Source organism: Burkholderia sp. Ac-20353, from assembly GCF_017104785.1.
GTDB lineage: Bacteria > Pseudomonadota > Gammaproteobacteria > Burkholderiales > Burkholderiaceae > Burkholderia.
In genome coordinates, this window is record NZ_JAAGPL010000045.1 from 1 (window position 1) to 52,470 (window position 52,470).

43 protein-coding genes are annotated in these 52,470 nt (G+C 66.3%); 23 read left to right on the forward strand and 20 right to left on the reverse strand.

Features of this window, described 5'->3' with window-relative positions; genetic code table 11:
• The 3 genes from G3N94_RS15720 to G3N94_RS15730 form a co-directional block, all read right to left on the reverse strand.
• On the reverse strand, window positions 1-962 hold a 962-nt coding region (locus G3N94_RS15720; protein ID WP_205793437.1), incomplete at its 3' end, for a protein-glutamate O-methyltransferase CheR.
• An 8-nt stretch (window positions 963-970) separates the two neighbouring features.
• Complete coding sequence (locus G3N94_RS15725; RefSeq protein WP_205793438.1) at window positions 971-1,459, reverse strand: chemotaxis protein CheW; 489 nt, start codon at window positions 1,457-1,459, stop codon at window positions 971-973.
• Between the two features lie 28 nt (window positions 1,460-1,487).
• Complete coding sequence (locus tag G3N94_RS15730; RefSeq protein WP_205793439.1) at window positions 1,488-3,164, reverse strand: methyl-accepting chemotaxis protein; 1,677 nt, start codon at window positions 3,162-3,164, stop codon at window positions 1,488-1,490.
• A gap of 481 nt (window positions 3,165-3,645) precedes the next feature.
• On the opposite strand from G3N94_RS15730, the gene G3N94_RS15735 reads away from it, so the two are divergent.
• A complete protein-coding gene (locus G3N94_RS15735) occupies window positions 3,646-3,972 on the forward strand; it encodes a hypothetical protein (RefSeq protein WP_205793440.1) in 327 nt (108 codons plus the stop codon).
• Between the two features lie 81 nt (window positions 3,973-4,053).
• Here the strand turns inward: G3N94_RS15735 and G3N94_RS15740 are convergent, their stop codons facing one another.
• Entirely contained in the window at window positions 4,054-4,278 is a 225-nt protein-coding gene (locus tag G3N94_RS15740; RefSeq protein WP_124598397.1) for a hypothetical protein, read from the reverse strand.
• A gap of 259 nt (window positions 4,279-4,537) precedes the next feature.
• On the opposite strand from G3N94_RS15740, the gene G3N94_RS15745 reads away from it, so the two are divergent.
• On the forward strand, window positions 4,538-4,861 hold the full coding sequence (locus tag G3N94_RS15745) for a hypothetical protein (RefSeq protein ID WP_205793441.1): 324 nt from the start codon (window positions 4,538-4,540) through the stop codon (window positions 4,859-4,861).
• A 25-nt stretch (window positions 4,862-4,886) separates the two neighbouring features.
• Here the strand turns inward: G3N94_RS15745 and G3N94_RS15750 are convergent, their stop codons facing one another.
• Entirely contained in the window at window positions 4,887-7,154 is a 2,268-nt protein-coding gene (locus G3N94_RS15750) for a TonB-dependent receptor (protein ID WP_205793442.1), read from the reverse strand.
• Window positions 7,155-7,447: 293 nt separating this feature from the next.
• On the opposite strand from G3N94_RS15750, the gene G3N94_RS15755 reads away from it, so the two are divergent.
• A complete protein-coding gene (locus G3N94_RS15755) occupies window positions 7,448-8,512 on the forward strand; it encodes an asparaginase (protein WP_205793443.1) in 1,065 nt (354 codons plus the stop codon).
• Window positions 8,513-8,522: 10 nt separating this feature from the next.
• Here the strand turns inward: G3N94_RS15755 and G3N94_RS15760 are convergent, their stop codons facing one another.
• Window positions 8,523-9,503, reverse strand: coding sequence for a LysR family transcriptional regulator (locus tag G3N94_RS15760; protein ID WP_205793444.1), 981 nt, complete (start codon window positions 9,501-9,503; stop codon window positions 8,523-8,525).
• Between the two features lie 241 nt (window positions 9,504-9,744).
• Here G3N94_RS15760 and aspA point away from each other — a divergent pair, with 241 nt between their 5' ends.
• On the forward strand, window positions 9,745-11,151 hold the full coding sequence (aspA, locus tag G3N94_RS15765; protein WP_205793445.1) for an aspartate ammonia-lyase: 1,407 nt from the start codon (window positions 9,745-9,747) through the stop codon (window positions 11,149-11,151).
• A 112-nt stretch (window positions 11,152-11,263) separates the two neighbouring features.
• Window positions 11,264-12,757 carry an amino acid permease gene (locus G3N94_RS15770; protein ID WP_205793446.1) on the forward strand — a complete coding sequence of 498 codons (1,494 nt, stop codon included), beginning with the start codon at window positions 11,264-11,266 and terminating at the stop codon, window positions 12,755-12,757.
• A gap of 49 nt (window positions 12,758-12,806) precedes the next feature.
• Here the strand turns inward: G3N94_RS15770 and G3N94_RS15775 are convergent, their stop codons facing one another.
• Entirely contained in the window at window positions 12,807-13,496 is a 690-nt protein-coding gene (locus tag G3N94_RS15775; protein ID WP_205793447.1) for a phospholipase, read from the reverse strand.
• A 626-nt stretch (window positions 13,497-14,122) separates the two neighbouring features.
• On the opposite strand from G3N94_RS15775, the gene G3N94_RS15780 reads away from it, so the two are divergent.
• The 6 genes from G3N94_RS15780 to G3N94_RS15805 all read left to right on the forward strand — a co-directional run bounded on the left by G3N94_RS15780 (window position 14,123) and on the right by G3N94_RS15805 (window position 20,154).
• Window positions 14,123-16,513, forward strand: a complete 2,391-nt coding sequence (locus tag G3N94_RS15780; RefSeq protein WP_205793448.1) for an MCP four helix bundle domain-containing protein — start codon at window positions 14,123-14,125, stop codon at window positions 16,511-16,513.
• Window positions 16,510-17,256, forward strand: coding sequence for a methyl-accepting chemotaxis protein (locus G3N94_RS42970; RefSeq protein ID WP_346778700.1), 747 nt, complete (start codon window positions 16,510-16,512; stop codon window positions 17,254-17,256). Before G3N94_RS15780 ends, G3N94_RS42970 begins: the two co-directional genes overlap by 4 nt.
• Window positions 17,253-17,807, forward strand: a complete 555-nt coding sequence (locus G3N94_RS15790; protein WP_205793449.1) for a hypothetical protein — start codon at window positions 17,253-17,255, stop codon at window positions 17,805-17,807. The genes G3N94_RS42970 and G3N94_RS15790 overlap by 4 nt, the downstream gene beginning before the upstream one ends.
• 65 nt (window positions 17,808-17,872) lie before the next feature.
• Complete coding sequence (locus G3N94_RS15795; RefSeq protein ID WP_205793451.1) at window positions 17,873-18,832, forward strand: chemotaxis protein CheX; 960 nt, start codon at window positions 17,873-17,875, stop codon at window positions 18,830-18,832.
• 30 nt (window positions 18,833-18,862) lie between these two features.
• Window positions 18,863-19,228: a response regulator gene (locus G3N94_RS15800; RefSeq protein ID WP_124598409.1), complete on the forward strand. Its 366-nt coding sequence runs from the start codon at window positions 18,863-18,865 to the stop codon at window positions 19,226-19,228.
• Window positions 19,229-19,359: 131 nt separating this feature from the next.
• Window positions 19,360-20,154 (forward strand): enoyl-CoA hydratase, encoded by a 795-nt coding sequence (locus G3N94_RS15805; protein ID WP_205793453.1) that lies wholly within the window; start codon window positions 19,360-19,362, stop codon window positions 20,152-20,154.
• A 29-nt stretch (window positions 20,155-20,183) separates the two neighbouring features.
• Here G3N94_RS15805 and alr read toward each other — a convergent pair whose 3' ends face one another.
• A complete protein-coding gene (gene alr, locus G3N94_RS15810; RefSeq protein ID WP_205793454.1) occupies window positions 20,184-21,305 on the reverse strand; it encodes an alanine racemase in 1,122 nt (373 codons plus the stop codon).
• 308 nt (window positions 21,306-21,613) lie between these two features.
• Between alr and G3N94_RS15815 the strand changes: the two genes are divergently transcribed.
• The 7 genes from G3N94_RS15815 to G3N94_RS15845 all read left to right on the forward strand — a co-directional run bounded on the left by G3N94_RS15815 (window position 21,614) and on the right by G3N94_RS15845 (window position 27,604).
• Window positions 21,614-21,985 (forward strand): MAPEG family protein, encoded by a 372-nt coding sequence (locus G3N94_RS15815; RefSeq protein ID WP_205793455.1) that lies wholly within the window; start codon window positions 21,614-21,616, stop codon window positions 21,983-21,985.
• 381 nt (window positions 21,986-22,366) lie between these two features.
• Window positions 22,367-23,119: a glutamine ABC transporter substrate-binding protein GlnH gene (glnH, locus tag G3N94_RS15820; protein WP_205793456.1), complete on the forward strand. Its 753-nt coding sequence runs from the start codon at window positions 22,367-22,369 to the stop codon at window positions 23,117-23,119.
• Between the two features lie 18 nt (window positions 23,120-23,137).
• Window positions 23,138-23,845, forward strand: coding sequence for a glutamine ABC transporter permease GlnP (gene glnP, locus G3N94_RS15825; RefSeq protein ID WP_346778701.1), 708 nt, complete (start codon window positions 23,138-23,140; stop codon window positions 23,843-23,845).
• On the forward strand, window positions 23,842-24,570 hold the full coding sequence (glnQ, locus tag G3N94_RS15830; RefSeq protein WP_205793458.1) for a glutamine ABC transporter ATP-binding protein GlnQ: 729 nt from the start codon (window positions 23,842-23,844) through the stop codon (window positions 24,568-24,570). Before glnP ends, glnQ begins: the two co-directional genes overlap by 4 nt.
• A gap of 20 nt (window positions 24,571-24,590) precedes the next feature.
• A complete protein-coding gene (locus tag G3N94_RS15835; protein WP_205793459.1) occupies window positions 24,591-25,640 on the forward strand; it encodes a C45 family peptidase in 1,050 nt (349 codons plus the stop codon).
• Between the two features lie 51 nt (window positions 25,641-25,691).
• Window positions 25,692-27,026: an aspartate aminotransferase family protein gene (locus tag G3N94_RS15840; protein WP_205793460.1), complete on the forward strand. Its 1,335-nt coding sequence runs from the start codon at window positions 25,692-25,694 to the stop codon at window positions 27,024-27,026.
• Between the two features lie 23 nt (window positions 27,027-27,049).
• Window positions 27,050-27,604 carry a carboxymuconolactone decarboxylase family protein gene (locus tag G3N94_RS15845; RefSeq protein WP_205793462.1) on the forward strand — a complete coding sequence of 185 codons (555 nt, stop codon included), beginning with the start codon at window positions 27,050-27,052 and terminating at the stop codon, window positions 27,602-27,604.
• Window positions 27,605-27,705: 101 nt separating this feature from the next.
• On the opposite strand, the gene G3N94_RS15850 is transcribed toward G3N94_RS15845, so the two are convergent.
• A complete protein-coding gene (locus G3N94_RS15850) occupies window positions 27,706-28,704 on the reverse strand; it encodes a zinc-binding dehydrogenase (RefSeq protein ID WP_205793464.1) in 999 nt (332 codons plus the stop codon).
• 101 nt (window positions 28,705-28,805) lie between these two features.
• On the opposite strand from G3N94_RS15850, the gene G3N94_RS15855 reads away from it, so the two are divergent.
• Window positions 28,806-29,681, forward strand: a complete 876-nt coding sequence (locus G3N94_RS15855) for a LysR family transcriptional regulator (protein ID WP_205793465.1) — start codon at window positions 28,806-28,808, stop codon at window positions 29,679-29,681.
• A gap of 103 nt (window positions 29,682-29,784) precedes the next feature.
• On the opposite strand, the gene ahpF is transcribed toward G3N94_RS15855, so the two are convergent.
• The 11 genes from ahpF to G3N94_RS15910 all read right to left on the reverse strand — a co-directional run bounded on the left by ahpF (window position 29,785) and on the right by G3N94_RS15910 (window position 44,507).
• Window positions 29,785-31,377, reverse strand: a complete 1,593-nt coding sequence (gene ahpF / locus G3N94_RS15860) for an alkyl hydroperoxide reductase subunit F (RefSeq protein ID WP_205793466.1) — start codon at window positions 31,375-31,377, stop codon at window positions 29,785-29,787.
• Window positions 31,378-31,497: 120 nt separating this feature from the next.
• Window positions 31,498-32,061, reverse strand: coding sequence for an alkyl hydroperoxide reductase subunit C (gene ahpC / locus G3N94_RS15865; protein ID WP_059610848.1), 564 nt, complete (start codon window positions 32,059-32,061; stop codon window positions 31,498-31,500).
• Between the two features lie 80 nt (window positions 32,062-32,141).
• Window positions 32,142-33,488, reverse strand: coding sequence for a hypothetical protein (locus G3N94_RS15870; RefSeq protein ID WP_241021872.1), 1,347 nt, complete (start codon window positions 33,486-33,488; stop codon window positions 32,142-32,144).
• A complete protein-coding gene (gene glmS / locus G3N94_RS15875) occupies window positions 33,485-35,308 on the reverse strand; it encodes a glutamine--fructose-6-phosphate transaminase (isomerizing) (RefSeq protein ID WP_205793467.1) in 1,824 nt (607 codons plus the stop codon). The genes G3N94_RS15870 and glmS overlap by 4 nt, the downstream gene beginning before the upstream one ends.
• A gap of 127 nt (window positions 35,309-35,435) precedes the next feature.
• The gene (locus G3N94_RS15880) at window positions 35,436-35,924 is read right to left on the reverse strand and encodes a Biofilm PGA synthesis auxiliary protein PgaD (protein WP_205793468.1); all 489 of its coding nucleotides are present in this window, start codon (window positions 35,922-35,924) and stop codon (window positions 35,436-35,438) included.
• A complete protein-coding gene (gene pgaC / locus G3N94_RS15885; protein WP_205793469.1) occupies window positions 35,902-37,173 on the reverse strand; it encodes a poly-beta-1,6-N-acetyl-D-glucosamine synthase in 1,272 nt (423 codons plus the stop codon). The genes G3N94_RS15880 and pgaC overlap by 23 nt, the downstream gene beginning before the upstream one ends.
• Window positions 37,170-39,260 (reverse strand): poly-beta-1,6-N-acetyl-D-glucosamine N-deacetylase PgaB, encoded by a 2,091-nt coding sequence (gene pgaB / locus G3N94_RS15890; RefSeq protein WP_205793470.1) that lies wholly within the window; start codon window positions 39,258-39,260, stop codon window positions 37,170-37,172. The genes pgaC and pgaB overlap by 4 nt, the downstream gene beginning before the upstream one ends.
• 17 nt (window positions 39,261-39,277) lie before the next feature.
• Window positions 39,278-41,275, reverse strand: coding sequence for a poly-beta-1,6 N-acetyl-D-glucosamine export porin PgaA (gene pgaA, locus G3N94_RS15895; protein WP_205793471.1), 1,998 nt, complete (start codon window positions 41,273-41,275; stop codon window positions 39,278-39,280).
• A 183-nt stretch (window positions 41,276-41,458) separates the two neighbouring features.
• A complete protein-coding gene (locus G3N94_RS15900; protein ID WP_205793473.1) occupies window positions 41,459-42,202 on the reverse strand; it encodes a hypothetical protein in 744 nt (247 codons plus the stop codon).
• 74 nt (window positions 42,203-42,276) lie between these two features.
• Window positions 42,277-42,690, reverse strand: a complete 414-nt coding sequence (locus G3N94_RS15905) for a hypothetical protein (RefSeq protein WP_205793475.1) — start codon at window positions 42,688-42,690, stop codon at window positions 42,277-42,279.
• Between the two features lie 830 nt (window positions 42,691-43,520).
• Window positions 43,521-44,507, reverse strand: a complete 987-nt coding sequence (locus G3N94_RS15910) for a LysR substrate-binding domain-containing protein (RefSeq protein WP_205793476.1) — start codon at window positions 44,505-44,507, stop codon at window positions 43,521-43,523.
• 789 nt (window positions 44,508-45,296) lie between these two features.
• Here G3N94_RS15910 and G3N94_RS15915 point away from each other — a divergent pair.
• The 4 genes from G3N94_RS15915 to G3N94_RS15930 all read left to right on the forward strand — a co-directional run bounded on the left by G3N94_RS15915 (window position 45,297) and on the right by G3N94_RS15930 (window position 52,211).
• Complete coding sequence (locus G3N94_RS15915; protein ID WP_205793478.1) at window positions 45,297-46,712, forward strand: circularly permuted type 2 ATP-grasp protein; 1,416 nt, start codon at window positions 45,297-45,299, stop codon at window positions 46,710-46,712.
• Window positions 46,713-46,779: 67 nt separating this feature from the next.
• Window positions 46,780-47,721 (forward strand): alpha-E domain-containing protein, encoded by a 942-nt coding sequence (locus G3N94_RS15920; RefSeq protein WP_205793479.1) that lies wholly within the window; start codon window positions 46,780-46,782, stop codon window positions 47,719-47,721.
• 8 nt (window positions 47,722-47,729) lie between these two features.
• The gene (locus G3N94_RS15925; protein ID WP_205793481.1) at window positions 47,730-48,704 is read left to right on the forward strand and encodes a transglutaminase family protein; all 975 of its coding nucleotides are present in this window, start codon (window positions 47,730-47,732) and stop codon (window positions 48,702-48,704) included.
• A gap of 81 nt (window positions 48,705-48,785) precedes the next feature.
• Window positions 48,786-52,211, forward strand: coding sequence for a transglutaminase family protein (locus G3N94_RS15930; RefSeq protein WP_205793482.1), 3,426 nt, complete (start codon window positions 48,786-48,788; stop codon window positions 52,209-52,211).
• The last annotated feature ends 259 nt before the right edge of the window (window positions 52,212-52,470 follow it).

Consider the following 52,470-nt stretch of genomic DNA (forward strand, 5'->3'; position numbering starts at 1 on the left):
TCGCGTAGCGCCGGCTGCTGCGGCACTGCGGGCCGCAGCAGGGGCGGCGAGGCCGGTGAGGCCCAGTCAGGCTGCGCGCGGACGGGCACGCCTGCGGCCGGCGCAGTGACGGGCGGCGCACGATGGAACGCGAACGCGAGCGGAATGCGCGCGGGCGCCAGCGCATGCCGCATCATCAGCCCCGTCTCGGCCGGGCCGACGAAGATCGTGCCGCCGTCCGCCAGTTGCCGGTCGAGCAGCCGGATCGACTGGTCCTGCGTGTCGCGGTTGAAATAGATCAGCACGTTGCGGCAGAAGATGAAGTCGTAGCGCGTGTCCGCGTCGAGCGGCAGCTCGAACAGGTTCGCCTGCACGAAGCGCACCGGTTCGCGCACCCGCGCGTGAAGCTGCCAGCCGCCGTCCGTTTCGCAGAAATGGCGTTCGCGGAAGTCGAGCGGGTGGCCGCGAAACGCGTTGCGTCCGTACACGCCGTCCCGTGCGCGGTCGATCGCGCGCGCGCTGATGTCGACCGCGTCGATGGCGAAGCGTGACGCGCCGATGCCGGCATCGAGCAGCGCCATCGAGATCGAATACGGCTCCTCGCCGGTCGAGCACGGCGCGCTCAGCACGCGCAGCGTGCGCGCGGGCTCACGCACGAGCCGCGCGTCGGCGAGCCGCGCAAGCGCGACGTACGCTTCGCGATCGCGGAAGAACCACGTTTCCGGCACGACGAGCGTTTCGATCAGCGCCTGCCGTTCGTCCGGCGACGCGATCAGCCGCTGCCAGTACGCGTCGATCGCGCCGTCGCCGAGGTCGTCGGCCGGCATCCCGCCGGCGGGCAGCGTCAGGTCCGGCGCGCCGGCCTGCATGATGCGCGCGCGTTCGAGCACCGCGCGCGCGAGCGCACGATGGCCGAGCGTCGTGGCATCCATGCCCGTTTCACGCGTGAGCCACGCTTCGAAGCGCGGATCATCAGCGTTCATCGCGTTCATCATTCGGCAACCACCTGCTGCAGCGGCGGCGCGGGCGGGAACAGCAACGCGCGCGCATCGTCGTCGAGCATCTGCCGCACATCGATCTGCTGCACGAATCCCGACGCGTCGGCGGCGACCGGCCCGAGCCAGCGCGCGTGTGGCGTTGCGATGCCGCTATCCGCGAATTGCGCGGGTGCGAAATCGCGCACCTGCGTCGCGTGCTCGACGATCAGCCCGAGCCACCGATCCGCGCCGTCCGCTGCGTTTGGCTGCGCGTAGCGCACGACGACGAGCCGCGTCGAGCGCAGCGCGCGCGCCGCGCGCCCGAGTGCGAGCTGCGGGACGTCGAGCACCGGCACCAGCGTGCCGCGGTGATCGATCACGCCGGCGAGCCACGGCGGCGTGCCCGGCATCGACTTCACGGGCGCGAGCGCCAGCACCTCGACGATCTGCGTCGCATCGAGCGCATAGCGTTCGCCGTCCAGTTCGAAAAGAAGGAAGAGCATCGTATCGATAGCCCGGAGGCCGTCTGCGTCAGCTGTCGATCTTGAAGCGCGACACGCCGGTACGCAACTGGTTCGCGACGAGCGTCAGGTCGTCGATCGCCTGCGACGACTGGCGCAGCGATTCGGCCGTCTGCTGCGCGGCTTCCGACAGCTGCGACAGCGCCTGCGTGATCTGCTCGGCGCCGCTCGCCTGCGTCTGCATCCCTTCGTTGACCATCTGGAAACGCGGTGCGAGCGTCTGCACCTCGTGGATGATCTGCGACAGCTGGCCGCCGACCTGCTGGACCTCGCGCATCCCGCGCCGTACTTCCTCGGAGAACTTGTCCATCCCCATCACGCCGGCCGACACCGCCGACTGGATCTCCTTCACCGTCTGCTCGATGTCGTAGGTCGCGACGGCCGTCTGGTCGGCAAGGCGACGGATCTCGGTGGCGACGACCGCGAAGCCGCGGCCGTACTCGCCAGCTTTCTCGGCTTCGATCGCCGCGTTCAGCGACAGCAGGTTGGTCTGATCCGCGACCTTGGTGATCGTCGCGACAACCTGGTTGATGTTGACCGCCTTCTCGTTCAGGATCGCGAGCTTCGCGTTCACCGAGCCCGCGGCCTCCATCACGCTGCGCATCATTTCTTCCATGTGCGCGAGGCCGCTCTGGCTCGCGCCCGCGAGCGACGCCGACTGCTCGGCGACCGACGACACCTCGTTCATCGTGTGCAGCAGGTCGCGCGACGTCGCGAGGATCTCGCGGGACGTCGCGCCGATCTCGGTCGTCGTTGCCGCCGTTTCGCTCGCGGTCGCCTGCTGCTCCTTCGACGTCGCGGCGATCTCGGCCACCGACGTCGTGACCTGCAGCGACGACTGCTGCGCCTGCGACACGAGGCTCGCGAGCTCTTCGGCCATCCGGTTGAAGCCGTCCTGCAGCGTGCCGAATTCGTCGCCGCGACGCAGGTCGAGCCGCTGCGCGAGGTTGCCGGTGCGCATTGCGTCGTGCACTTCGACGAGCCGCGTCATCGGCCCCGTGATCGCGCGGAACAGCGCGTAGCCGGTCGCGAGCGCGACCAGCAGCACGACGCTCAGCGCGGTTGCGAGCGTCGCTTCCGCGGTGTTGACCGACGTGCGGATCTGCGCGGCCGAATCGTCGGCCTGCGCGCGGTTTTCTTCGACCATCACATCCGCGGTGCGGACCACGTTCCGCCACGCCGACGTCACGCGCACGAAGCTGGCTCGCGCGGCCGTGCGATCGCTCGTCGCGGCGCGCGCGGCGTCGTTCAGCAGCGGCAGGTATTCGTCGTACGCGGCCCGGAATGCGGTGAAGCGCGCCTTGTCGTCGTCGCGGAACAGCGTGGCCTCGTATTGGGTCGATGCGAGGTCGAGGCTGCGCAGTGCGTCGGGCATCCGGTCGAGGTCGTGCTTCGTGGCGTCCGCGTCGCTGTCGACGAACAGCGCCCGTTCGAGCACCGTGTAGCTTTGGTTCGCCGCGGCGCGCAGCGACGTCGACAGGAACAGGCCCGGCACCGAATCCCGCCGCAGGCTGTCGGCCGACGCGTCGATCGCGGTCAAACGCGTGTATGAAATCGCGGCCATCACCAGCATCAGCACGAAGATCGCGCCGAAGCTGAGCACGATGCGCGTGCCGAGCGTGAAGCGTGGGCCGCGCCGCAAGGCGGGCAGGGGCGGCGTGCCGGCGCGGGGCGTCGCAGTGGCCATGTCAGTCTCCCGGAGAGCTTGGATCGGATGGGTCCGGCGGCGCGAACTGCGGATGAAACGATTCGGTCGCGGGTCGGCACGGTCGATCGGATCGTTCCGGATCGTTGCTCGATTGCCGACGCCCCGCATGCTGTCATGTGGCGCGTTTGATCGCAACCGAATTTTCTGCGAATTGCGTCGGGCTTTACCGTCATATTAGAGTCAGGCCATTGTTCTGACGATAGCTGTAATTCGAATGAAATATTCGAGGGTTTATCTGCGAACATGGCGTTCATCGATGCATGTCGTTCTGGCCGTTTTTGCGGAGGGGTTACAGGCTTCGGTGCGGCCCCGATCGGGTGCCGGATGCCGTTCGCGGACCCGCCGCAGGGCGGTCGGTGCGCGGATGGCAGGCTTGCTGGATTCGGCCGGGAGTACGGGGAAAGACCGGCGCCGACGTGTCGCGACTTCGGCGCGGATGCAATGATGGAGTGACGGTGCGATGACGTACGGAAAGAAGACCGACGAAGCGATGGATACGTTTTTCCGCAGCTATCTGGCCACGCTCGGTCTCGCGTTTTCCGTGCTGGGCTTCTTCGGGTTGTCGCAGTACGACGCGATGAACGGCGACTGGGTCCCGTTCGCAGTCACGATCCTGGTCGCAGCCGCGCTTGGCGGGCTCGTGATGATCCTGGTCGGGCTGTTCGGTTCCGTTCGCACGGTGCAGCGCTGGGCGGACGTCGCGTCATTCGATGACGCGACGCTGATCGTCATGGTGATTGCGTTTCCGCTCTATCTGGTCCTGCGTCCGTTCTACAAGCGGCGCTAGCGTACCCGCGAGCCGGCAGGCAGCCGCGCGCTCCCCGGCCGGGCGGCGCGGGCGCGCGTGCAACGGCGCGCATGCCGACTGTCAGTGGCTGCGCGCATACCCCTGGATCAGTGCGCGCATCATCCCTTCGACCGTCGCGTCGCGCAGGTCGTCTTCCTGCGCGACGTCCTCGACGAGCGCGGCATACGCGGTGGCGAGCGTCACGCGATCGACTTCATGGCGCTGCTCCATCAGCGTCACCATGCCGTCCTTCGCCAGATGAGCGGAGAACGCGCGGCTGCCGATGGTTTCGAATACGTCAATCATGGCGGCTCTCCCGAATGTTGCGGATGCTTTTTAGTGTAGTTGCTGCGAAGAGGCTCCGCCATCAGGCGCGGCCGGCCAATTCCCTCCCGCCGGCAGGGTCGTGGCGCCGGCGCTATACTCGCCGTTCTTCGCCGCTCCTCGTCGCTCGAACCGATTCGGCGTGCAAGCGCCGGCGCCGGGCACCGCGGCACCAGACCGCACCAGACCGCACCAGACCGCACCAGACCGGGCGCCGATTCCGCCATTTCACCGTATGCCGATGGACAAGCTCATCTCCTACGTCGCCGCGATTCACGGGTTGTCAGGCCCCGTGTCCGTCGTCGCGCACACGATCTCCCGCGACCGCTGGATGGACCAGGACATCGAGGTGAGCCGCGAGGACGTCGAATACCGTTTCGACAACGGCGCGGTGATCCGCCGCTCGGTCGAGCAGGATCACGCGCCGTCGGCGCTGCTGTGCGCGGAATGCTGGATCGATTACGACGTCGTTCGCCACCCGGGCGACCAGGCGATCAGCCCCACGCGGATCGCGTTCGACAACGCGTGCCGCGAAACCTTCTGGCTGCGTTACCACCTCGCGTGAGCGCGCGCGAACCGCAGAGATCGCATTACTGATAGAAGTTCAGCGTGACCATCGCCGAGCGGCCCGGCGCCCACGTCGCGTAGATCGGGTACGCGCTCGAGTAATACTGCTTGTCGAACAGGTTCTGCACGTTCAGCTGCAGATCCATCGTCTTGTTCACGCGCCACGTCGCGGCTGCGTCGAAGCGCGCGTAGCCGGGCGTCCATTTCTTGACGGTCGGCGACACCGACGCATAAGTCTTGCTCGCGACGGTCGCGCCCGCGCCGACGGTCAGCTTCGGCATCACGTCGTAGCTAGTCCACAGCGTGAAGTTGTGCTTCGGCACCATCACCATCGGCAGGCCCGATGCGCCGGGGTTGCCGGGGCCCGCGTCGGTCGTGATCGCGTTCAGGTACGAGTAGCCGCCGAACACGCGCCACTTGTTCGTCACGTTGCCCGCGAAGCCGAGCTCGGCGCCGCGCACGCGCTGCGTGCCGGCGTTGATCACGTGACCGAGCCCGTCGCTCACGCGTGCGTTGGTCTTTTCGGTCTGGAACAGCGCGGACGTCAGCGACAGCCGCTCTTCGAGCACGTCCCACTTCGCGCCGATCTCGATGTTGCGCGAGCGCTCGGGCGTCAGGTCCTGGTTGGTCGCGGTGATCTGGTCGGTGCCGCCGCCGAGGCCCGCGTTCGAGCCCGGCGGGTTCGACGACGTGCCGTACGACGCGTACAGGCTCACGTTGTGCACGGGCTTGAACACGAGGCCGAACTGGTAGCTGAACAGGTTCGACGTGTTCGACAGGTCGGCGACGCCGGCCTGCTTCGCGGTGACGTCATAGCGGTCGAAGCGCAGCCCCGCGTTGAACAGCCAGCGCTCGGACAGCTTCACCGTGTCGAACATGTACGCGGACACCGTGTCGGTGCGCGTGTTCGTCGTCGGCCCCGGGAAGCCCTTGTCGCCGTTCAGCACGATGCTGCCGGTCCACGGCATGTTCGGGTTCCAGCCGCCCGCGAGCGGCGTGCAGTTGCCCGCGACCGAGCACGGGCCGCCCGTGCGGATGTTGTTGCCGGCCGAGTCGGACACACCATAGCCCTCGTAGCGGCTCTGCTCGTGGCTGAACTCGACGCCGGCCGTCATCGTGTGCTGCATCCCGAACAGGCTCGCGCGGCCCGTCACTTCGGTCTGGTTCGCGATGCTGTTGAGCGCGTACTTGCCGCTCTTCGCCTGCAGGCTCAGCAGGTTCGGGTTCGACGCGAGAATCTGCGGATTGGTCGCGACATAGTCGAGCGTCGAGCGCCCGAACATCGTCGTGTTCTTCAGTTTCAGGTCGTCGTTGAAGCGGTGCTCGACACGCACTTCGGCGGAATCCGTCTGCGTGTAGCGGTAGTCGCGCGTGTTCAGCCCGAAGAACCGGCCGCGATCGGTCGGCACCGGCGTGCCGCCCGATGCGGCGAACGGCACGCTGAAATCCGGCATGTCATAGCTGTTCAGGTGGTAGTAGCTGACCGTGACCGTGGTCGGCGTGTTCAGCCCGAACACCACCGACGGCGCGACGCCCCAGCGCTTGCTGTACACGTCGTTGCGGCCGGCCTGGTTCGCGTCGTGGCCCATCACGTTCAGCCGCACCGCGGTCGTGTCGTTGAGCTTGCGGTTCGCGTCGATCGTCGCGCGCTTGTAGCCGTCGGTGCCGAAGCCGATGCTGCCGTTGACGAAGTCGTCGTTCTGCGGCGTCTTCGTGACGATGTCGATGCTGCCGCCGACCGAGCCGCGGCCCGCGTACACCGAATCCGGGCCCTTCACCACGCTGATCTGCTCGACCGCGAAGGTCTCGCGGTTCTGCACGCCCGAGTCGCGCATCCCGTCGACGAAGATCGAGTTGCGCGATTCGAAGCCGCGGATCACCGGGCGGTCGGCCGACGGGTTCGCCGCCGCATCGCCGCCGAGGAACGTGATGCCGGGCACCGAGCGCAGCGCGTCGGCGAACGTCGTCACGTTCTTTTCCTTGATCAGCTGTTCGGGAATCACGGTAACCGAGCGCGGCGTGTCGAGCAGCGGCGCGGTGAACTTGTACGACGGCGAGCGCTTTGCCTGCATCTCGGACGCGTTGGACGACCGGACCGCGATCGTCGGCAGCGTCGCGGGCCCGCCGTCGGCGGCGGCCGGTTGCGCGGCGGGTGTGGGGTTGCCGGAGGCGACCGGCGCGGCTGGCTCGACCGGCGCGGATTGCGCGGTGGCGAGGAGCGGGGTCAGGAAAACGGAGCAATACAGCGCGGACACGAGGGCGCGCGGCCGCGTCTTGAACTGGGCAGGCATAGAGAAGGCAGCGGAAGTATCGGTGTTCGGGTGCGTGCTGGCGATGGCGGCGGACGGCGCCTGCAGTCATCGAGCACGGCAATGTAAATGCGTATGATTCGCGTTTGCGATCGCAATTGTAGGGATTGACGCGAAATATGTAAACACTTGAAGGGTTCGTGTACTGAAGCGCCTTTGCACCGGACGCAAGACCGCTTTCCATCAGTGGTTTCGCCTGCTACCGCGGCGACTCGATACACTTTCGTACCGATTGGACGGGGCCCCGGATGGCGTGGCCCGAGAATGGAGACAGGATGGAAACGAATGGCGCAGCGGTCGTCACGTACCGTGGCAACTCGATCGAGAACACGCATGTCGCACACGTGGCGGTGGTGGATGCCGGCGGCAGGCTGCTGTACCGGTTCGGCGACCCGTTCCGGATGACGCTCGCGCGATCGGCGGCCAAGCCCGCGCAGGCGTTGTCCGTGCTCGAGACGGGCGGCCCCGACCGGTTCGGCTTCGATGAAGCGGATGTCGCGCTGATGTGCGCGTCGCACAGCAGCGAAGACCGGCATATCGAGCGGACCCGGGCGATGCTGTCGAAGGTGCATGCGCAGGAATCCGACCTCCGCTGCGGCGGGCACGCGCCGCTGTCCGACGCGGTGTACCGGTCATGGATCAAGCGCGACTACAGCCCGACCGGCGTCTGCAGCAATTGCTCGGGAAAGCACGTCGGCATGCTGGCCGGCGCACACGCGATCGGCGCCGCGATCGACGACTACCATCTGCCGGACCATCCGATGCAGCTGCGGGTGAAGCGCGTCGTCGCCGAAGCGTGCGGGCTGCGTGAAGACGAAGTCGAATGGGCGATCGACGGCTGCAACCTGCCGACGCCCGCGTTTGCGCTCGATCGCCTGGCCCGCCTGTACGCGAGCCTGGCCGATGGTGCGGACGCGATGGAAGGGGGAAGCGCCGAACAATCCGCGCGCGTTCACGCGCTCGCGCGCCTGCATCATGCGATGACGCGGCACCCCGAGATGGTCGCCGGCGACGGCAGGTATTGCACGGTGCTGATGCGGGCCTTCGACGGGCAGGTCGTTGGCAAGCTCGGCGCGGATGCGTGCTACGGGCTCGGCGTGCGCGCGTCGGATGACACGCGGCGCCTCGGTGCCGATGGTGCGCTCGGCATCTCGGTGAAGGTCGAGGACGGCAACGTCGACGTGCTGTACATGATCGTCAGCGAACTGCTCGAGCGGCTGCAGATCGGCACCGCCGAGCAGCGCAAGCCGTTGGCCGCGTTCCATCGGCCGCCGATGCTGAACACGCAGAACGTCGAGATCGGTCACGTGACGTTCCCGTTCGAATTGCGGCAGGGGTGACCGGGGGCGCTCAACACTGGCCGCTGCCCCCGCGGATCTTCTGCATTTCCACGTCGGACCACTCGCCGACGTGCGCGAGGTGTTCCGCCAGAAACTCCCTCAATACGCGCAATTTCGCCGAGCTGCGCCGGTTCGCCAGATACGCCATGTAGATGAAGTCGCCGGTCAGCTTGTTCTGCAGCCGGTAGCGGGGCAGCACGGCCTCGAGCCGGCCGCTCGCCAGCAGGTCGCGTACCAGCCAGATCTCGAATTCGGCGATGCCGAGCCCCGCGCAGGTGGCTTCGACCAGCAGTTCCGAGTGATCCGACACGAGGTTGCCAGCCGGCAGGATGCTGTGCCGCGTGTCGTCATCGACCAGCTCCCAGCGCGGGTCGCCCTCCGGATGGACGTAGCGCAGGCAATTGTGGTGCGCGAGATCGTCCGGCGTGGCCGGCCGGCCGCAGCGATCGAGATAGGCGGGCGCCGCGCACAGGATGCTGTCGTTGCGCGACAGCCGCTGGACGATCAGGTTGTCGAGATAGTTCTCGCCTTCGTGGATGTCGAGGTCGAAACCGCCGGCCACCAGGTCGTTGTGGTTGTCGGTCAGCCGGACGTCGAGCTGGATCGTCGGATAGCGCGCGAGAAACGGCGCGACCAGCGGCGCGAGGTAGCGCCGGCCGAACCCGACCGGCGCCGTCAGCTTCAGCGGCCCGCTCGGCTGCGCATTCAGTTCGGCGACGACGCGCAGCGTGTCGTCGAGATCCGCGATCAGCGTGACGGCCCGTTCGTGATAGATGCTGCCGGCTTCGGTCAGCGTCACGCTGTGCGTGGACCGGTACAGCAGCGGCACGCCAAGCACCTCTTCGATTGCCGACACCTTGCGCGCGACCGTGGACGTCGACACGTGCATCTCCTTGGCAACGGCCGAAAAACTGCCTGTTTCGACGACGCGCACGAACGCGCGCATCGCGCCCAGGTGATCGACGCCCGTCTCTCTCGCTCCCTTTTTCATTCGCGTTTCATTCGCCTTTCGTCTGTCCTTGACTCGTTTCTCGCCGCTCTCGCTGTTGCGTCGCACGCAAAACCGCTTTCGATATTACAGAAATGAGGTTCTTTATGCAAAGGCATAGAATGCGAACGCGTCGCGCAGGCGACAGGTGAGCGAAGCCCGGCCTTGCGTCGCGGCGCACGAGGCGACGGCTTCGCCGGGGTCGGCTGCGGCCGGCGGCACGAGACAATTCTGGAGAGACACGATGGCAGGCAACGACTTCCGCGTCGAAACCGATCTTTTAGGTAAACGAAATATTCCGGCGGACGCCTACTACGGCGTTCATACACTGCGCGCGAAGGAGAACTTCGACATCACCGGTCGCAGCATCGCGTCGTTCCCGTACCTGATCATTGCGCTCGCGGCAGTGAAGGAGGCGGCGGCCGCAGCGAACTGCGAACTCGGGCTGCTGCCGCACGCGTACCGTGACGCGATCGCCGCCGCGTGCGTCGAGATCCGCGAAGGGCATCTGCACGACCAGTTCGTCGTCGACATCATCCAGGGTGGCGCGGGCACGTCGACCAACATGAATGCGAACGAGGTGATCTGCAACCGCGCGCTGGAAATCATGGGCCATGCGCGCGGCGAGTACGAATATCTGCACCCGAACGAGCACGTGAATCTCGCGCAGAGCACGAACGACGTCTATCCGACTGCGATCCGGATCGCGACCTGCTTCGCGATCGAGCATCTGCTGGAGGCGATGTTCTGCCTGCGCGACGCGTTCGGCGAAAAAGCCGAGGAATTCGCGGGCCTGCTGAAGCTCGGGCGCACGCAGTTGCAGGATGCCGTCCCGATGACGCTCGGCCAGGAGTTCTCGACGTACGCGGTGATGCTGACGGAGGACATTGCGCGCCTGCAGGAGGCGAGTGCGCTGATTCGCGAGATCAATCTCGGCGCGACCGCGATCGGCACGGGGATCACCGCGCATCCGCAGTATGCGGAGAGGGCGCTCGTGGCGCTGCGGCGCATCACCGGCATCGAGCTGAGCACGGCGCCGAACCTGATCGAAGCGACGCAGGATTGCGGCGCGTTCGTGCAGATTTCCGGCGTGCTGAAGCGGATCGCGGTCAAGCTGTCGAAGACCTGCAACGACCTGCGGCTCCTGTCGAGCGGCCCGCGCGCCGGGTTCGGTGAAATCAACCTGCCGCCGATGCAGGCCGGGTCGTCGATCATGCCCGGCAAGGTGAATCCGGTGATTCCGGAAGTCGTCAACCAGGTCGCGTTCGAGGTGTTCGGCAACGACCTGACGGTGACCTTCGCGGCCGAAGCCGGCCAGCTTCAGCTCAACGCGTTCGAGCCCGTGATCGCGAGCGCGCTGTTCCGCAGCTTCAGCCATCTGACCGCAGCGTGCGTGACCCTCGCCGACAAGTGCGTGAGCGGCATCACCGCGAACGCCGACCGGTTGCGCGAAACGATGGAGCAATCGGTCGCGCTCGCGACCGCGCTCAATCCGTATATCGGCTACAAGAACGCGACCTCGGTGGCGGCCGAGGCGCACGCGAGCGGCAAGACCGTCAGGGAAGTCGTGCTGGGCCGCCAGCTGATGACCGAGGCGCAACTCGACGACGCGTTGCGGCCCGAAGCGTTGATCCAGCCGCGCGTCTATTGAACGCCGCGATGCGTTAGCGCCGGCGCTCGCAGCCGGCGCCGCCGCGTGCGGCTGACCCCTTCAGCGCTTCTGCGGAAGCGCGACAGATCACAAATCAAATCGGAGACTCACGATGAAGTACGCCAGCGAGCGCCCGGCTGATGCAGCCAGCGGCGCGGATGCCTGTCATGCCGACCCGGACGCGCGGTTCGCGTCCCACGAAAGCGGTTACGCGAAGCATTTGAAGCCGCGACACGTGCAGATGATCGCGATGGGCGGCGCGATCGGAACCGGGCTGTTCCTCGGCGCCGGCGGCCGCCTGCAGCACGCGGGGCCGGCACTGGCGGTCGTGTATCTGGTCTGCGGCGTGTTCGCGTTCCTGATCATGCGCGCGCTCGGCGAGCTCGTGATGCATCGGCCGGCCAGCGGAAGCTTCGTGTCGTATGCGCGGGAGTTCATGGGCGAACGCGCGTCGTTCGTCGCCGGCTGGATGTACTACCTGAACTGGGCGACCACCGGGATCGTCGACATCACCGCGGTCGCGATCTACATGAAGTACTGGGCCGTGTTCTCGGACGTGCCGCAGTGGGTGTTCGCGCTCGGCGCGCTCGCGATCGTGTCGACGATGAACATGATCGGCGTGAAGGTGTTCGGCGAAATGGAATTCTGGTTCTCGCTCGTCAAGGTCGGCGCGCTGAGCGTGTTCCTGCTCGTCGGCACCGTGTTCCTCGCGAGCGGCCATCCGGTCGCCGGGCACGCGCCGGGGCTCCATCTGATCGCCGAGAGCGGCGGGATCTTCCCGCACGGCATCCTGCCGGCGGTGCTGATCGTGCAGGGCGTCGTGTTCGCGTATGCGAGCATCGAGCTCGTCGGCGTTGCGGCGGGCGAGACCGCCGATGCGCGCAAGGTGCTGCCTAAGGCGATCAACAGCGTGATGTGGCGCATCGCGCTGTTCTACGTGGGCTCGGTGCTGCTGCTGATCACGCTGCTGCCGTGGACTGCGTACAGCGCGCACGAAAGCCCGTTCGTGACGTTCTTCGGCAAGCTCGGCGTGCCGTATGTCGGCACGGTGATGAACGTCGTGGTGCTGACGGCAGCGCTGTCGAGCCTGAACTCCGGCCTCTATTCGACCGGGCGCGTGTTGCGTTCGCTCGCGATGGGCGGGTCCGCACCGCGGTTCGTGGCACGGATGAACGCGCGCGGTGTGCCGTACGGCGGGATCCTGATCACCGTCGCGATCAATGCGATCGGCGTGCCGCTGAACTACATCGTGCCGGCGCAGGCGTTCGAGATCGTGCTGAACATGGCGTCGCTCGGCATCATCGCGACGTGGGGCTTCATCGTGATGTGCCAGATCGTGTTCCGTCGCAAGGTCAAGCGCGGCGAGCTGAACGACGTGCCGTTCCGGATGCCCGGCGCGCCGTTCACGTCGTGGCTCACGCTCGCGTTCCTGCTCGGCGTGCTGGTGCTGATGGCGTTCGACTACCCGGGTGGTACGTGGACCATCGCGATGATTCCGGTCGTCGCGCTCGCGCTGACGGTCGGCTGGCATCTCGCGAAGCGCGGCGCGGCGCGCGCGCCTGTGGTGACGGGCCAGCCGCTGGTCGATCGGGCGAACAACGCGTGAGGGCGTGAGGGTGCGCGCGGGGCTGCGCGCATCTCGCGCATCACGCGAGTTACGCGGCGTGGTCCAGCCCCACGCGATCGCCGAGCCAGCGGCTGAAGTCGCCGATCATGTCGGCGCTCAGTTCGTGTCCGGCCGGATACAGCCGCGTGTCGTGCGCGACGCCGAGCGCGGCGAGCTTCGCGTCGGCGGCTTCGGCCCACGAAACGGGCAGCTTGTCGTCGGCGCGGCCGTGCACGATCAGCGCATGCAGCGCGCGGAGCGCGTCGCGCGGCGCGATCAGCGGATCGATCTCCGGGAGAATGCGCCCGCACAGCACGGCGAACCCGACGACGTCCGCCGGCGACGTAAGGCCGACGCTTGCGCTCATGATGCCGCCCTGGCTGAAGCCGGCGATCACGGTCGGCAGCGGCGACGCGCCGTCGCGTTCGCGCAGCGCGCGCACCAGCGCGAGCAGCTTCGTGCGGCTCGCCTCCGCGTGCGCAGCGTCGATCTCCGGGCCGTTCGGGCCGAAGCGCACCGGAAACCACGCATGCTGGCCGGGCCCGAACGTGAGCGGGCCGCGCACGAACGCGACTTCGATACGCGGATCCAGCGCGTCGGCCACCGCCAGCAGGTTGGTTTCGTTGCCGCCGACGCCATGCAGCAGCAGCAGGCGGGCTACCGGTTGGGCGCTTGCCGGGTGCAGGCGGTAGGCAAGTCCGGATACGGGGTCGTCGGTCAAGGGCAGGACGTCGGTCATCGCGGGGTTCCATCAGGGGCGGGAGGGAGGTCACAGTCTATGACGTTGTTCGGAGAACATGAATCGCTGGCTGGCGATTGATTATTTCCTCTCTGGAATGGATGTTCGCATGGCGGATCCATGTCTGCTCGAATGAGTCTCCTGCTGGACGACAACGCAGCGATCGCAATCCTGAGAGGCGCGCCAATCATGTTTCAACGCTCATCCGAAAGCGGCGAACGATTCGAACGTGATTCGGCTTGATCGCTTCCCCGATTTACGCTTACATTTTAAAATGCGACTCGCACCCGATTAATTCGACGATAATTCGCAAACGTTTTACATTGCATGCGATGCGAATTGGGGCGTATGCGCCAATCATGAAAATCCACGCGCGTCGATACACCGGACCGACGCCTGCCGCAGGCACTCTCGGCCTTTTCAGCGCGTCGGGACATCAGTTAACGGCATTCGCGCAAAAAACTTTAGGATTTTCGGCCTAAAAATAGTCATTTCAGTTTTATCAATAATCGATTGATTTGTAGTCATCGGACGGTCATAAACCATCCCTGATAATTCGGCGCTCACATTCTTTCAATGGCACGCGCATGGCGATCGCAGCCGGATCGCCACGGGGAGTTGCAGACATGACCATCCGCCATCGTATTACGTTGCTAGTCGTCCTGACGTTTCTCGCCCTGTCGGCGATTGGCGTCTATGCCGTGATCCAGACGCGCAACAGCGCGTCCGAGGTGCGGCAAGTCACGCAGGGGATCGTGCCGAGCGCGCTCGCGTCCGCGGATCTCGTATCTGACGTGAAGAACATCCAGATCGCGACGATGACGCTGATCTACGCGCCCGACACCAACACGGCCGCGCAGGCGCGCGACGAGCTGAAGGCAAAGCAGGCGGCGCTGCGCGCGGCGCTCGACGTGCAGGCGAAGTCGGCCGCGAGCCACGCGCAGGAAGGCCTCGTCGCGCAGGCGAGGGACAGCGCGACGAACTACTTCGCGGCGATCGACGATACCGTGAAGATGAAGGCCGACGGCAAGACCGACATGGCCCAGGCCTACCTGTTCGCGAACGTCGCGCAGTATCGCGACGAGCTCGAGGGCATCGTCGATACGCTGCGCATCGAGAAGAACCGCCAGAAGGACGACGCGATCAACGCGCTGAACGGGATGTTGTCGACGACGGCGACCGCGATCGCGGGCGTGGCCGGCACCGTGATCGTGCTGCTCACCGCGATCGGCTTCGTGCTGTACCGGCAGATCACGCATCCGCTGAGCCGGATGCAGACGATGATGAGCGAGATCGCGACGAGCCAGGATTTCACGCGCCGCGTGCCGGTCGGCCGCATGGACGAGATCGGCCACTCGATCGTCGCGTTCAACGGGATGATCGAGAAGATCCAGGAGAATTCCGCGCAGCTCAAGCAGAAGACCGCCGACATCCAGGCGATGCTGCAGAACATGCAGCAAGGCATCCTGACCGTCGTCGGCGGTGGCGTCGTGCATGCCGAATACTCGGCTTACCTCGAAACGATCTTCGAGACGAAGGACATCGCAGGCCGCGACCTGATGGCGCTCGTGTTCGACGATTCGAACCTCGGCTCCGACGCGCGTTCGCAGGTCGACGCCGCGATGCATGCGTGCCTCGGCGAGGACAGCATGAACTTCGAATTCAACGAGCACCTGCTCGTCAACGAAGTCGCAAAACGCATGCCGGATGGCCGCGAGAAGTGGCTCGACCTGAGCTGGTCGGCGATCACCGACGAGACCGATACCGTCGTGCGCCTGATGCTGTGCGTGCGCGACGTGACCGAGCTGCGCGAGCTGACTGCGCAGGCCGGCGAGCAGCAGCGCCGGCTCGAGATGATCGGCGAGATCCTCGCGATCAGCCAGGACAAGTTCCACCAGTTCGTCGACAGCGCGAACGGCTTCCTCAGCGAGAACGAACGGATGATCCGCCAGCACGAGCGCGCGGACCACTCGATCGTCGCGGCACTGTTCCGCAACATGCACACGATCAAGGGCAACGCACGCACGTACAGCCTGCAGCACCTGACGAACATCGTGCACGAGGCCGAGCAGGCGTACGAATCGCTGCGCCACGCGGACGCCGGCCCGGACTGGAACCGCGACGCGCTGATGGACGATCTCTCGCGCGTGCGCGACGCGGTCGAGCACTATGCGACGATCAACAAGGTCACGCTCGGCCGCAGCGGCGACGCGGCACGGCCTGGCACCGGCCATTACCTGATGGTCGAGCGTGCGCATATCAGCGAGAGCCTGCGCGTGCTCGACGGTGTCGATCCGGCGAACGCGGCCGACTGGCGCGCGGCGCGCGATGCGGTGCGCCGCATGCTGAGCCTGCTCGGCACCGAGAGCATCGGCGATGCGCTCGCGGGTGTGCTGGAATCGCTGCCGTCGCTTGCGGAGGAACTCGGCAAGGCGGCACCCGTCGTGCGGATCGACAGCAACGGCTATCGCGTGCGCAGCGAGATCGGCGGCACGCTGAAGGATGTCTTCATGCACCTGCTGCGCAATTCGATCGATCACGGGATCGAAACGCCCGACGCGCGTCGGGCGGCCGGCAAGGCGGCGGCGGGCACGATCGACATCGAAGCCGGTGTCGACGGCGGGATGCTGCAGATCGCGCTCAGCGACGACGGCCGCGGCCTCGCGCTCGACCGGATCCGCGGGATCGCGCGCGAACGCGGCTGGATCGACGCGGATAACGAAGCCACGCTGACCGACGAAGCGGTGGCCGAGCTGATCTTCCGGCCGGGCTTCTCGACCGCGCAGGCGGTGACCGAGGTATCGGGGCGCGGCGTCGGCATGGATGCGGTGCGCAACTTCCTGAAGCGCGAAGGCGGCGGCATCGCGCTGCGCTTCACCGACGACCGGCGCGGCGCCGCGTATCGCGCGTTCCAGACGATCGTGTCGCTGCCGGAATCCTGCGCAGTGGACAGTCTCGGGCAGGCGGCGCCGGACCACGCGGGTGCGCGGGCCGGGATGGCGGACGCGACGGAGTGATCGTGCAGCAGGCAATCACGCATCTTGGCGCCGCGCTGGCGGGCGGCCTCGTCGCATGGATCGTCGCGACGGTCGTGTTTCGCGCGCATCGCGCGCGGCTCGTCGCAAACCTGAGTGTCGAAACGGCCGCGTTGCGCGACGCGCTCGCGCAGTCGGACGCGCAAGCGGGCGAAGCCGCGGCGGCGCACGCGGCACAGGCTGAAGCGTGGACGAGCAGGGAAGCGCAGCTCGCCGATACGCTCGCGCAGCACGAGACGGACGCCGGCGTGCAGCGCGATGCGCTGCAGGTGGCGCGGTCCGAGCGGGACGCGCTGTCGCAGCACGCGGTGAAGATCGCGCACGAGGCCGCGCGCCTGCGCGGGCTCGCGGGCACGTTCGAGCGCTGGCACGAGCAGATGATCTCGCTGACCACGCAGAACCAGGACATGCGCGCGAAGAACCAGGAACTGTCCGCGATCGTCGCGCACGTATCGATCGTGTCGCTGAACGCGTCGATCGAAGCAGCGCGCGCCGGCACGGCCGGGCGCGGCTTCTCGATTGTCGCGAGCGAAGTGCGCGGGCTCGCGGCGCGCTCGCAGGAGCTGTCGAACAGCTATCGCGACAGCCTGAACCGCAACGATCTCGTCACTGCCGCAACGTTCCAGGACATCCAGGCGGGCGGCAAGATGGTCACCGCCGCGCTCGCGAGCGTCGAGACGCTCGCCGGGCAATTGCACGCGCGGCTGGAAGGAGCGGCGGCGTGATCAGCGCGCAGGCGAAGGCGAGCTTCGAACGCATCTTCTTCGACGCGGCACGCACGCGGCTCGCGTCGGGCGGCGGCACATGCGACATCGTGCCGGCCACGGCCGGGGACGAGCCGCCGCGCAACGGCCGCATGAAATCGAAGACGCTCGAACAGGTCGCAGTGCTGACGATCTCGGCGCTGCATTTCCGGTTGCTGCTCGCGCTGCGCTTTCGCGACGACGACGCAACGCGACGCTATTTCGCGGGCAACGCGCAGCAACCGCTGCACGAGGCGTTCATGGAAGTGGCGAACCTGTGCTGCGGCGCGATCAACCAGGCGCTGATCGCGCCGTTTCCGGATCTCGGGATGTCGACGCCATACTTGTTGAGCAGCGCGAGCATCGACTACCTGAGCGCGCTCGCGCCCGGCCACGTCGCCGCATTCGACGTGACGCTGGACGGTGCGGTGCGGATCCGTGCGACGCTGTGTGTCTGCGCGAATGCGCCGGTCGATTTTCACGTGCCGGAAACGGCGCTGGTCGAGAGCGGCGGTGAGCTGGAACTGTTTTGACCGTGTTGCGGCGCTCGCAGTGGCGCCGGAATCCGAATCCCAACCCGAATGCAAGGAAACGCGCGATGACCGAAGGCAAACCCGTCAGCAAGGTGCTGGTGCTCGACGAAAGCCGTGAGCATGCGGATGCGATCAAGCGCTTTTGCGACGACCACAACCTGATCGGCCTGACCGTGGGCCGCAACCGGCTGCTGAAAGTGCTGCGCTCGAACATCGATCTCGGCGCGATCCTGCTCGCCGAGGATTACGGCGGCTCGCCCGCGGAAACCGCGATCATCGCGACGCAGATCGACGCGCTGCGACCGGAATTGCCGATCATCCTGCGCCGCGACGCGCATGCGTCGCGCGACGGCCTGCCCGAAGCGCTCGCGCGCGTCGCGTGCGCGACCTACGTCGCGGACGACATGACGCCGCTGCAGCGCGTGATCGACGAATACATCTTCAGCCTCGACTATCCGAACGCGCTCGTGCGCGGGATCTCGGAGATCACCGAAGCGCGGCTCGACAGCCTGTTTCCGGGGATGACGATCAGCCTCGACACGCCGTGCATCGTCCGCGACCAGATCATCTTCGGCGAGGTGTTCAGCCTGATCGCGCTCGAGAGCGCGTGGTGCCGCGGCTACATGCTGCTGCAGACGAGCGAGCAGCCGTTGCTCGACATGATCGACAGCACGCACCACGACGGCCGCGCGCCGGATTTCCGCGACGTGAACAACGTGCTCGGCGAGCTGACGAACCTCGTGTGGGGTGCGTTCAAGAACCGCTATCTCGGCGATGCGGAAGCGCTCGCGCGCCATCCGGTGCAGGTGCCGCTGCTCGTCAACCACAAGCAGAAGTTCATCTCGTTCGGCGGCGACTGTCCGCAGCTCAGTTTCAAGTACCGGATGACCGACCCGTCATCGGGCCGGTCGGTCTGCCTCGACCAGCGCTTCGTGTTCAGCCTGAGCTGGTCGCCGGAGGATTTCCGCGAATCGGTGCAGGACGTCGGGCCGATGGTCGAGGCGGGCGAACTCGAATTGTTTTGAAGTTCTGAAGAAAGGAAAGGGGAATACGACATGGCAAAGATTCTGGTGGTCGACGATTCGGGCACGGTGCGCGACGAGGTCGCGGGCTTCCTGCGCAATAACGGGCTGGACGTCGCAACCGCGGTCGACGGCAAGGACGGGCTGGCGAAGCTGAAGGCGACGCCCGGCATCCGGCTCGTGATCAGCGACGTGAACATGCCGAACATGGACGGCCTGACGATGGTCGAGAAGATTCGCGGCGAGCTCGCGAACACGGCGGTCAACGTCGTGATGCTGACGACCGAAAGCAGCCCGGCGATGAAGGAGCGCGGCAAGGCGGCCGGCGTGAAGGGCTGGATCGTGAAGCCGTTCAAGGGCGACGCGGTGCTCGACGCGCTGAAGAAGCTCGCAGGCTGACGCGTGCTGGCGGGCCGCCGCAGCGCGGCCCGATCGTCGACGGACGGCTGCCGACATCCTCCATCCGGGCCCCGATTGGATTATATTGATCCGTTAGCGCACCGCGATCGCTCTCAATCTGGTGGACCATCATGGAATCGAATCCCTCCTCATCGGAACCCATTCTGCTGCGCGACGACCATGAAGGCGTCGTCACGCTGCGACTGAACCGCCCGCAGCAGTTCAACGCGCTGTCCGAAGCGATGCTCGCGAGCCTGCACGATGCATTCGTGGCGCTTGCGTCGGACCCGCACGTGCGCTGCGTCGTCCTCGCGGCCGAAGGCAAGGCGTTCTGCGCGGGCCACGACCTGCGCGAGATGCGCGGCAAGCCCGAACTCGACTACTACCGCGCGCTGTTCGCGCAATGCAGCCGCGTGATGCTCGCGATGCGCGCGTTGCCGGTGCCGGTGATCGCGCGCGTGCACGGCATCGCGACGGCAGCCGGTTGCCAGCTCGTTGCCGCCTGCGATCTCGCGATCGCGGCGGACACTGCGCGCTTCGCGGTATCGGGGATCAACGTCGGGCTGTTCTGCTCGACGCCGGCCGTCGCGCTGAGCCGCAACGTCACGGCGAAGCGCGCGTTCGACATGCTCGTGACCGGCCGCTTCATCGATGCGGCGACGGCCGCGTCGTGGGGGCTCGTCAACGAAGCGGTGCCGGAAGACGCGCTCGACGCGGCGGTCGCGCGCAAGGTCGCGGAGATCGTCGCGAAGAGCCCGGCCGCCGTGCGCTACGGCAAGCAGATGTTTTACCGGCAGCGCGAGATGACGCTCGACGACGCATACGCGTACGCGGGCGACGTGATGGCGCGCAACATGATGGAAGAAGACGCGGGCGAGGGCATCGACGCGTTTCTCGAGAAGCGGCCGCCGCGCTGGCGGACGTAACGCGCCGTACGCGGCCGGCCTTAGCGGCCTTAGCGGCCGTAGCTGCCGGTGCGCAGTGCCGGCTGCGTGGTCGATGCACCGGGCGGCACGATCACCACCGGCACGCGGCGCGCCAGCGCGCACATCAGCTCGTAGCCGATCGTGCCGCTCGCTTCCGCGACATCGTCGACCTTCACCTGATCACCCCACAGCTCGACGCTCGAACCGATGCCCGCATTCGTGCACGGCGTGAGGTCGACGGTCAGCATGTCCATCGACACGCGGCCGACGACGCGCGTCAGCACGCCGTCCACCGCGATCGGCGTGCCGGTCGGCGCGTGGCGCGGATAGCCGTCCGCATAGCCGCATGCGACGACGCCGACGCGCATCGGCTGCTCGACCGTGAAGCGGCGGCCATAGCCGACCGTTTCCTGCGGCACGAGCGTCTGTACGCCGATGATCCGGCTCGTCAGCGTCATCGAGGCCATCAGCGGCGTGTCGGCGATGTGCCGCGACGCGCCGGTCGGCGATGCGCCATACAGGATCGTGCCGGGACGCACCCAGTCGCGGTGCGCGCGCGGATGCCACAGCACGGCAGCCGAGTTCGATACCGAGCGCTCGCCCGGAATCCCGGCCGACGCCGCGTCGAACTGGTCGAGCTGCCAGTCGATCTCGCCGTCGTCGGCGTTCGCGAAGTGCGTCATCAGCGTGATCCTGCCGATCGACGGTGCGGCGGCCGCGCGCTCCCACGCGGCACGGAACGCGGCGGGGCGGAAGCCGAGCCGGTTCATGCCGGAGTTCATCTTCAGCTGGATGTCGATCGGCCGCTGCGGCTTCGCGGCGATCAGGAGGTCGAGCTGTTCGTCGCAATGGACGGCGACCGTCAGCTGGTGGCGCTCGACCAGCTCGACGTCCGCCGGCTCGAAGATCCCTTCGAGCAGCAGCACGGGCTTGTCCCAGCCGAGCTCGCGCACACGCACCGCTTCGTCGAGATCGAGGAGCGCAATCCCGTCAGCGGCTGCGAGGCCCGGATAGATCCGCTCGATTCCGTGGCCATATGCGTTGGCCTTGATGACGGCCCATACGCGCGACTGCGCGGCGGTCTGGCGGATGAAGTCGAGGTTGTGGCGCAGCGCGTCGGGGCGGATATGGGCGACGATGGGACGGGGCATGGCGTTGGCTCGGGTCGTGTGTCGTTCGAAGCGCGGCGCGGCAAGCGCGCCGCACGGGTGAGCAAGTTCGGCCCGTGGTATGCCGGGCCAGTGTTGAGCGCTATGGTATTGGGGAATGACCAGTTTTATTTCGCGTATTTATCCGCAATTTGGTGGAAATTGCGGCGAGGCAGGCGGCGGCGGGAGAGGGCCGGCAGGCGTGCGGCCGAGCGTCCCGTCTAGAAAACCGGTGCGCGATCGGGGCGGCGCAATGCTAAGCTCTCGGCGATCTTGTCATTGAATAATGTAAACATAAGGAGGAGGCTTAGATGACGACGTCCCAGCTGTGCCTGTTCATCGTGGCGGTGCTGCCGTTCCCGCTGACGATTCTCGCGAAGGCGAAGAAGGGCTACGACAACCATGCGCCGCGCGAGTATCTCGCGAAGCTCGAAGGCTGGCGTGCGCGCGCGGCGGCTGCACACCACAACGCATGGGAGGCGCTCGCGCTGTTTACGGCCGGCCTCGTCATTGCGTGGCATTCGGGCGCGAACGCGCATCGCGTCGACCAGCTCGCGATCGCGTTCGTCGCCATTCGCATTGCTTACTCGCTGCTGTACCTGCTGAACTGGGCCACGCTGCGCTCGCTCGTCTGGTTCGCCGGCATGGCATGCGTCGCCGGGCTGTTCTTCGCGACGCCTTGACCGCGTGCCGCCCGGTTGCCGGGCGGCGTTCGCAACAAATGTTTCATCCGCGCCGCCGTGCCTTCGGGAACGGCGGCGTTTTCGTTGGTGCGTACGTTGTGCCTCCGTATCCCCCGGCGCTCCAGCGTTCGCACCGGCGCTATCCCCCCGACATCCCTGCCCGTTCCCCACACCGATTCACCGGCGCGACGCCCGCCCGCGCCCCCGGGTTTTTCTCGATGCAATTACCTGTTGCGCATTTTTTTGTTGTCGTAGTATCGGCGTTGACAACACATGTTGCACTACGGTCTAATTCAACATCGCATGTTGCGGTGCGGCTTGCTGTCGTCGTTTCGCCCGGCCGGGGTGCCGGGCCCATCGCCCATCATGTGGAGAAATGCCATGAGTCGCCGTTCCTTCCTGAAAACCGCTGTGGTCGTCGCGATGCTCGGCGCAAGCGTCGCGCATGCGGATACGAAAACGCTCGTCGTCGGCACCGACACGTCGTTCATGCCGTTCGAGTTCAAGCAGGGCGACAAGTACGTCGGCTTCGATCTCGACCTGTGGGCCGAGATCGCGAAGGACCAGGGCTGGAAGTACACGATCCAGCCGATGGATTTCGCGGGGCTGATCCCGGCGCTGCAGACGCAGAACATCGACGTCGCGCTGTCCGGCATGACGATCAAGGAAGAGCGGAAGAAGGCGATCGACTTCTCCGCACCGTACTACGACAGCGGCCTTGCCGCGATGGTGCAGACCGGCAACACGACGATCAAATCGATCGACGACCTGAACGGCAAGGTGATCGCCGCGAAGACGGGCACCGCGACGATCGACTGGATCAAGGCGCACCTGAAGCCGAAGGAGATCCGTCAGTTCCCGAACATCGACCAGGCGTATCTCGCGCTCGAGGCCGGCCGTGTCGACGCGGCGATGCACGACACGCCGAACGTGCTGTTCTTCGTGAACAACGAAGGCAAGGGCAAGGTGAAGGTCGCGGGCCAGCCGGTCAGCGGCGACAAGTACGGAATCGGCTTCCCGAAGGGCAGCCCGCTCGTCGCGAAGGTCAACGAGGAGATCGTGAAGATCAAGGCCGACGGCCGCTACGCGCAGATCTACAAGAAGTGGTTCGGCGCCGAGCCGCCGAAGATGTGAGCGTGACGACGGTGCAGCGTGGCGCGGCCGGATGGTCGCGCCGGTCTTGAATCGAACGGGGAGCGGCAAGTGAATTTCGATTGGTCGGCAATCTGGGCAGCGTTGCCGGACCTGATGGACGGGGTCCGGCTGACGGTGTTCATCGCATTACTCGGGTTATTGGGCGGCTTCGTCGTGGGCATGATCGCAGGTATGTTCCGCGCGTACGGGCCAAAGGCAATGAACGTGCTCGCGCAGGTGTATATCGAGCTGATCCGCGGCACGCCGATCGTCGTGCAGGTGATGTTCCTGTATTTCGCGCTGCCGTTGCTCGCGCACATCCGCATCGACGGTTTGACGGCCGCGATCATCGCGATCACCGTGAATTCCGGCGCGTATCTCGCGGAAGTGGTGCGCGGCGCGCTGCTGTCGATTCCGAAGGGATTGACGGAAGCGGGGCTCGCGATGGGGCTGTCGATGCCGCGCGTGCTGCTGAAGGTGGTCGGGCCGCTTGCGTTCCGGCGGCTGATTCCGCCGCTCGGCAACCAGTGCATCGTGAGCCTGAAGGACACGTCGCTGTTCATCGTGATCGGCGTCGGCGAGCTGACGCGCAAGGGGCAGGAAATCATCGCGGGCAATTTCCAGGCGGTCGAGATCTGGACTGCGGTCGCAGCCATCTACCTGTTGCTGACGGGCACGATGACGCTGACGCTGCGCGTCGTCGAAAAGAGGATGAAGATTTTATGAGCATGATCGAATTCCAGAACGTGTCGAAGAGCTTCGGCCACCTGCCGGTGTTGAAGCATATCGACCTGAAGATCGACGCGGGCGAGGTCGTGGTCGTGATCGGTCCGTCGGGCTCGGGCAAGTCGACGATGCTGCGCTGTATCAATGCGCTCGAGAAGATCACGTCCGGCGAGCTGCTCGTCGACGGCCAGAGCGTGCGCGGCAACGCGTCGACGATCCGCAACATCCGGCTCGAGGCCGGCATGGTGTTCCAGCAGTTCAACCTGTTTCCGCAGATGACCGCGCTCGAGAACGTGATGTTCGGGCCAATCCAGGTGCGCGGCGCATCGCGCGCCGACGCGCGCGGCCAGGCGATGGCGCTGCTCGACAAGGTTGGCCTCGAATCGCGCGCGAATCATTACCCGTCCGAGCTGTCCGGCGGCCAGCAGCAGCGCGTCGCGATCGCGCGCGCGCTCGCAATCCGGCCCCGGCTGATGCTGTTCGACGAGCCGACCTCCGCGCTCGATCCGGAACTACGCCACGAAGTGCTGAAAGTGATGCAGGATCTCGCGACAGAAGGGATGACGATGATCGTCGTCACGCACGAGATCGGCTTCGCGAAGCGGGTCGGCACGCGCCTGCTGTTCATGGATCAGGGCGGCATTGCCGAGGACGGCCATCCGGCCGACCTGATCGACAATCCGCCGACGCCGCGTCTGAAGGAATTCCTGAAACACGTGTCCTGAGCACGACCCTGACATTCGACATGCAGCTTTCACTTTCTCCCGTCATCGCCGGCGCGCCGTTCGACATCGGCGTGCGCCTCGGCGAACTCGCGCGGCCGGTGTTCGACGCGTATATGCTGCAGAGCAGCGCATGGCAGGCGGTGAGCCGCTGGCGCGGCCATCCGTTCGTGCATGCGCTGCGGCAGGCGGCGCTGGCCGCGTATCCCGATCTCGTCGCGGAACTCGACGGGATGGCGGCCGGCCTCGGCTGGCCCGCGGAAGACGTCTTTCTGTGGAATTGCCGCGGCGAACTGATCCACAACGCGCCGGACGGCTGCACGACGCTCGCCGCGCGCGGCGCGGACGGCACGCGCTGGATCGCGCACAACGAGGACGGCGACCCGTTCCTGCGCGAGCGCTGCCTGCTCGTCGACGTGCGGCCGGCGGCCAAGCCCGGTTTCGTCAGCTTCTATTACCCGGGGTCGCTGCCGGGCCACACGTTCGCCGCGAATCGTGCGGGCATCGCGCAGGCGATCAACAACATCCGCATCAAGACGCCGGCCGCCGGCGTGCCGCGGATGATCCTCGCGCGCGCGGTGCTTGACGCGACGTCGCTCGACGCGGCGGCGGACGTACTGCGCACGCATGCGCGGGCGAGCGGCTTTCACCACACGCTCGGCGCGACTGGCGACGCACGGCTGCTGAGCATCGAGGCGAGCGTCGCGCGCTGTTCGGTTGTCGACGTCGCGCGGCTGTCGGGCCATGCGAACCATCTGGTGCATCCGGGGTGCGAGCGGGAAGCGCAGATCGTCACGCAATCGTCGGCGGATCGTCAGCGTCGCGTCGATCTGCTGCTGTCTGACATCGGGCCGATCGATGAAGCCGCGCTCTTGCGCGTGCTCGGTGATCGCGCGCCCGAAGGCCTGCCGATCTACCGTGACGATCCGGCCGATCCCGACGACGAGAACACGCTCGCGACCGCGGTGTTCGCGATCCGCGCGTCGGGCATCGAGATGACGATCCACCAACACGGCACGCGGCGTTTCGCGACGCAGATCGTGCCGGACCGGCGCGCGCCAGACGCGTCCTGAACCTCCTGATCCTCCTGATCCTCCTGATCCTCCTGATCCATTAGGCAACGTATGACTACAGTCTTCCATCGCGCGCCGCGCGCGACCCTCCCGGTCGCCGTCGCAGGCGACGGCATCGAGATCATCGACTCTACGGCCAAGCGCTATATCGATGCATGCGGCGGCGCGGCCGTGTCGTGCCTCGGGCACAGCAACCAGCGCGTGATCGACGCGATCAAGCGCCAGGCGCAGCAGCTGCCGTACGCGCACACGTCGTTCTTCACGACCGAAGTGGCCGAGGAACTGGCCGACCGGCTCGTCGACGCGGCGCCGGCGGGGCTCGAGCACGTCTATTTCGTGTCGGGTGGCTCCGAGGCGATCGAGGCGGCGCTCAAGCTCGCGCGCCAGTATTTCGTCGAGAAAGGCGAGCCGCAGCGGCGTCACTTTATTGCGCGCCGCCAGAGCTACCACGGCAATACGCTCGGCGCACTCGCGATCGGCGGCAACGCGTGGCGGCGCGAGCCGTTCCTGCCGATCCTGATCGACGCGTATCACGTGAGCCCGTGCTACGCGTATCGCGAGCAGCGCGCGGATGAAACCGAAGAGGCGTTCGCACAGCGTCTCGCGGACGAACTCGAACAGACGATCGTCGAACTCGGCGCGGACAGCGTTGCCGCATTCGTCGCGGAGACGGTGGTCGGCGCGACGGCCGGCGCGGTGCCGCCGGTGCGCACGTATCTGAAGAAGATTCGCGCGGTGTGCGACAAGTACGGCGTGTTGCTGATCCTCGACGAAATCATGTCTGGGATGGGGCGCACGGGCTACCTGTATGCATGCGAAGAAGACGGCGTCGCGCCGGACCTGCTGACGATCGCGAAGGGGCTCGGCGCCGGCTATCAGCCTATCGGCGCGACGCTCGTCAGCGACCGGATTTATCAGGCGATCGTCGGCGGCTCCGGTTTCTTCCAGCATGGTCACACGTATATCGGTCATGCGACCGCATGTGCTGCTGCGCTTGAAGTGCAGCGCGTGATCGCGGAGGAAAAGTTGCTCGACAACGTGCTGGCGCGCGGCGAGCAACTGCGCGGCTTGTTGCGCGAGCGTTATGCCGATCATTCCTGCGTCGGCGACGTGCGCGGGCGCGGGCTATTCGTCGGCGTCGAATTCGTGCGCGACCGTGACAGCAAGGCGCCTTTCGATCCGGCACTGAAGCTGAACGCCGTGATCAAGCGCGAAGCGATGCAGCGCGGTTTGATGGTGTATCCGATGGGCGGTACGATCGATGGACGCCAGGGCGACCACGTGCTGCTCGCGCCGCCGTTCATCTGCACCGCGCAGCAGATCGACACGATCGTCGATCGGCTGGCGGGCGCGATCGACGCGGCGCTGGCGGCGGTCGGTGGATGACGGAACCCGAGAACGGACAACCCATGACCTCAAGACTTCCCGCATTCGACCCCGCAACGGCGACCGACGCGCAGAAGGCCGTGCTGGACGAGATTCTCGGCGGCCCGCGCGGCAACCTGAACGGGCCGTTCCTCGGCTGGATCGCGAGCCCCGAGCTCGCGCAGCACGCGCAGCGGCTCGGCGCGCTCTGCCGCTATCGCACGGGCTTGCCGCTGCGCCTGTCGGAGCTCGCAATTCTTGTGACGGCTGCGCGCTGGCGCTCGCAGGCGGAGTGGCATATTCATCATCCGATTGCGCTCGACGCGGGCGTGCCGGCCGCGACCGCCGAGGCGATTCGGGATGGCGTCGAACCGGTTTTTGAATCGGACGACGATGCGCTGATCTACGCGTTTGCAAGCGAGTTGTACGATACGCGCCGGGTGGGTGACGCGACCTTTGCTCGCACGGAAGAACGCTTCGGGCATGAAGTCGTCGTCAACCTGGTCGCGTTGCTCGGTTATTACGCGCTCGTCGCGATGACGCTCAATACGTTCGACATGCGTGCGCAAGGGCAGACGGAACTGCCGTTTGCGGAATAACGCGCGTGCCGGTGCGTGATCAAATGCTTCATTGTGGTTTCTCCTTGAGCCGCTGTTGCGGCATTCCAGTGTCCGGTGCCAATCAACTTCGACTTCGCCGGTCACGCCCGCTGCCGGGCGCCCAGCTCGACGACGATCTTGCCTCCCGCAGCGCCTTCATCCAGCAGACGATGCGCCGCTTGAATCTCGTCGAACGCAAACACGCGCGCGGGCTTCGCGCGGAGTGTCCCGGCTTCGACAAGCTCGACGATCTGTTGAAACGGAATGTCCGTCAGCGGATACTCCGGTGTGCCGTACACGAACGCACTGCCGAAAAAACTCAGATGCCGGCCGCTCGGCAGATGCGCGAGCGGATCGAAATGCTCGATGGATTCGTGGCCACCGAGAAACCCGGCCACGCAGACGCGTCCACCTCGTCGAACCAGTCGAAGGGACTCCAGCATCGTGCGCGTACCGACCAGGTCGAGCACGGCGTCGAAACCACCGGGCGCAATACGCGCGCACGCGGTCGCCGTCTCGCCGCCGTCGACGATCACTTGATCGGCGCCGTTCTCTCGCGCGACGGACGCGCGCCCGGCATCGCGTACCGTGACGATGGTCCGGGCCCGCGCGTGCCGGGCCAGGTTGACTGCAGCCTGTCCCAACGACGACGTCGCTCCACGAATCAGCAGCGTATCGCCGCGTCGTAGCGAAAGATTGTCGAACAGGCAGCTCCACGCAGTCGCATAGGACGCCGGTATCGCCGCCAGCTCGCTCCACCCGAGCGTGCTGCGGATCGGCGATACGTTCGCGGCCGGCACCGCGACCCGTTCGGCATAGCTGCCGCTACGCGTGCGCCCCAATCCGCCCATCAACGCGAACACGCGCTGCCCCGGCAACAACGCGCCACCCGGATCGTGCACGACCTCACCGGCGCATTCGATGCCGGAGATCGCCGCCACATCCCCCCACAGGCCGAGCCGGAAATACTGTTCCGCGCGATTGAGGCCGAATGCCCTCACGCGCACCAGCACTTCGCCGGACCCCGCTTCCGGATCGGGCACCTCGCAAATGCGAAGCTGGTCCGGTCCGCCGTATTGTTGCCGCACGACTGCTTTCAATTTCGACTCCTCGATGTTGCCGACAGCAGTCACCAGCATAGGGAGAACGGCGCTTGGGTAAAATTACAGAATTGATCAAATCATTGTAGAGAGGTCGAACAATGAAATTCTCTCTCCACGAACTCGCTTGCCTCGACGCCGTCATCGACGAAGGCAGCTTCCAGGCTGCGGCCGACAAACTGAATCGCACGCATCCGTCCGTCTACACGGCCGTCAAGAACCTTGAGCAGCGGCTCGGCGTGGTGCTGCTCGACCGCAGCCAATACCGTGTCGGCCTGACACCTGCCGGCGAGGCATTCCGGCGCCAGGCCGCGGTGGTGCTGAAACAGGCGGCGGTGCTGGAGACCTTGAGCAGCCAGTTGAGTGCGGGCGAGGAGACGGATCTGCGCGTGGTGGTCGGCGATCTCACGCCGACGGACGATGCGCTACGTTTGCTGAAGCGCTTCTTCAACGCGCGGCAGCATACGCGGCTGCACCTTCACTTCGAGGTGATCGGCGGCCCTTGGGAAAGACTGCTGGCGGAGGAGGCCGACCTCATCATTCACCATGTCGACAAGAGCGACACACGTTTCGAATGGATCGACATCGGCCAGGTGACGCTGGTGCCGGTGGCCGCGCCCGGTTTCCTGGGCTTTCCGGTCACAAGAGCGTTGACGGTGGAGCAGATGCGCGAGTACGTCCAGGTGATCATCCGCGATTCGGCGCGGCAACCGGGACGCGACTACTTTGTCATCAAGGATGCGCCGAACTGGACCGTGGCCGACCAGCACACGAAAAAAGCGCTGCTCGTGCAAGGCATGGGCTGGGGGCATATGCCACTGCACCTGATCGACAAGGAGCTGCGCAGCGGCAAGCTTGTGTCGCTCGAAGGCCGCCATTTCAAGCGCTCGAAGCTCGACATCGTCGCGGCCAGGCTGCGCGGCCGCCCCGTCGGCCCGGTTGCGTCCGCACTGTGGAAGTACCTGGCGGCGGCGTGAGCGGTGCGGGAACCCGGCGCCTTGATCGAATTCCTGTCGCGCATCAACAAAAAGGACCCCGCTCGCCAACAACGGCGTGCGGGGCCAAGAGAGACACCTTGTGTTATGCAGCGACGGCTTCGGCTTCCGGCTTCGCCTCTACCGGCGCGACATCCTGCCGGATCAGGTGATCGAACGCGCCCAACGAAGCCTTCGCACCTTCACCAACTGCGATCACGATCTGCTTGAACGGCACCGTCGTCACGTCGCCGGCCGCGAACACGCCGGGCACCGACGTCGTGCCGCGCGCGTCGACGACGATCTCGCCGTGCTTCGACAATTCGACCGTCCCCTTCAGCCACTCGGTGTTCGGCACGAGCCCGATCTGCACGAACACACCTTCGAGTTCGATACGCTTCACCTCGCCCGTTTGCCGGTCCTTGTAGACGAGGCCGTTCAGCTTGCTGCCGTCGCCGGTCAGCTCGGTCGTCTGCGCCTGCGTGACTATGGTCACGTTCGGCAGGCTGCGCAGCTTGCGCTGCAGCACCTCGTCCGCGCGCAGTTGTGCGCCGAATTCGATCAGCGTGACCTCGCGGACGATGCCCGCCAGATCGATCGCCGCTTCGACGCCCGAGTTGCCGCCACCGACCACCGCGACGCGCTTGCCCTTGAACAGCGGGCCATCGCAGTGCGGGCAGTACGCGACGCCGCGGTTGCGGTATTCGCGCTCGCCCGGCACGTTGATCTCGCGCCAGCGTGCGCCGGTCGCGATCACGATCGTCTTCGCGTTGAGCACCGCGCCGCTGGCGAGACGGATCTGGTGTACGTCGCCGGGGATCAGCGCGTCGGCGCGCTGCACGTCCATGATGTCGACGTCGTACTGCTTCACGTGCTGCTCGAGCGCGGTCGCGAACTTCGGCCCTTCGGTTTCCTGCACCGACACGAAGTTCTCGATCGCCATCGTGTCGAGCACCTGCCCGCCGAAGCGCTCGGCAACCACGCCGGTCGCAATGCCCTTGCGCGCCGAGTAGATCGCGGCCGCTGCGCCGGCCGGGCCGCCGCCGACGATCAGCGTGTCGAATACGGGCTTGTTCGCGAGCGCCTTCGCCGCCCGTGCGCTCGCGCCGGTGTCGAGCTTCGCGAGGATCTCCTTCACGCTGCTGCGGCCCTGGCCGAACGTTTCGCCGTTCAGGAACATCGTCGGTACCGCCATGATCTGGCGGGCTTCGACTTCATCCGGGAACAGCGCGCCGTCGATCGCGACGTGGCGGATGCGCGGGTTGATCAGCGCCATCACGTTCAGCGCCTGCACGACTTCCGGGCAGTTCTGGCACGACAGCGAGAAGTACGTCTCGAACGCGTAGTCGCCGTCGAGTGCGCGGATCTGCTCGATCACCGCGTCGTCGAGCTTGACCGGATGGCCGCCCGTCTGCAGCAGCGCGAGCACGAGCGACGTGAATTCATGCCCCATCGGAATCCCCGCGAAGCGGATGCCCGCGGCCTTGCCCGGTTCGCCGATCGAGAATGACGGCTTGCGCTCGGCATCGTCGCGGCGCACGGTCACAGTCACGCGCGGCGTCAGCGACGCAATCTCGTTCAGCAGCGCGAGCAGTTCCTGCGACTTCGCGCCGTCGTCAACGGAAGCGACGAGTTCGATCGGGCGCGTGATCTTTTCAAGGTACGCTTTGAGTTGGTTCTTGAGATTGGCGTCGAGCATGGCGATTCGGATTCCGTATCAATGGTGGTCGGGCAGGTCATGCCGAAAGAGGAGGGGCGGGCCGCATGGGTGCGGCGGCCCGCCGTCGCGCGCCTGTTGCGGCGCGCGTTGGTCTGGTCGTCAGATCTTGCCGATCAGGTCGAGCGACGGCGTCAGCGTCTCGGCGCCCGGGGTCCACTTGGCCGGGCACACTTCACCCGGGTGCGCGGCGATGTATTGCGCGGCCTGCACCTTGCGCAGCAGTTCGCCTGCGTCGCGGCCGATGCCGTTGTCGTGGATCTCGCACAGCTTGATCTCGCCTTCCGGGTTGATCACGAACGTGCCGCGCAGCGCCATCCCTTCTTCCTCGATCAGCACGTCGAAGTTGCGCGACAGCGTGAGCGTCGGGTCGCCGATCATCGGATACTTGATCTTGCCGATCGTGTCCGACGTGTCGTGCCAGGCCTTGTGCGTGAAGTGCGTGTCGGTCGACACCGCGTAGATTTCGACACCCAGCTTCTGGAATTCCGCGTAGCGGTCGGCGAGGTCGCCCAGCTCGGTCGGGCAGACGAACGTGAAGTCCGCCGGGTAGAACACGACGACGGACCACTTGCCCTTCAGGTTCTCGTCGGAGACGGGCACGAAATCGCCGTTGTGGTATGCGGTTGCCTTGAACGGTTTGATTTGGGTGTTGATGATCGGCATGTTCTGCTTCCCTTTGCGTCGGTGATGAATGAGGAAGCGTCAGTATCCGGGTTCACCCTTGGCTTGTGAAATTGCTTGTTTCAATCCGGGGCATCGGGAATTTCTATGCAGGCTTCGTCCGACGCGGCGAGCCCCGTTTCCCGACCCTGCTCAAAGTCGGCTTCCCGAGCGCCCGACGGCGTCAGCGACACGAAGTGCATCGTCGTGCCGTTCGCCGGGAAGCCCGCGATACCGGTCGTGCCCCACGGAATCGGCGAGCGCTGGGCGCCGCGCACGGTGATTCGCTCGGGCGCAAGCGCCAGCGTCAGAAGCCGGCCGTCGTGCGTCGGCACATAGGCGCTGGCACCGGCGACGCCGATGCCGGATTCGCGCACCGTCGCCGGCAGGCAATCGAGCGTCGCCGTGCGGCGGCCGTCCTGGTCGATCAGCATCGCGGCGCCGCGGCCATTCGCCGCCGTGGCGACGACCACGAAGCGGTCGATCGCGGGCACGTACGCCGCGGAGTACACGTAGTACTGAATCGCGTCATTCAACGCGCCGAGCTTCTCCAGCTTCGCCGTCATGGGATCGAACATCGCGTATTCGAGCGTCGCGTCGGTGCTGCCCTCGATGTACTTCTGCCACACCAGCAACGCATTGCGCGGGGAACCCGCAATCACGGGCCACCATTCGCGGCTGTGCGGCGCGACCGCCACGTGGTTCAGCACGCGCCCGGCGGCATCGTACGTCTTCAGGTACACACCACCGCCCGTCCCCAGATTGTCGACGCCGCCGCCGTCGACCCAGTCAGCCGAATAGAACACGACGAAGCGCTCGCGGACTGTCGCGACATGGCCCGAGTGTCCGCCCGACTCGACGTCGTTCGGGTAGGGCTTGACCGGTTTCAGGTTGCGGCGATAGACGCCGTACCGCTGGCTGACTTCCTGCGGCGCGTTCCAGCCGTCCTCGAACGTGACGAAGATGTCGCCGCGATCGTTCTGCGCGATCGACACCGGCTCCTGCGCTTCGGGCCGGCTGATGAACGTGCGGACATGCGTCATGTGCGCGCTGCCGGGCGACCATTCGCCGACGTAGACGTCATGCGGCCAGTTGCCGTTGGCCAGCGCGCCGCGCGGCACGATGCCCGAGCTGCTGAAGAAGATCCAGCGCTTGCCGTTGCCGGCGTCGGCCACGCCGATGCCGTGCATGAAGCGCCGCGGGTCGCCGGTTTCGAGCTGCTGCGCGGAGGGGCGGGGCGCGGCTTTGTGCGGGACCGCCGCGCCCGCGAGCGCGGCCTGCGACGCGACGCTCGACCCAACAACGGCGAGACAGCCGGCGACGTAGGCCGCAATGCAGCCCGCGCTGCAGGCCACCGACACGGCGGCCCGGACCGCTTTCCATCCTGCCGCGACCGATCCACCCATGCGCCGCATCGGCAGCAGCGTCATTCGACGGTCACCGATTTCGCGAGGTTGCGCGGCTTGTCGACGTCCGCGCCGCGCGCGCAGCCAACGTGATACGCGAGCAGCTGCAATGGCACCACGTGCATGATCGGCGCGAGCGCATCGCCCGGTTCGCGCAGGCGGATCACGCGCGTGTCGTCATCGGCGTCGATCTCGAGATGGCTGCCCGCGAGCACGTAGAGCCGCCCGCCGCGTGCACGCACTTCGGCCATGTTCGACTTCAGCTTCTGGAACAGGCGATCGTCCGGCGCGATCGTGACGACGGGCATCGCGCTCGTCACCAGCGCGAGCGGGCCATGCTTCAGCTCGCCCGCCGGGTAGCCTTCGGCGTGGATGTACGACACTTCCTTCAGCTTCAGCGCGCCTTCCATCGCGATCGGGAAATGGATGCCGCGCCCGAGGAACAGCGCATTGTCCATCTGCGTGAAATCGTCCGCCCAGCCCATGATCTGGGTCTCCAGCGCCAGCGCGTTGCCGATCCGCGCCGGCAGCGCGCGCAGCTGCTGCAGGTAGGTCGCGGCGCGCGCGGCGTCGAGCCTGCCGCGCAGCTGCGCGAGCATGACCGTCAGCAGGAACAGCGCGACCAGTTGCGTCGTGAATGCCTTGGTCGACGCGACCCCCAGCTCGATGCCTGCCTGGGTCAGGAAACGCAGCTGCGCGTTGCGCGCGATCGTGCTCGTCGGCACGTTGCAGATCGCCATCGACACGTCCTGGCCCAAACTGCGCGCGTGCTCGATCGCGCCGATCGTATCGGCGGTTTCGCCCGATTGCGAGATGCCGACGACGAGCGTGCGCGGATCGGCCACGGAATCCCGGTACCGGTACTCGCTCGCGATCTCGACCTGGGCCGGCAAGCCGGCGATGCTCTCGAGCCAGTATTTCGCGGTGAGCCCCGCGTAATAGCTGGTGCCGCAGCCGAGCAGCAGCACGCTTCTCACGCGCGACAGCAGCGCCTGCGCGTCGCCGGGCGGGCCGAACAGCGCGGGCGAGATCGTGTCGATGCCAGCGAGCGTGTTGGCGATCGCCGTCGGCTGTTCGAAGATCTCCTTCTGCATGAAGTGCTGGTACGGGCCGAGGCCGGCATCGCTGTCGCGCGCCTTGACCTCGCACAGCGGCCGTTTCGCGTCGTGCCCGAGCGCGTCGACGATCCGGATGCGTTCGGGCGTAATCAACGCGACGTCGCCGTCCTCGAGGTAGATGAAATGGTCGGTCAGGTCGCCGAGCGCCGCGCAGTCGGACGCGAGGTAGTTCTGGTGCGCGCCGATGCCGATCACGAGCGGCGAGCCGGCGCGCGCGGCGACGAGGCGCTGCGGCTCGTGCGCGCTCAGCGCCGCGATCGCATACGCGCCGCGCAGGCGCTTGACCGCGCGGACGACCGCGTCGAACAGGTCGTCGCGATATTCGCCGTGAATCAGATGCGCGATCACCTCCGTGTCGGTCTCGCCGCGAAACGCATAGCCGCGCCGCTGCAGTTCCGCCTTGAGCGCTTCGTGGTTTTCGATGATGCCGTTGTGGACGACCGCGATCGTGTCGCCCGACATGATCGGATGCGCGTTCGTTTCGGACGGCGCACCGTGGGTGGCCCAGCGCGTATGAGCGATGCAGGTTCCCGCTTCGAGACCGAGCGTCCTCACCCGTTGCCGCAGGTCCGTCACGCGGCTCAACGTGCGCTCGCTGCGAATGCGCCCGCCGCTTTGCAGCGCGATCCCGCACGAGTCGTAGCCGCGATACTCGAGCCGGCTCAGCGCGTTGACCAGTTGCGGCACCTGGTTGTTCCGGCCACTTGCTCCGACGATCCCGCACATATGTCACCTCGTCCAGAAGAAGTTATCGACGCAATTGCCGCGCGTGCGACGCGTGGAACGGGTGGCCGCGTCCGGCACCATGCCGGGTCAGCGTGCGGCCGCTGCCGTCGCGCCGCGCTCGGGCAGCCTATTTGCGGGTCTGCTGCGCAGCGTGGGTCGTCCATTCGATCCCGGAAATCAACCCGTTCGCGTCATGCGATGCGATCAGGATCCGCGACGCCTGTTTCCCGGCCGGCCGGCGCGCGTGCATCATCGCAGCCGCCGGTCCCGACCTCGCCTTGAGGCTCGCCGAACGCCGCAGCATCTTCGACACGCGCAGCCGGTACGCAAACGGATGGACGACGCGCCCCGCGATCAGCCACGTGAACAGCACGCCAGCCATCACCGAGATGCACGTCACGTAGAAGATCAGCTGCTCGATCGGCATTTCGGCCTCGTTGAACGGCAGCAGGTAGCGGTACGTATAGATGCAGATCGACGCCCAGACCGCACCGACGACGGAGGGCCGCACGAGGCGGAACCACACGATCTGCATCGCGCCGACGATCACGCCGCGATCGGCAATCATCTGGCGCGCGGAGCGGAGAGAGAGGTCAATAATCGGCGCGTTCTTCATGTTGAATTCCTCGGTCGGGACTGATCCATACGGCGCGTTTGCCACGGCCGCGCAGCGCGACGGCGGGCACCGCGACAACGGTGGTGACCATGCTGATCAACCAGAAGGCAACCGGATACCAGACGGTGTCCAGGAAGTACATCAGGAGCTTTTCGTCGTAGCGCCGATCGATCATGCAGCCGACGATCAGTTGCAGCACGCAGGTTGCGACCAGCAGCATCCCGTGCCAGTGCGGGACGACCGATACGTGCCAGTCCAGCGGCAGCGGATGGAAGAGGCCGACGAGCGCCAGCAGCAGGATGAACGACATCGAATACGCCCATGCGATGCCGATCAGATACTCCGCAAAGAGCGGCCACATCATCATCTGCGAAGGTCTGGAGAGCGTGCTCGCATACTTGATCAGCACCTGGATGCCGCCCTTCGACCAGCGCAGCCGCTGGCGGTACAGCCCCTTCAGCGTCTCCGGCATCAGGATCCAGCTGAGCGCGTGCGGTTCGTACACGACACGCCAGTCGCGGCACTGCAGCTTCCAGCTGATGTCGATGTCCTCGGTCAGCATGTCCGAGCTCCAGAAGCCGACGTCGGCGAGCGCGGTCTTGCGGAACATCGTGATCACGCCGGAGACCGTGAAGATGCGGCCGTATATCTGCTGCGTGCGCTTGATCAGCCCGACGATCGACGAGAACTCGCCGACCTGCATGCGGCCGAGCAGCGACGTGCGCGTACGGATGCGCGGGTTGCCGGTCACTGCGCCGACGCCGGGGTCGGTGATGAAGTGCTCGAGCATCCATTCGATCGCATCGTGCGCGAGCAGCGAGTCGCCGTCGATGCAGAGCAGGTACTCCGAGCTCGACACGGCCGCGGCGGTCGTGAGGCCCACCGCCTTGCCCTCGTTGTGCGCGTGATGGATCACGAGGAGCCGCGGGATCGACGCGGCCAGCTCGTTGAGGATCTCGCCCGTGCGGTCCTTGCTGCCGTCGTTGACCGCGATGATGTCGTAGTTCGGATAGTGCATGCCGTTCAGGTGCCCGATCACGCTGCGCGCGTTCGCTTCCTCGTTGAAGCAGGGCACGACGATCGATACCTTCGGCATCCCGCTCGACGCGAGCGTCTTTCTCGACAGCTCGCGCCCGTCCTCGAGCAGGAAGAAATGCACGACGCCGCCTATCATCCACAGATACGACATGAAGAACGGATAGTAGAAGACGAAATCCTGCAGGCGATGAATGATGGAGTGGGTTGTCATTGTGCCGAAGTCCCCTTGGGGTGCTGCATGTGCATCAGCGCGTTGATCGAGGTCGGGTCGAGCCGGGACTTCAGCGACATCACGTCGCGCATCGTCACGAGCGTCGGCTTGTTGTTCAGGAAGTTGTCGGGGTAGTAGCCGAAGTTCAGCGCGCCGCGGTCCCGCAGGTGGTGCATCTGCGCGAGCAGCGTGCTCGCGGGAATGTCCGCGCGGGCGTGCCAGTCATAGGCCTGCAACTCGAACACGGTTTTCGCGAAGCCGCGCTGCTTCTTCGCAACGACGTCGATGAGCTGGTCGAGCCAGCGATCCGGATTCGACGCCTGCTCCATGTACGGCATCGCCATCAACGCGACGAAGTCGTACGTGTTGAGGAAATCGTCGTAGTTCTGCGCATACCACGCCTCGGACTCGGGGTTCAGCACCGGCTGCGCGAAGATATTGCGCGCGGTCAGCACATCGCCCGCGTTCTGATTCGCGAGCACGATCTGCTCGAGCTGCCGCGTCAGGTTCAGCAGATAGCGCGTCTTTTCCCGAGTCCAGCGATTCATCAGATCGGGCTTCGCGCGAATCTGCCCGATGTCGCGCGGCAGCCCCCATTGAGCATAGGTTTGCAGCGCATGCGTGCCCGCATCCTCGTAGTCGTCGAGCACGGCGTCGTCGCTGAAGAGGATGCCGGTGAACGACGCAAATTTGCTGAGATCCTCGTAGATCTGCTCGATCATCAGCCGCGCGTTCGGATCGAACGGGCTCAGGCGGAAGCCGCGCGTGCCGTGCTCGCGCGCCGGCGCGCCGCCGTATGCGCTGACCGCTGCGAGGCCGTGCAGCTTGTCCGCAGGCGGACGGAACGCGAGCACCGGCAGCCACGCATAGACCTCGACGTTGGAGCGGGTACTGAGCTGCCAGGCCGCGCGCGAGAACAGATCGGCGCGCATCGGCAGGTGCCGGTTCGGAAAATAGACGGACTCCGCGACCCCAGTGCCCTTCGGATCGGCGAATGCCTGCAGGTAGACCGATTTCGGCTGCATCTCGTAGATGCGCTGGACGAGCGCGCCGAGATTCTTTTCCTGCTGCGCAGGGTTCGGGTCGTAGACCTGGTCGAGATCGACCTGCACCACGCGTTCGACGACGTCGACGGCGCCCCGGTTGGTCGCCGGCTCGCGCATCGAACGCTCGAACACGCCGATATCGACGTCATACATCATCAGGATGCGCCGCAGCCGGTCGAGCGGCACGTCCGGCGTATTCGGCCCGGCATCGAGACTGAACTGGATGTCCATGCCGAGCGATGTCGAGATCTTGCGCACCGGCTGGTTTTCCGCACCATACGGCCAGACCATCGAGCGTGCGACGAGGCCCGTGCGTTCGTGAATCTGCCGGATGCAGGTCTGCAGATCGTTGCGCACCCGGGCGTCGAATTCCATGTCGGTTTCATAGCGCTTTTCGTCCTCCAGATAGAGGTGCGACGTGGTTGCGGGCAACTGGTTGCCTTGCGGATTGGCCGTTGCGCCATGGTGCAGATTGTGCGTATGGCACGCGAGCTCGACGAGGTCGGACGAACCGAGCTGCCGGACTTCGTCCCAGGACATGAAGTAATCGCGCGGCACCTCGAGCTTGTCGCTGATGCGGATCGGCGTATCCAGCGGCGTGTCGATCCACGCGGTGACGAGGCCCATCACCGCCGGATATCGGAAGCGCTTCAGCAGCGGCAGCACTTTCGTATAGTGGCTGCGGAAGCCGTCGTCGAACGTGAGCAGCACGGCACGCGCCGGCAGCGGCTTGCCGCCGTGCCGGGATGCCTCGATCTGCCTGACGGTGACGGGATGATAGTTGTTGGTGTCGAGCCACGAAAAGATCGCGGTCAGCGTGCCGGTGTCGATCGCGTAGGGATCGATCATCGTCGACGTGGCGAACGTCGACAGCAGGTTGTCGCGCACGTCGTGCATGCAGATCACGCGAAACGTCTTGCCGTCGACCGGATCCGATGGCGGCAGCAGATCGATCATGCTTGCCCCGGTCACCCCCGGGAACAGCGAACATGCGGCAAAGGTACCGAAGCATCCACACATGAAAGTCCGTCTGGATTGCATGAGCTGACCTCCTGGTTCTAGAACGGCAGGTTCAGCGACAGGAAGCCCGTTTCCGAGCGCTCTCGCTGACCGTCGTAAGCGTGGCTGCTGACTTCGACGCCATACGTCAGCGTGATGTCGTGCTTGAACGTCCACACATGTTCGAGGCGCGCACTCCAGAGCGCACTGGTGCCGAACCCTCGCTCGTTGTAAGCGCCGCCGGACGCGAAGATGCGCTGCCGCATCGACATGTCGCCCTTCTTCCACAGCATGATCTGGTGCATGACGGTCGCCGCGATCGCATAGTCGCGCCCCGGGCTGAAGTAGGGTGCATCCTGCCGCGTGTTGCTGTCCGTGCCGAGGTTCAGCGACACGTTGACCAGCTGGTTCGCGGACGTGAACACGCGCTGCGTGCCGGTCGCCGCGATCTCCTGGTGCAGGTTCGAGTCGCTGTAGCGGCTCACCGCGTAGCTCAGGCTGGCTTCGCGACGATCGTTCTGGCGCCACTTCACCTCGACGTTCGCGGTCTTGCCCCAGATGTGCGCGAGATAGGCCTTCCACGGCAGCGTGTTGTCGTCGCTGTCGAGCCCGCCGGACACCGTCCAGTAATCGTCGAGGTTGTAGGTGACCGAACCGCGGCCGCCGGTGCGCCCGTCCGCGCCGAACGAGCGGGTAACCTCGCCCTGCACAGTGAACGGCCCGTGCCGGTAGTCGCCGCCGACGCCCGTGCGCGTACGGCTGACGCTGCCGAGATCGGTTTGCGCATGGCCGTAGAACGTGTGAGAGAAAACCCGCCAGTTTTCTCCGAACGGTTGCGAGTAAAGATAGGTATCCGACGTAAACGCGTTGTCGGCCAGCGCGCTGTTACCGTGCTCGTAGCTCAGGTCGGTGGTCAGCACCGGGCTGCGGTACGCGTTGTAGTCGCGCTTGAACGAACGGACCGCGCCGCTGTCCGGAAACGTGTTGTCGACGGTCTGGTCGATCTTCCGCGCGGTTTCGTAATCGTCCGCCGCGAGCGCGGCGCGACCGAGCCCGGAGAGGTTCTCGACACTGTCAGGGTGATCGGTCAACGTCGCGCGATACATCGCGAGGGCCTGGCGTGGGTGCGCCTGGCCCGACACGGCGTCCGCATGCGCGGAGCGTATCTCGGCGTTGAACGGCACTTCCTTCTCGAGCTTTTCCAGCTCGGCGATCCCTTCGTCGACCCTGCCCGTGTAGATCAGGTACTGCGCGCGCAGCCGGTAGTAGCGCAGGTAGTCGTCGTTGGCCGGATCCCACGGGTGGACCTCCGTAGCCGGCGGCAGCGACTTGCCCATGTCGTCGAGCACCTTGCTCGCATCGTCCGCGCGCCCCTGGTCGACATACGCCCAGAACAACCCTTCGCGCAGCTCGATCGGCCGCGTGCGCGCGCCATACTGGAAGCCGCGCGTCGCATGGTCGGTCGGCGCTTCGCTCGCCTGCGCGAGCGCGCGCTGATAGGCGGCCGACGCCTTGCCCGGTTCGTTCAGGTACAGGTACGCATCGCCGACGCCGGCCAGCGCGTCGATCGAGACTTCCGCGTCGGGAGGGATCGTTTCGAACGCCGCTACCGCCTTCTTCATGTCGCCGCGGGCCGCGTAGGCAACCGTGCGATCGCCTGCGAGCGCGGTTCTGACCGGGGAGTACTCGGGCGTGATCGGCATTCTCGCGTTGAGATCGTCGGCGGCGTGCAGTGCGGTGTCGATACCGTCGAAGCGGTCGGGGCTCGTCATCGAGCGCGCCTTGTCGCGGCCGCCGCGCACCTGCTGGCGGATCGACAGTTCCTCCAGTTGCGCGAGATCGAATGCGGAAAAGATGTCGGGCCGGGATTTCGCCTCGTCGAGCGCCTTGACGGCGCCGCCGCTGGTGGCCAGACCGAACACCTCGTTACGCACCGACGCCGCATCGGCCGGCTGCGTGGCGGGAGAACTCTGAGCCTCGGCGATCCTTGCGGGCTCGCTTGACTCGATATCGCCTTCGGCAGCGACGCAGGTGCCCGACGCAACGAGCAACAACATGAGCGGGGCCTGAAAAAGTATCCGCCGATGGGGCGGCAGGGCAACGAATCTGCGATGGCGAACGTTGGTCACGGCGTGTTCTCCCGACGATACGGCCGAAGCGGCCGCACCCCGAACAGTGCGCTCGATCTCGCGCCGAGCTGCTCGATAGCTGGTTCCCCCGATGGCAATGCAAAGTCAAAGTCAAAGCCGGTTGCGGATCGCCTGCCCAAGCAGCGCACGCGATTCGCTGTTCCCCGGATCGATGGCGAGCACCCGGCTCGCGTTCTGCTCGACGCAACCCCATTCGTCGAGCACCGCGCACGATCGCGCCCGTGCGAGCGCACGTGCGCTGTCCAGCTCCGCGTGCGTGATGCTCGCCGTCTGCATGCGGACCGGCCCGCCGACGTACGGATGCGGTCTCGACGCGACCTCCACGCGCGTCCGCGTGTTGGCGAAGTCGTGATTCCGCAGCGGGCGATGCGCGTCGCCGTACCGCTTTCTGACGGCGGCGTTGGCCAAGGCGGGATGCGAACTGGCCGCGACGGTGACGGATGGGAAGCGGGAAGGTTTGGCGTGCCGGGCGGGCGCCGCCTCGGTGCCGACGCAAGTCGTGGCCGACGGATCGATCTGGACCGTTACCGGCGACACGGTTTCGGTCTTCGGCGCGGCCTGCGTCGCATTCGCGACGGGCTCGACGGCGGGGCTGGCTGCCGTAGCAATCGCAGCGATCGCAGGTCCGACGGCTGCAGCGGGTGCCGTGGCGACCGCGCCGGATTGTTCATGCGCGGCGTTCGAATGCTCGCCACCGGCGTCTCGCCTGACGTGGGTAAAGACGCCGAAGATCACGGCGAACGCGGCGAAGCTGAGTGCCGCGTTCTTGCCCGGACCCCATCCCGATTTCGGTCGGCGGGCGGGGTCGGCGTCCGGTCCATTTGCACTGGTCATGCGTCGCTCCTCGATGTCAGGCCTGCATCGTGGATGACGCCGGGTCACTCACGACAGGCAGCCGAGCAGAAGACTTACCACCGCAGTTGCGTATTCAATGCACCCGTTTCGACGATTGCGTACTTCATGTCGCCCTGATACGTCCCTTCGATCCGGTAGCTCGCATCGGGCACGCTGAACAGGCAGCGCGAACCCGACGCGTTGAATTCGACGAGGACGCGGCCGTGACGCCTCAACCGCACCTGGACGTTGGCGAGCGGCTGGCCGGTCTGAGCGGACGCAAATGACACGCCCAGGTTGTACGGACGCCCGTCGGCCGGGAGTGGCGCGTTCCCGTCGATCCGCGCATCGCCGCAAATGTATGAAATGACATATCGCTGCGCGCCAGGATCGGAATTGGCCGCTTGAGCGATTGCAGCCGTTGCGCAAAGCATCGAAGCGGCAATGGCTGAAACGGGAAGCGCATGCTTTTTAAACGAAGACGACATGACCACCTCCGTTTGCAATTGTTGGCAAGCATACATTTGAGCCGGGAAAACGCAAATCCGATTCGCCATTTTGCAACACGTTATATTCGCATATGAAATACCGGGAATGAATGATCGAGATTTTCACTGGGGATGTGGTGATCGGAACATATTATTTAAACATGATTATGTTGCAAATAATGCCGATAATAACGACTGACAAATAGATTTTTTCCCGATGTGCGGACCATTCCGGCAGCGCCGAAAGCCGCAAACATCGCGTTTGAGGAGATTTGTCGCGCAATTCGTGCCGTCGGTAACGACTGACGAAAGGCAATTTTCCGGCCGAGCCGGATGCCGCGTCACTGCGATGCGGCGCAGAATATGCCGGTCAAAAATAACGTGCTGTAACTCGTACCGATTTTGACACCTGATGAATACATAATTTCCGCAATATTCTGTAATGCGGAAAATGAGTGGCGATACAAAATCTTGCAGATTCAAATGGGGTTGCGGTGAATTTCGAATCGGCGATTGCGGCTTACGAATGAGGTTTGTCTCGTGATGTGATAAGTGGGGGCATTCCGCTTGAATGCCGTGCCGCGGTTTTCAGTTCCGTTTCTGTATTAAGCGGATTTCTGTTTCAGGCCTGATACATTTTTGGTGTGTGGGTGTTTCGTCGTCGATATTGGAAAGGCTTCTGCGGGAATCAGGTAAATTCCCGATGACGTGATTGAAAAAATGTGGATGGCGTTCCGCTCCCGGAGAAAATCCGAACGAGCGATCGTGCTTTACGAGGGCGCCGCAGCTGGGCCGCCGCGCCATCGCGGCCGGCTCCGCACCGCGCCCCGTCACTGTCCGCCGCTGGCGGCCCGTCGCGCGATCCGCATCGCCGCTGGCTGCGCCTGATCGGACAATACCGCCGCGCTGCGCGGCCGGTTCATGATGTAGGTCCACAGCTGTTCGGCCGCGAGCCCGCGCTTGCGCGCGGAACGGTACAGCCGGATTTCCAGCTCGGTAATCCAGCCGGCCGACCCCGCGCACACGAGGCTGCCTTCCGCGAGCTCCTTCGCGACGCAGCTTTCCGGCAGCCAGCCGATCCCGTGCCCTGCGACGACCATCCCTTTCAGCGCCTCGGACATGTGCGTCTCGAAACAGCGGTGCAGCGCATACGGCTCGGCCGCGTTCAGCAGCAGCATCTCGACCACGTTGCCGAGGAAGGCCCCCGACGAATAGGCGAGCAGCGGCAACGGCTCGCCCGGCGTGCCGGGCAGCGCGAACGCGGGCTTGCCGCGCGCATCGGGCGTGGAAACGGGCAGGATCCGCTCGACGCCGAGGCTCACGAACGGAAAGTGGTTCGGGTCGAGCACGATCGGCAGCTGCGGATGGTGATAGCCGAGCAGCAGGTCGCATTCGCCCTCGACGAGCTGCTGCACACCTTCCGGCACGTTCACCGCGTTGACGCGCGCGGTGACGTGGCCGACTTCGCCGTTGAGCTGCTTCAGCCATTCGGGGAACAGCGTGAACACGAGCGTGTGCGCGACCGCGAAGCGCACGACCTGGTCGCTGGCCGCGAACTGGTCGTAGCCGTTCACGAGGTTGCGCGCCGCATACATGCTGCGCAGGATGTCCGCGGCGAGCCCGCGGAACATCTGTCCGGCCGGCGTGAGGGCGACCGGCGTGATGCTGCGGTCGACGAGCTTCGCATCGATCCACGTCTCGAGCGCGGCGATGCGCCTGCTGAATGCCGACTGCGTCAGATGCCGGTTACGTGCCGCCCGGGAAAAGCTCTTGGTATCCGCGAGGCTCAGGAAATCTTCCAGCCACTTTGCTTCCATATCGATCGTCGTCTTATGTAGTCGGGCGCGTGCTTGTGCGAGGGTGCCGAGAGTGCCATTTCGCTGCACGAACTTTCTAGCGTACCGCGCCTCGCGCCGCGCAGGCCGATGTTTTTTTTCGATCGGTGTCAGTCGAAATATGCATGAGCGTTGTCGCAATGAATACGGCTGCATAACGTTCGAGTGCCGGACACGGCTAACCGGTTAGTTCAGCGCGTCGGAACGCGCCGGCTGGCCGTGCACGGTACTTCCCCCCGGGCCGGCCGCGCGGTGCGCGTGCCGGTCCGCCTTCCTGCCGCCTTCTTGCCGACGCCGCGTCGCCCGACCGGGCACCGGGCCGCCCGGTCGCGCTGCCGAGCGTGGCGATACGCATGCTGCGCTGCCGCAGCCGGGCGCGCGGGGCATCGCGCCGGGGCGGCAGCGCGGGCTCGCCGTGCTCCGCGATGGTGCGGGCGCATATCGGATGCGCGTCGGATGCGGCGGCGCATCACCGCGCATTACGGCACGCGGGGCGACGTGCGTGCCGGTCGCGAATGCTGCACTGCAGATTGCACATTCGTGACACGCGGGAGAACTATGTTTGACATGCGCGGCGCAACATCGGTGCATGGACGCGGCGCACCGATGCCGCGAATCGCGTCGCGCGTTGCACTGCCGTGGTGCGGGATGCCGCGGCAGCGTGCCGCGGTCGCGGCGAAATTGGGGGAAATTCAAGGCACGGTCCTTGCTCAGCAGTCGTTACGCCGGTCCGGCATGCGCAATGCCGGGAAAACGATGGAGAACAAATCGATGAAGCCATTCGATGAAATGCTGCAATCCGGCGACATGGTCAGGGCGCCTTACGCGCGCCTGAAGCAGTGGCTCGACACGCAGAACCCCGCGAGCCTCGCCCAGAAGGCCCGTGATGCGGAGAACGTATTCCGCAAGACGGGCATCACGTTCGCCGTCTATGGCGATTCGGAAGCCGCCGAGCGGCTGATTCCGTTCGACATCGTGCCGCGCATCCTCTCCGGGCAGGAGTGGAGCCGGCTGTCGCTCGGCATCGAGCAGCGCGTGATGGCGCTCAATGCGTTCCTCGACGACATCTATCACCGCCAGGAAATCGTGCGCGCCGGGATCGTCCCGAAGCACCTGATCGCGCACAACGACGCGTTCCTGCCGGAGATGATCGACTTCCGGCCGCCCGGAAACGTTTACACGCACATTATCGGCGTCGACATCGTGCGCACCGGCGAAAACCAGTTCTACGTGCTCGAGGACAACGCGCGCACGCCGTCCGGTGTGTCGTACATGCTGGAAAACCGCGAGACGATGATGCAGCTCTTTCCCGAGCTGTTCCAGCAAGTGAAGGTGCGCCCGGTCGAGACCTATCCGCAGATGCTGCGCCAGTCGCTCGCGGCCGTGTGCCCGCCGGGCGGCAACGCCGACAACCCGACTGTCGCCGTGCTGACGCCCGGCATCCACAACTCCGCGTACTACGAACATTCGTTCCTCGCCGACCAGATGGGCGTGCACCTCGTCGAGGGCAGCGACCTGCAGGTGATCGACGGCCGCGTCGCGATGCGCACGACCGAAGGCTTCCGGCCGATCGACGTGCTGTACCGCCGCGTCGACGACGCATTCCTCGACCCGCTGACGTTCCGGCCCGACTCGGTGCTCGGCGTCGCGGGGATCATGGACGTTTATCGCGCGGGCAACATCACGATCGCGAACGCGCCGGGCACCGGCATCGCCGACGACAAGGCGATCTACTCGTACATGCCGGAGATCGTCGAGTTCTACACGGGCCGCAAGGCGCTGCTCGAGAACGTGCCGACCTGGCGCTGCGGCGATGCGGACAGCCTGAAGTACGTGCTCGAGCATCTCGACGAACTGGTCGTGAAGGAAGTGCACGGCTCGGGCGGCTACGGGATGCTGGTCGGGCCGTGCGCGTCGAAGGCCGAGATCGACGCGTTCGCCGCGAAGCTGCGCGCGCGCCCGGCGAACTACATCGCGCAGCCGACGCTGGCGCTGTCCACGACGCCGATCCTGACCGAAGCCGGCCTCGCGCCGCGCCACGTCGACCTGCGGCCGTTCGTGCTGGTGTCGGACCGCATCCGGATCACGCCGGGCGGCCTGACGCGGGTCGCGCTGAAGGAGGGTTCGCTCGTCGTCAACTCGAGCCAGGGCGGCGGCACCAAGGATACCTGGGTGCTGGCCGACTGAGCGGAACACGGCGACAGCGCGCGCCGGCCATCACGGCGCGCGAACGGAACAACGACGGAGTGGACAGATGCTTCTTGGACGCACTGCGAGCGGTCTCTACTGGATGTACCGCTATATCGAGCGCGCGGAGAACACCGCGCGGATCGTCGATGCCGGGCTGCGGATGGCGCTGACGCGCACGTCCGACGCGCCGGCGGAATGGTCGTCGGTGCTCGTCAGCTCGGGCGCGGACGACGGCTACCGGCAGAAGTACGACGCGTACGCGGCCGACACCGTGACCGACTACCTGCTGCGCGACCGCGAAAACGCGTCGAGCGTGCTGACGTGCATCGAGGCCGCGCGCTCGAACGCGCGGATGGTGCGCACGGCGCTCACGCGCGAAGCGTGGGAGAGCGTGAACGGCGCGTGGCTGTCGCTGAAGCGGGTGCTCGCGCAGCCCGTGCCGGAGGGCGACCTGCCGGCCGTGCTCGACCAGGTGAAGCGCGAGACCGCGCTGATCCTCGGCAGCTTCTACAGCACGATGCTGCGCAACGAGATCTTCGATTTCGCGCAGATCGGCGCATTCGTCGAACGGGCCGACAACACCGCGCGGATCCTCGACGTGAAGTACCACCTGCTGCTGCCGTCGGTCACGCACGTCGGCACGATCCTCGACAACTACCAGTGGGAAACGATCCTGCGCTGCGTGGCCGCGCATCGCTCGTACCGCTGGGTGTACGACGTGCAGTACAAGCCGATGAACATCGCCGACTACCTGATCCTCAACGGCCGGATGCCGCGCTCGCTGCGCTATTGCTACGGCCGCGTCGTGTCGAGCCTGAACCTGCTCGCGAAGGATTACGGCGTCACGCACCCGTGTCACGACACCGCCACGAAGATCCTGCAAATGTTGTCCGACACCAGCGTCGAACGGATCTTCAAGAACGGCCTGCACGAATTCCTGACCGACTTCATCGGCCGCAACAACAGCCTGGGGCTCGAAATCGCCCAGGCGTACAACTTCGACTGAGACTTGCCATGCGACTCGCCATCCGACACATCTCGCGTTATCAGTTCGACGATCAGGTCACCCACGTGCTGCAGCGGCTGCGGCTGCGCCCGCAATCGGGGCCCGGCCAGACGGTGCGTGCATGGCAGGTCACGATCGACGGCGTCGAGCCGACGCTCTCGTACGCGGACGGGCTCGGCAACCGTATCGACCTCGTGCGGCACGATCGCGGCGCCAGGCCGGAGATCGTGATCGTCGCGGCGGGCGTCGTCGAGACGCAGGACCGCGCGGGGATCCTCGGCCAGGTCGAAGGCTATGCGCCGCCGTGGATCTTCGAGCGCGAGACCGAGCTCACGAAAGCGGGCGACACGGTGCGCGCGCTCGCCGACGCGCTGCCGATCGAGCAGCACAGCCTCGACGCGCTGCACTGGCTGATGACCGAAGTGCACGACCGGATCGCGTATGCGCCGAATACGCCGGACACCCCCGTCGACGCCGAAACCGCGCTGCAAAGCGGCGAGGGCACGAGCCGCGATCATGCGCACGCGTTCATTGCGGCCGCGCGGGTGCTGAAGATCCCGGCCCGCTACGTGTCCGGCTACGTGCTTGCCGACAGCGCGATGCAGCGCATCGCCGACGCCAAGCAGCAAGGGGGCGGCGCGGATGAGGAGGAAGCCGTCGCGCTGCAAAGCGGCGAACGGATGCAGCAGGCACTCGCTGCGTCGCACGCGTCGCAGTCGCAGGGCATGCCGCGGCCGGCACTCGGCGCGCAGCAGCAGGCGGCCGCGCTGATGCAGCCGCCCGCGGGCCATGCGTGGGCCGAGGCGTATGTCGACGGGCTCGGCTGGGTCGGCTTCGATCCGTTCATGAACCGCTGCCCGGACGAGCGCTACGTGCGCATCGCGGTCGGCCTCGACTACCGCGACGCGCAACCGGTGACGGGTTCCGGCACGACACCGCTCGGCGTCGAGATCAGCGTCGTGCAGTCGCCGGAGCTGGTCTGACGCACCCCCGCCGCGCCGCGCGGCCGCGCCCGACCGGGCGCGACCGCCGGCCCGACCCACCCTGAACCGAGCCGTCCAGCCATGCCCATTCACGTCGCGCTGCATCACACCACCCGTTACCGCTACGACCGGCTCGTCAATCTCGGCCCGCAGATCGTGCGGCTGCGACCCGCGCCGCACTGCCGGACGCCGATCGTCGCGTATTCGATGACCGTCCGGCCCGCGCAGCACTTCGTCAACTGGCAGCAGGATCCGTTCGCGAACTACCTCGCGCGGCTCGTGTTTCCGGAGCGCACGCGCGAATTCGAGATCTCGGTCGACCTCGTCGCCGAGATGTCGGTCTACAACCCGTTCGACTTCTTTCTCGAGAGCAGCGCCGAGCAGTACCCGTTCCAGTACGACGACGCGCTGCGCACCGAGCTCGCGCCGTATCTCGTGTGCGATCCGCAGACGAGCGCGGCGCCCGTGTTCCGCGCGTATCTCGACGGCGTCGACCGCACGCCGGCCGGCACGGTGAACTTCCTCGTCGCGCTGAACCAGCAGCTGCAGCGCGACATCGGTTACCTCGTGCGGATGGAGCCGGGTGTGCAGACGCCCGAGCAGACGCTCGAACTCGCGTCCGGCTCGTGCCGCGACAGCGGCTGGCTGCTCGTGCAGCTGTGCCGGCACCTGGGGATCGCCGCGCGTTTCGTGTCGGGTTACCTGATCCAGCTCGCGCCGGATGTGAAATCGCTCGACGGCCCGAGCGGCACGACGGTCGACTTCACCGACCTGCATGCGTGGTGCGAGGTCTACCTGCCGGGCGCGGGCTGGATCGGCTTCGACCCGACGTCGGGCCTGCTCGCGGGCGAAGGGCACATCCCGCTCGCGTGCACGCCGCAGCCGACCAGCGCGGCGCCGGTCGAGGGGCTGATCGACGAGTGCGAGGTTGCGTTCGAGCACGAGATGACGGTCACGCGCGTGTACGAATCGCCGCGCGTGACGAAGCCGTACACCGACGCGCAATGGGGCGCGGTGCGCGCGCTCGGCGCGCAGGTCGATGCGGAACTGGCGGCCGGCGACGTGCGGCTCACGCAAGGGGGCGAGCCGACCTTCGTGTCGATCGACGACCGCGACGGCGCCGAATGGAACACCGACGCGCTCGGGCCGACCAAGCGCGGCTATGCGACCGAACTCGTGCAGCGGCTGCGCGCCGAGTACGGCGAGGGCGGCTTCCTGCATTTCGGGCAGGGCAAGTGGTATCCGGGCGAGCAGCTGCCGCGCTGGGCGCTGGCGATTTTCTGGCGCGCGGACGGCCAGCCGGTCTGGCACGATCCGGCGCTGTTCGCGGACGAGCGCGAGCCGTCGGCGCAATCGACCGACGACGCGAAACGCTTCATCGACGCACTGGCCGCGCGCCTGAACCTGAGCGGCGAGCATATCCGGCCCGGTTACGAAGACGTCTGGTACTACCTGTGGCGCGAGCGTCGGCTGCCGGTCAACGTCGATCCGTTCGACTCGCGGCTCGACGACGAGCTGGAGCGTGCGCGACTGCGCAAGGTGTTCGAGCAGAAGCTCGACAGCGTGGTCGGCTACGTGCTGCCGCTCAAGCGCACGGACGAAGCGCCGGGCCTGGAAGGGCCGCGCTGGCAGACGGGCCCGTGGTTCTTCCGCGACGAGCGGATGTACCTGATGCCCGGCGATTCGCCGATGGGCTATCGGCTGCCGCTCGATTCGCTGCCGTGGGCGAGCCGCGGCGACTATCCGTACCTGGTCGATCGCGACCCGTTCGCGCCGCGCGAGCCGCTGCCGGGCGCCGACGCCTTCCGCGCGCGCTACGTCGCGGCGGGCGATGCGCCGCGCTATCTGGCCGGCGTGCACCGCGAGGCACCCGCGCAGACGATGATGCAGTGGCGCGATGACGGGACGGCCGGCGACGGAACGGCCGGCGACGGCCGCGCGCAGCGGGACGCGAACCGGCATCCGGAGCGCTTCGAGTCGGCTGCGTGGATCACGCGCACCGCGCTGTGCGTCGAGGTGCGCAATGGCATCCTCTACGTGTTCATGCCGCCGCTCGCCGCGCTCGAGGACTATCTCGACCTGCTGAACGCGATCGAGCTGACCGCCGGCGCGCTCGGCGTGAAGCTCGTGCTCGAAGGCTACCCGCCGCCGCGCGACGCGCGTCTGAAGCTGCTGCAGGTGACGCCGGACCCGGGCGTGATCGAAGTCAACATCCACCCGGCGCACGATTTCGACGAGCTCGTCGGCCATACCGAGTTCCTGTACGACGCGGCGTGGCAGTCGCGGCTCAGCAGCGAGAAGTTCATGGTCGACGGCCGCCACGTCGGCACGGGCGGCGGCAACCACTTCGTGCTCGGCGGCGCGACGCCGGCCGACAGCCCGTTCCTGCGGCGCCCGGACCTGCTCGCGAGCCTGATCGCGTACTGGCACAACCATCCGTCGCTGTCGTACCTGTTCTCAGGGCTCTTCATCGGCCCGACGAGCCAGGCGCCGCGTGTCGACGAGGCGCGCAACGACCAGGTGTACGAACTGGACATCGCGTTCGCGGAGATCCAGCGCAACAAGCTGCTGTATGGGCAGCACATGCCGCCGTGGCTCGTCGACCGCGTGCTGCGCAACCTGCTGATCGACGTGGGCGGCAACACGCACCGCAGCGAGTTCTGCATCGACAAGCTGTATTCGCCCGATTCGGCGACGGGCCGCCTCGGGCTGCTCGAACTGCGCGCGTTCGAGATGCCGCCGCATGCGCGGATGAGCGTGGTCCAGCAATTGCTGCTGCGCGCGCTGATCGCGCGCTTCTGGGCGGTGCCGTACACGACGCCGCTCACGCGCTGGGGCACCGCGCTGCACGACCGCTTCATGCTGCCGACGTTCCTGAAGATGGATTTCGACGACGTGCTGACCGAGCTGCGCGATGCGGGCTTCGATTTCGATCCGGCCTGGTTCGCGCCGCACTTCGAGTTCCGCTTCCCGCAGTTCGGGCAGATCGCGGTGAACGGGATGCAGCTCACGCTGCGCGGCGCGCTGGAGCCATGGCACGTGATGGGCGAGGAGGGCGCGAGCGGCAGCACGGTGCGCTACGTCGATTCGTCGCTCGAACGGCTCGAGGTGCGCGTGACCGGCCTGAACGACAACCGCCACGTCGTGACCGTCAACGGCCGCGCGCTGCCGCTGCAGCCGACCGGCACCGCCGGCGAATACGTCGCGGGCGTGCGCTACAAGGCGTGGTCGCCGCCGTCCGCGCTGCATCCGACGATCGGCGTGCAGGCGCCGCTGACGTTCGACATCGTCGATACGTGGATGCAGCGCTCGCTCGGCGGCTGCCGGTATCACGTCGCGCATCCGGGCGGGCGCAACTACGCGACCTTCCCGGTCAACGCGTACGAGGCCGAGAGCCGGCGGCTCGCGCGCTTCGTCGCGATGGGGCATACGCCGGGCCGGATGGATGTCGCGGCAGCCGTGCCGAGCCGCGAGTTTCCGTTCACGCTGGACCTGCGGCGGCCCTGACGCCGCCTGCATGACGAGGAACCGCGATGCGCGGGCGGAGACGACACCAGCGACACCAACCCGCCACGGCCGGAATGTTAGGATGCCGGCTGAATGCGGCCGCCCGCCGCCGCGCGCCCGTCGCGCGGCGCGCGTGCGTGGCCGATCGCTGATTCACGACGGACCGACACCGTGCCGCCCATCCAACCCGACGATCTCGCCGCCGCCGACGCGATGCATACGCTTTTCGATACCGGATCGCAGCCGGACGCTGCCGAGC

Coding starts and splice junctions, on each gene's coding strand:
- G3N94_RS15910 (WP_205793476.1), bottom strand. CDS start 44,507: ATGGAAGCAAAGTGGCTGGAAGATTTCCTGAGCCTCGCGGATACCAAG.
- aspA (WP_205793445.1), top strand. CDS start 9,745: ATGGCAGGCAACGACTTCCGCGTCGAAACCGATCTTTTAGGTAAACGA.
- G3N94_RS15795 (WP_205793451.1), top strand. CDS start 17,873: ATGACCGAAGGCAAACCCGTCAGCAAGGTGCTGGTGCTCGACGAAAGC.
- pgaA (WP_205793471.1), bottom strand. CDS start 41,275: ATGTTGTTGCTCGTTGCGTCGGGCACCTGCGTCGCTGCCGAAGGCGAT.
- G3N94_RS15915 (WP_205793478.1), top strand. CDS start 45,297: ATGAAGCCATTCGATGAAATGCTGCAATCCGGCGACATGGTCAGGGCG.
- G3N94_RS15815 (WP_205793455.1), top strand. CDS start 21,614: ATGACGACGTCCCAGCTGTGCCTGTTCATCGTGGCGGTGCTGCCGTTC.
- G3N94_RS15930 (WP_205793482.1), top strand. CDS start 48,786: ATGCCCATTCACGTCGCGCTGCATCACACCACCCGTTACCGCTACGAC.
- ahpF (WP_205793466.1), bottom strand. CDS start 31,377: ATGCTCGACGCCAATCTCAAGAACCAACTCAAAGCGTACCTTGAAAAG.
- pgaC (WP_205793469.1), bottom strand. CDS start 37,173: ATGACAACCCACTCCATCATTCATCGCCTGCAGGATTTCGTCTTCTAC.
- G3N94_RS15735 (WP_205793440.1), top strand. CDS start 3,646: ATGACGTACGGAAAGAAGACCGACGAAGCGATGGATACGTTTTTCCGC.
- glnQ (WP_205793458.1), top strand. CDS start 23,842: ATGAGCATGATCGAATTCCAGAACGTGTCGAAGAGCTTCGGCCACCTG.
- G3N94_RS15750 (WP_205793442.1), bottom strand. CDS start 7,154: ATGCCTGCCCAGTTCAAGACGCGGCCGCGCGCCCTCGTGTCCGCGCTG.
- G3N94_RS15755 (WP_205793443.1), top strand. CDS start 7,448: ATGGAAACGAATGGCGCAGCGGTCGTCACGTACCGTGGCAACTCGATC.
- G3N94_RS15870 (WP_241021872.1), bottom strand. CDS start 33,488: ATGACGCTGCTGCCGATGCGGCGCATGGGTGGATCGGTCGCGGCAGGA.
- G3N94_RS15770 (WP_205793446.1), top strand. CDS start 11,264: ATGAAGTACGCCAGCGAGCGCCCGGCTGATGCAGCCAGCGGCGCGGAT.
- G3N94_RS15845 (WP_205793462.1), top strand. CDS start 27,050: ATGACCTCAAGACTTCCCGCATTCGACCCCGCAACGGCGACCGACGCG.
- G3N94_RS15855 (WP_205793465.1), top strand. CDS start 28,806: ATGAAATTCTCTCTCCACGAACTCGCTTGCCTCGACGCCGTCATCGAC.
- pgaB (WP_205793470.1), bottom strand. CDS start 39,260: ATGCAATCCAGACGGACTTTCATGTGTGGATGCTTCGGTACCTTTGCC.
- G3N94_RS15835 (WP_205793459.1), top strand. CDS start 24,591: ATGCAGCTTTCACTTTCTCCCGTCATCGCCGGCGCGCCGTTCGACATC.
- G3N94_RS15760 (WP_205793444.1), bottom strand. CDS start 9,503: ATGAAAAAGGGAGCGAGAGAGACGGGCGTCGATCACCTGGGCGCGATG.
- G3N94_RS15780 (WP_205793448.1), top strand. CDS start 14,123: ATGACCATCCGCCATCGTATTACGTTGCTAGTCGTCCTGACGTTTCTC.
- G3N94_RS15745 (WP_205793441.1), top strand. CDS start 4,538: ATGGACAAGCTCATCTCCTACGTCGCCGCGATTCACGGGTTGTCAGGC.
- ahpC (WP_059610848.1), bottom strand. CDS start 32,061: ATGCCGATCATCAACACCCAAATCAAACCGTTCAAGGCAACCGCATAC.
- G3N94_RS15920 (WP_205793479.1), top strand. CDS start 46,780: ATGCTTCTTGGACGCACTGCGAGCGGTCTCTACTGGATGTACCGCTAT.
- G3N94_RS15905 (WP_205793475.1), bottom strand. CDS start 42,690: ATGTCGTCTTCGTTTAAAAAGCATGCGCTTCCCGTTTCAGCCATTGCC.
- alr (WP_205793454.1), bottom strand. CDS start 21,305: ATGCCCCGTCCCATCGTCGCCCATATCCGCCCCGACGCGCTGCGCCAC.
- glmS (WP_205793467.1), bottom strand. CDS start 35,308: ATGTGCGGGATCGTCGGAGCAAGTGGCCGGAACAACCAGGTGCCGCAA.
- G3N94_RS15900 (WP_205793473.1), bottom strand. CDS start 42,202: ATGACCAGTGCAAATGGACCGGACGCCGACCCCGCCCGCCGACCGAAA.
- G3N94_RS15725 (WP_205793438.1), bottom strand. CDS start 1,459: ATGCTCTTCCTTCTTTTCGAACTGGACGGCGAACGCTATGCGCTCGAT.
- G3N94_RS15925 (WP_205793481.1), top strand. CDS start 47,730: ATGCGACTCGCCATCCGACACATCTCGCGTTATCAGTTCGACGATCAG.
- G3N94_RS15880 (WP_205793468.1), bottom strand. CDS start 35,924: ATGAAGAACGCGCCGATTATTGACCTCTCTCTCCGCTCCGCGCGCCAG.
- G3N94_RS15805 (WP_205793453.1), top strand. CDS start 19,360: ATGGAATCGAATCCCTCCTCATCGGAACCCATTCTGCTGCGCGACGAC.
- G3N94_RS15740 (WP_124598397.1), bottom strand. CDS start 4,278: ATGATTGACGTATTCGAAACCATCGGCAGCCGCGCGTTCTCCGCTCAT.
- G3N94_RS15775 (WP_205793447.1), bottom strand. CDS start 13,496: ATGACCGACGTCCTGCCCTTGACCGACGACCCCGTATCCGGACTTGCC.
- G3N94_RS15840 (WP_205793460.1), top strand. CDS start 25,692: ATGACTACAGTCTTCCATCGCGCGCCGCGCGCGACCCTCCCGGTCGCC.
- glnH (WP_205793456.1), top strand. CDS start 22,367: ATGAGTCGCCGTTCCTTCCTGAAAACCGCTGTGGTCGTCGCGATGCTC.
- G3N94_RS15730 (WP_205793439.1), bottom strand. CDS start 3,164: ATGGCCACTGCGACGCCCCGCGCCGGCACGCCGCCCCTGCCCGCCTTG.
- G3N94_RS15800 (WP_124598409.1), top strand. CDS start 18,863: ATGGCAAAGATTCTGGTGGTCGACGATTCGGGCACGGTGCGCGACGAG.